Source organism: Sphingobium sp. SJ10-10, assembly GCF_036038995.2.
Classification (GTDB): Bacteria; Pseudomonadota; Alphaproteobacteria; order Sphingomonadales; family Sphingomonadaceae; genus Sphingobium.
This window is the reverse complement of the sequence record NZ_CP158132.1, coordinates 1973198-2029059: the sequence shown is the minus strand read 5'-3', so window position 1 is coordinate 2029059 and position 55862 is coordinate 1973198. Positions and strand designations below refer to the sequence as shown.

The 55862-nt window shown below is 64.5% G+C and carries 53 protein-coding genes and 1 riboswitch (2 of these 54 running past the window's edge); of the genes, 34 read left to right on the top strand and 19 right to left on the bottom strand.

Annotated features, from left to right (window positions below):
- Nucleotides 1-725 carry the 5' portion of a diaminopimelate epimerase gene (dapF, locus tag VVT58_RS09835; protein ID WP_327752601.1) on the bottom strand. Its footprint begins 76 nt before the window's first position, so the window shows 725 of its 801 coding nt (coding positions 1-725); its start codon is at nt 723-725; the stop codon falls past the left edge of the window.
- Nucleotides 726-778: 53 nt separating this feature from the next.
- Nucleotides 779-2179, bottom strand: a complete 1401-nt coding sequence (locus VVT58_RS09830) for an amino acid permease (protein ID WP_327752602.1) — start codon at nt 2177-2179, stop codon at nt 779-781.
- A gap of 171 nt (nt 2180-2350) precedes the next feature.
- Between VVT58_RS09830 and VVT58_RS09825 the strand changes: the two genes are divergently transcribed.
- The 9 genes from VVT58_RS09825 (at nt 2351) to VVT58_RS09785 (ending at nt 10807) form a co-directional block, all read left to right on the top strand.
- A complete protein-coding gene (locus VVT58_RS09825; protein ID WP_327752603.1) occupies nt 2351-3070 on the top strand; it encodes a hypothetical protein in 720 nt (239 codons plus the stop codon).
- Between the two features lie 203 nt (nt 3071-3273).
- A complete protein-coding gene (gene ffh / locus VVT58_RS09820; RefSeq protein ID WP_327752604.1) occupies nt 3274-4725 on the top strand; it encodes a signal recognition particle protein in 1452 nt (483 codons plus the stop codon).
- Nucleotides 4726-4772: 47 nt separating this feature from the next.
- The gene (gene rpsP, locus VVT58_RS09815; protein ID WP_087575052.1) at nt 4773-5231 is read left to right on the top strand and encodes a 30S ribosomal protein S16; all 459 of its coding nucleotides are present in this window, start codon (nt 4773-4775) and stop codon (nt 5229-5231) included.
- Between the two features lie 5 nt (nt 5232-5236).
- The gene (rimM, locus tag VVT58_RS09810; RefSeq protein WP_327752605.1) at nt 5237-5731 is read left to right on the top strand and encodes a ribosome maturation factor RimM; all 495 of its coding nucleotides are present in this window, start codon (nt 5237-5239) and stop codon (nt 5729-5731) included.
- An 87-nt stretch (nt 5732-5818) separates the two neighbouring features.
- On the top strand, nt 5819-6091 hold the full coding sequence (locus VVT58_RS09805; protein WP_327752606.1) for a hypothetical protein: 273 nt from the start codon (nt 5819-5821) through the stop codon (nt 6089-6091).
- Nucleotides 6088-6819 (top strand): tRNA (guanosine(37)-N1)-methyltransferase TrmD, encoded by a 732-nt coding sequence (gene trmD / locus VVT58_RS09800; RefSeq protein WP_327752607.1) that lies wholly within the window; start codon nt 6088-6090, stop codon nt 6817-6819. Before VVT58_RS09805 ends, trmD begins: the two co-directional genes overlap by 4 nt.
- Before the next feature lie 10 nt (nt 6820-6829).
- Nucleotides 6830-7198 (top strand): 50S ribosomal protein L19, encoded by a 369-nt coding sequence (gene rplS, locus VVT58_RS09795; RefSeq protein WP_066554995.1) that lies wholly within the window; start codon nt 6830-6832, stop codon nt 7196-7198.
- Nucleotides 7199-7541: 343 nt separating this feature from the next.
- Nucleotides 7542-10169, top strand: coding sequence for a TonB-dependent receptor domain-containing protein (locus VVT58_RS09790; RefSeq protein WP_327752608.1), 2628 nt, complete (start codon nt 7542-7544; stop codon nt 10167-10169).
- A gap of 101 nt (nt 10170-10270) precedes the next feature.
- A complete protein-coding gene (locus tag VVT58_RS09785) occupies nt 10271-10807 on the top strand; it encodes a GNAT family N-acetyltransferase (protein WP_327752609.1) in 537 nt (178 codons plus the stop codon).
- Here VVT58_RS09785 and VVT58_RS09780 read toward each other — a convergent pair.
- From VVT58_RS09780 to VVT58_RS09740, 9 genes are all read right to left on the bottom strand, one after another.
- Nucleotides 10779-12098: an MFS transporter gene (locus tag VVT58_RS09780; protein WP_327752610.1), complete on the bottom strand. Its 1320-nt coding sequence runs from the start codon at nt 12096-12098 to the stop codon at nt 10779-10781. The genes VVT58_RS09785 and VVT58_RS09780 overlap by 29 nt on opposite strands.
- Complete coding sequence (locus VVT58_RS09775) at nt 12098-12898, bottom strand: RNA methyltransferase (protein ID WP_327752611.1); 801 nt, start codon at nt 12896-12898, stop codon at nt 12098-12100. The genes VVT58_RS09780 and VVT58_RS09775 overlap by 1 nt, the downstream gene beginning before the upstream one ends.
- 263 nt (nt 12899-13161) lie before the next feature.
- Nucleotides 13162-14157: a sensor domain-containing diguanylate cyclase gene (locus tag VVT58_RS09770; RefSeq protein WP_327752612.1), complete on the bottom strand. Its 996-nt coding sequence runs from the start codon at nt 14155-14157 to the stop codon at nt 13162-13164.
- A 116-nt stretch (nt 14158-14273) separates the two neighbouring features.
- Nucleotides 14274-14546 (bottom strand): HPr family phosphocarrier protein, encoded by a 273-nt coding sequence (locus tag VVT58_RS09765; protein WP_066555006.1) that lies wholly within the window; start codon nt 14544-14546, stop codon nt 14274-14276.
- Nucleotides 14543-14947, bottom strand: coding sequence for a PTS sugar transporter subunit IIA (locus VVT58_RS09760; protein WP_007687176.1), 405 nt, complete (start codon nt 14945-14947; stop codon nt 14543-14545). Before VVT58_RS09760 ends, VVT58_RS09765 begins: the two co-directional genes overlap by 4 nt.
- A gap of 32 nt (nt 14948-14979) precedes the next feature.
- A complete protein-coding gene (gene rapZ, locus VVT58_RS09755; protein WP_327752613.1) occupies nt 14980-15912 on the bottom strand; it encodes an RNase adapter RapZ in 933 nt (310 codons plus the stop codon).
- Nucleotides 15909-16358, bottom strand: coding sequence for an HPr kinase/phosphorylase (locus VVT58_RS09750; RefSeq protein ID WP_066555010.1), 450 nt, complete (start codon nt 16356-16358; stop codon nt 15909-15911). The genes rapZ and VVT58_RS09750 overlap by 4 nt, the downstream gene beginning before the upstream one ends.
- A 109-nt stretch (nt 16359-16467) precedes the next feature.
- Nucleotides 16468-18063, bottom strand: coding sequence for a stimulus-sensing domain-containing protein (locus VVT58_RS09745; protein ID WP_327752614.1), 1596 nt, complete (start codon nt 18061-18063; stop codon nt 16468-16470).
- Nucleotides 18029-18736 carry a response regulator transcription factor gene (locus VVT58_RS09740; RefSeq protein WP_066555014.1) on the bottom strand — a complete coding sequence of 236 codons (708 nt, stop codon included), beginning with the start codon at nt 18734-18736 and terminating at the stop codon, nt 18029-18031. The genes VVT58_RS09745 and VVT58_RS09740 overlap by 35 nt, the downstream gene beginning before the upstream one ends.
- A gap of 293 nt (nt 18737-19029) precedes the next feature.
- On the opposite strand from VVT58_RS09740, the gene VVT58_RS09735 reads away from it, so the two are divergent.
- The 8 genes from VVT58_RS09735 to VVT58_RS09700 all read left to right on the top strand — a co-directional run bounded on the left by VVT58_RS09735 (nt 19030) and on the right by VVT58_RS09700 (nt 26311).
- Nucleotides 19030-20625 carry a phosphoenolpyruvate carboxykinase gene (locus VVT58_RS09735; RefSeq protein ID WP_327752615.1) on the top strand — a complete coding sequence of 532 codons (1596 nt, stop codon included), beginning with the start codon at nt 19030-19032 and terminating at the stop codon, nt 20623-20625.
- Between the two features lie 114 nt (nt 20626-20739).
- The gene (locus VVT58_RS09730; protein ID WP_066555016.1) at nt 20740-21057 is read left to right on the top strand and encodes a hypothetical protein; all 318 of its coding nucleotides are present in this window, start codon (nt 20740-20742) and stop codon (nt 21055-21057) included.
- A 572-nt stretch (nt 21058-21629) separates the two neighbouring features.
- Nucleotides 21630-22445, top strand: a complete 816-nt coding sequence (locus tag VVT58_RS09725; protein ID WP_327752617.1) for a ferredoxin--NADP reductase — start codon at nt 21630-21632, stop codon at nt 22443-22445.
- A gap of 198 nt (nt 22446-22643) precedes the next feature.
- Nucleotides 22644-23993 (top strand): S41 family peptidase, encoded by a 1350-nt coding sequence (locus tag VVT58_RS09720; RefSeq protein WP_327752618.1) that lies wholly within the window; start codon nt 22644-22646, stop codon nt 23991-23993.
- A gap of 194 nt (nt 23994-24187) precedes the next feature.
- Entirely contained in the window at nt 24188-24673 is a 486-nt protein-coding gene (locus tag VVT58_RS09715) for a disulfide bond formation protein B (protein ID WP_327752619.1), read from the top strand.
- Nucleotides 24670-25221: a demethoxyubiquinone hydroxylase family protein gene (locus tag VVT58_RS09710; protein WP_327752620.1), complete on the top strand. Its 552-nt coding sequence runs from the start codon at nt 24670-24672 to the stop codon at nt 25219-25221. Before VVT58_RS09715 ends, VVT58_RS09710 begins: the two co-directional genes overlap by 4 nt.
- An 8-nt stretch (nt 25222-25229) precedes the next feature.
- Nucleotides 25230-25820 carry a hypothetical protein gene (locus VVT58_RS09705; protein WP_327752621.1) on the top strand — a complete coding sequence of 197 codons (591 nt, stop codon included), beginning with the start codon at nt 25230-25232 and terminating at the stop codon, nt 25818-25820.
- 95 nt (nt 25821-25915) lie between these two features.
- On the top strand, nt 25916-26311 hold the full coding sequence (locus tag VVT58_RS09700; protein WP_327752622.1) for a hypothetical protein: 396 nt from the start codon (nt 25916-25918) through the stop codon (nt 26309-26311).
- Nucleotides 26312-26317: 6 nt separating this feature from the next.
- On the opposite strand, the gene VVT58_RS09695 is transcribed toward VVT58_RS09700, so the two are convergent.
- From VVT58_RS09695 to VVT58_RS09685, 3 genes are all read right to left on the bottom strand, one after another.
- Nucleotides 26318-26722, bottom strand: coding sequence for a RidA family protein (locus VVT58_RS09695; protein WP_327752623.1), 405 nt, complete (start codon nt 26720-26722; stop codon nt 26318-26320).
- A gap of 65 nt (nt 26723-26787) precedes the next feature.
- Nucleotides 26788-29448, bottom strand: coding sequence for a TonB-dependent receptor domain-containing protein (locus VVT58_RS09690; protein ID WP_327752624.1), 2661 nt, complete (start codon nt 29446-29448; stop codon nt 26788-26790).
- 281 nt (nt 29449-29729) lie between these two features.
- A complete protein-coding gene (locus tag VVT58_RS09685; RefSeq protein WP_327752625.1) occupies nt 29730-30314 on the bottom strand; it encodes a TlpA disulfide reductase family protein in 585 nt (194 codons plus the stop codon).
- Nucleotides 30315-30369: 55 nt separating this feature from the next.
- Here VVT58_RS09685 and argH point away from each other — a divergent pair, with 55 nt between their 5' ends.
- The 5 genes from argH to VVT58_RS09660 all read left to right on the top strand — a co-directional run bounded on the left by argH (nt 30370) and on the right by VVT58_RS09660 (nt 35049).
- The gene (argH, locus tag VVT58_RS09680; RefSeq protein WP_327752626.1) at nt 30370-31749 is read left to right on the top strand and encodes an argininosuccinate lyase; all 1380 of its coding nucleotides are present in this window, start codon (nt 30370-30372) and stop codon (nt 31747-31749) included.
- Nucleotides 31749-32012, top strand: coding sequence for a hypothetical protein (locus VVT58_RS09675; RefSeq protein ID WP_327752627.1), 264 nt, complete (start codon nt 31749-31751; stop codon nt 32010-32012). Before argH ends, VVT58_RS09675 begins: the two co-directional genes overlap by 1 nt.
- Nucleotides 32013-32075: 63 nt before the next feature.
- Nucleotides 32076-33341 carry a diaminopimelate decarboxylase gene (gene lysA / locus VVT58_RS09670; RefSeq protein ID WP_327752628.1) on the top strand — a complete coding sequence of 422 codons (1266 nt, stop codon included), beginning with the start codon at nt 32076-32078 and terminating at the stop codon, nt 33339-33341.
- The gene (locus tag VVT58_RS09665; protein WP_327752629.1) at nt 33341-34099 is read left to right on the top strand and encodes a siroheme synthase; all 759 of its coding nucleotides are present in this window, start codon (nt 33341-33343) and stop codon (nt 34097-34099) included. Before lysA ends, VVT58_RS09665 begins: the two co-directional genes overlap by 1 nt.
- Nucleotides 34096-35049, top strand: a complete 954-nt coding sequence (locus VVT58_RS09660) for a zinc transporter ZntB (RefSeq protein ID WP_405053738.1) — start codon at nt 34096-34098, stop codon at nt 35047-35049. Before VVT58_RS09665 ends, VVT58_RS09660 begins: the two co-directional genes overlap by 4 nt.
- A gap of 6 nt (nt 35050-35055) precedes the next feature.
- Here the strand turns inward: VVT58_RS09660 and VVT58_RS09655 are convergent, their stop codons facing one another.
- Both VVT58_RS09655 and VVT58_RS09650 read right to left on the bottom strand, forming a co-directional pair.
- Nucleotides 35056-35679 (bottom strand): response regulator, encoded by a 624-nt coding sequence (locus VVT58_RS09655; protein WP_327752630.1) that lies wholly within the window; start codon nt 35677-35679, stop codon nt 35056-35058.
- 53 nt (nt 35680-35732) lie between these two features.
- A complete protein-coding gene (locus VVT58_RS09650) occupies nt 35733-36374 on the bottom strand; it encodes a TetR/AcrR family transcriptional regulator (RefSeq protein WP_327752631.1) in 642 nt (213 codons plus the stop codon).
- An 89-nt stretch (nt 36375-36463) separates the two neighbouring features.
- Between VVT58_RS09650 and VVT58_RS09645 the strand changes: the two genes are divergently transcribed.
- The 10 genes from VVT58_RS09645 to cobA all read left to right on the top strand — a co-directional run bounded on the left by VVT58_RS09645 (nt 36464) and on the right by cobA (nt 50751).
- Nucleotides 36464-38008 carry an efflux transporter outer membrane subunit gene (locus VVT58_RS09645; RefSeq protein ID WP_327752632.1) on the top strand — a complete coding sequence of 515 codons (1545 nt, stop codon included), beginning with the start codon at nt 36464-36466 and terminating at the stop codon, nt 38006-38008.
- Nucleotides 38001-39152, top strand: a complete 1152-nt coding sequence (locus tag VVT58_RS09640) for an EmrA/EmrK family multidrug efflux transporter periplasmic adaptor subunit (RefSeq protein ID WP_327752633.1) — start codon at nt 38001-38003, stop codon at nt 39150-39152. The genes VVT58_RS09645 and VVT58_RS09640 overlap by 8 nt, the downstream gene beginning before the upstream one ends.
- An 11-nt stretch (nt 39153-39163) precedes the next feature.
- Nucleotides 39164-40693: a DHA2 family efflux MFS transporter permease subunit gene (locus tag VVT58_RS09635; RefSeq protein ID WP_327752634.1), complete on the top strand. Its 1530-nt coding sequence runs from the start codon at nt 39164-39166 to the stop codon at nt 40691-40693.
- A gap of 126 nt (nt 40694-40819) precedes the next feature.
- Complete coding sequence (locus VVT58_RS09630) at nt 40820-41398, top strand: ANTAR domain-containing response regulator (RefSeq protein ID WP_066555072.1); 579 nt, start codon at nt 40820-40822, stop codon at nt 41396-41398.
- The gene (locus VVT58_RS09625) at nt 41398-42600 is read left to right on the top strand and encodes a CmpA/NrtA family ABC transporter substrate-binding protein (RefSeq protein WP_327752635.1); all 1203 of its coding nucleotides are present in this window, start codon (nt 41398-41400) and stop codon (nt 42598-42600) included. The genes VVT58_RS09630 and VVT58_RS09625 overlap by 1 nt, the downstream gene beginning before the upstream one ends.
- A 254-nt stretch (nt 42601-42854) precedes the next feature.
- Nucleotides 42855-44114 (top strand): nitrate/nitrite transporter, encoded by a 1260-nt coding sequence (locus VVT58_RS09620; RefSeq protein ID WP_327752636.1) that lies wholly within the window; start codon nt 42855-42857, stop codon nt 44112-44114.
- A gap of 300 nt (nt 44115-44414) precedes the next feature.
- The gene (gene nirB, locus VVT58_RS09615; RefSeq protein ID WP_327752637.1) at nt 44415-46919 is read left to right on the top strand and encodes a nitrite reductase large subunit NirB; all 2505 of its coding nucleotides are present in this window, start codon (nt 44415-44417) and stop codon (nt 46917-46919) included.
- A 5-nt stretch (nt 46920-46924) separates the two neighbouring features.
- Entirely contained in the window at nt 46925-47260 is a 336-nt protein-coding gene (nirD, locus tag VVT58_RS09610) for a nitrite reductase small subunit NirD (protein WP_327752638.1), read from the top strand.
- 112 nt (nt 47261-47372) lie between these two features.
- Nucleotides 47373-49982 carry a molybdopterin-dependent oxidoreductase gene (locus VVT58_RS09605; protein WP_327752639.1) on the top strand — a complete coding sequence of 870 codons (2610 nt, stop codon included), beginning with the start codon at nt 47373-47375 and terminating at the stop codon, nt 49980-49982.
- Nucleotides 49969-50751, top strand: coding sequence for a uroporphyrinogen-III C-methyltransferase (gene cobA, locus VVT58_RS09600; protein WP_327752640.1), 783 nt, complete (start codon nt 49969-49971; stop codon nt 50749-50751). Before VVT58_RS09605 ends, cobA begins: the two co-directional genes overlap by 14 nt.
- Before the next feature lie 92 nt (nt 50752-50843).
- Here the strand turns inward: cobA and VVT58_RS09595 are convergent, their stop codons facing one another.
- Both VVT58_RS09595 and VVT58_RS09590 read right to left on the bottom strand, forming a co-directional pair.
- A complete protein-coding gene (locus VVT58_RS09595) occupies nt 50844-51380 on the bottom strand; it encodes a molybdenum cofactor guanylyltransferase (RefSeq protein ID WP_327752781.1) in 537 nt (178 codons plus the stop codon).
- Complete coding sequence (locus VVT58_RS09590; RefSeq protein WP_327752641.1) at nt 51380-52363, bottom strand: threonine/serine dehydratase; 984 nt, start codon at nt 52361-52363, stop codon at nt 51380-51382. The genes VVT58_RS09595 and VVT58_RS09590 overlap by 1 nt, the downstream gene beginning before the upstream one ends.
- An 81-nt stretch (nt 52364-52444) precedes the next feature.
- Nucleotides 52445-52659, top strand: a riboswitch (cobalamin riboswitch).
- Between the two features lie 171 nt (nt 52660-52830).
- Here VVT58_RS09590 and VVT58_RS09585 point away from each other — a divergent pair.
- Entirely contained in the window at nt 52831-54675 is a 1845-nt protein-coding gene (locus tag VVT58_RS09585) for a TonB-dependent receptor domain-containing protein (protein ID WP_327752642.1), read from the top strand.
- Between the two features lie 42 nt (nt 54676-54717).
- Here the strand turns inward: VVT58_RS09585 and VVT58_RS09580 are convergent, their stop codons facing one another.
- Complete coding sequence (locus VVT58_RS09580) at nt 54718-55521, bottom strand: ABC transporter substrate-binding protein (protein WP_327752643.1); 804 nt, start codon at nt 55519-55521, stop codon at nt 54718-54720.
- 95 nt (nt 55522-55616) lie between these two features.
- Here VVT58_RS09580 and VVT58_RS09575 point away from each other — a divergent pair, with 95 nt between their 5' ends.
- Nucleotides 55617-55862, top strand: the 5' end (the start) of a protein-coding gene (locus tag VVT58_RS09575; RefSeq protein WP_327752644.1) for an iron ABC transporter permease. Its footprint extends 750 nt past the window's final position; 246 of the gene's 996 nt are visible here — the first part of the coding sequence; the start codon lies at nt 55617-55619; its stop codon lies beyond the right edge, outside the window.

Genomic DNA, 55862 nt, shown 5'->3' with positions numbered 1-55862 from the left:
GCCCAGTCGATCACCAGATCGCCGCCGGGCAGCGTGACTCGGGTGGGGCCGCTCACCAGCTTGCGCCGGACCGCCGCCACCGCCGTCGCGCAGGCGCCGGTGCCGCAGGCGCGGGTGAGGCCTGCGCCGCGCTCCCAGACGATCAGGCGGATATGATTCTCGCCCACGATCTGCGCGAAATTCACGTTCACCCGAGCCGGGAACAGCGGGTCCGTCTCGATCAGCGGTCCCAGCCGCTCGATGTCCACCGCGTCCAGATCGTCGCAGAAGAAGATGACATGCGGATTGCCGACATTGACCGCTACGGGCGCGGGCAGCTCTTCCCAGCTCACCGGCATGGCCAGCGTGTCCATGGCGTAGGCGAGGGGGATCGCATCCCACTCCAGCCGGGGTTCGCCCATGTCGACGCTGGCGCCGCCGTCCAAGCCCTTCGCGTCCAGCAATCCAGCCTTGGTTTCGATCAGCACGTCCCGCCCGACGAACAGCGGCACGCAGCGGGTCGCGTTGCCGCAAGCCTCCACTTCGCTGCCGTCGCTATTGAAGATGCGCATCGACACGTCGGCGCGCTCGCTATTGCCTATCAGGATGAGCTGGTCGCAGCCGATCCCGGCATGGCGGTCGGCAATGGCCTGCGCGCGCGCAGGCGTCATGTCGAGCGCCGCGTCCCGCGCGTCGATCACGACGAAGTCGTTGCCTAAACCATGCATCTTCGAAAAACGGCCCATAGCGCGGCGCATGTAAGGCCAATGCGGGGAAAAGACCAGCCTATCCGGCGTGCCTATCCCGCATTCAGGGCCGCGCGCCTGCGTCCATAAAGGAAATAGACGCATAGGCCGATCGCGTTCCAGATGAAGCAGGCGAGGATGGTCTTCACCGGCAGGCTGATGAACAGATAGGCGCAGCCGCCAATCGCGCCAAGGCCGACCAGCCATCCCGCAGGGGCGCGGAAGGGACGCTTCAGGTCAGGCATCCGCCGCCGCAGGATCAAGAGGCAAGCGCCCACGGCGGTAAAGGCGATCAGCGTCCCCGCATTGGCGAGCGCGGCGATCTCATCGATGGGTAGCACGCCCGCTATGATCGCGACCAGCACGGCGGTCATGCCGGTGATCCGGGCGGGCGTGCCGCGCTTGGAGATCAGCGCCAGCCTCTGCGGCAGGAAGCCGTCCCGCGCCATGACGAGGAAGATGCGGCTCTGCCCATAGAGAAAGCCGAGGAGCACCGTCGGCAGCGCAATCACCGCCGCTATGGCGACGATCCTGGCCACCTGTCCCTGCCCCATCTCCCGCAGGATCAGCGCCAGCGGCTCCGGGCTGTCGGCAAAGCGGGTGAAGGGCATCGCCCCGATCGCCGCCGCCGCTACAGCCACATAGATCAAAGTGCAGACGATCAGCGACCCGACGATGCCGATGGCAAGGTCACGGTCTGGGTTCTTGGTTTCCTCCGCAGCGGTCGAGATGGCGTCGAAGCCGTAAAAGGCGAAGAAGATGATGGCCGCCGCCGCCATGACGCCACGTTCGACGCCGTCCGGCGCCACCGACTTGGCGAAGCCGAAGGGCATGAAGGGCGACAGATTCTGCGCGTCGAAAGCGGGGAGCGCAATGGCGACGAACAGGCTGAGCGTGGCGATCTTGACGATCACCAGCAGCGCGTTCAGCCGCGCGCTTTCGTGCGTGCCCAGCATCAACAGGCCGGCAACGACCGCGATGATGAACACCGCAGGCACATTGACGAGCCCGCCCAGTTCCGGCCCCTTGGTCAGTAGCTCGGGAAAGCCGACGGAGGTCAGCAAAGGCGCGGCATAGCCCGACCAGCCCACCGCCACTGTCGACACCACCAGCGAATATTCGAGGATCAGGCTCCATCCGACGACCCAGGCGATGCCTTCGCCCAGGACCACATAGCTATAGCTATAGGCGCTCCCGGCGGCGGGCATCATGGTGGACAGTTCGGCATAGGCCAGCGCCGCGCAGGCGCAGATGGCGCCCGCGATGGCGAAGGACAGCAGCACCGCTGGCCCCGCCCGGTCCGCGCCGACGCCGATCAGCGTCAATATGCCGGTGCCGACGATCGCTCCCACGCCCAGCGCCAGCAGATGCGGCCAGGACAAGGTGCGCGCCAGCCTGTGCCCTTCCTGCGCGGGCATCATCGCCTCCATCGGCTTGCGGCGCGTCCAGCTCATGTTCTTTTTCTCCCCTTTTGCGGGCACCTTGCCGTTGCAGGAGCGGCTGGCAAGAAAAATTTATACAAATGTAAATCAACTGATCACCGCCTCTCGCGACTCCGCTGATATTCTGTTACAGGGCCGCAAACAAAGGTCGCGACAGCTTTAATCTTCTAAGGGGGGCGTCCGATGGATGCTGCTGCGTCGACCGTTCCGGCATCGGTCCGGAACAATGGCTTTTATCTGGGAATGTCGGTCGCCATCGCGGCGACGGTGATTGGCGGTTTCGGTTCCTTCGCGCTGCGCGGGTTCGTGGATGTCGGACGCGTGCCCTATTGGGTGCATGTCCATGGCGCCGTGTTCGTGAGCTGGACGTTGCTGTTCGTGATGCAGAACGCCTTTGCCCATCGCGGGTCGATGGCCCTGCATCGGCGCATGGGATGGGTCGCTGTCGGGCTGGCCACGGCGATGGTGCCGCTGGGCGTCGTTACCGCGTGCATGGCGGTGGTCCTTAATCGCGTGCCGCCTTTCTTCACCCCCACGATCTTCCTGGCGTTGAGCGCGCTGGAGCTGATCGCCTTCATCACGTTGCTGACCGGCGCGATCCGGCTGCGGCGCTCCACCGAATGGCATCGGCGGCTGATGCTGTGCGCGATGGTGGCGATCATCGGACCGGCCTTCGGGCGCTTGCTGCCGATGCCGCTATTGGGGCCTTGGGGCGGGCTGGCGGTCATGAGCGGGCAGATGCTGTTCGTGGCGGCCGGCGTCGTCCATGATCTTGCCTCGCGTGGGCGGGTGCATCCGGCCTATGCGGTGGGCGCGGCGGTGATTTTGGTGGAAGGGCTGGCGGTGCCGATCCTCGCCGCTACGCCGCCCATCGTCTGGCTGGCCTCCGCTTTGGCGGGCTGAGCCGCTTTCGGTTGCGTCGGGGGCGTGCTTGCGCTAAGGGCGCCCCTGCAATCGGACGGCTTGCCGTTTGATACCCTGACAGATCCATGGCGCTTGAAATGGGGCACCGGATGGACGCTGGCCGGCGAGGATTCGCCCGCCGGCGATTTTGTCGTTTGGCGGGGTAAGCATGGTTTTCCGGGCTTTTCGGCCCAAATGAGGTGATGATGTTCGATTCGCTAAGCGATCGTCTCGGTGGGGTATTCGACAAGCTGCGTGGGCGCGGTGCGCTTACGGAGGACGATGTCCGCGCCGCGATGCGCGAGGTGCGAATCGCATTGCTCGAAGCCGATGTCGCCCTTTCCGTCGTCCGCGAGTTCGTCGAGGATGTGACCGAACAGGCGGTCGGCCAGAACGTCCTGCGTTCGGTGACGCCGGGCCAGCAGGTGGTGAAGATCGTCAGCGACGCGCTGACCGCCGTGCTGGGGTCGGAAACCTCCGACCTGCTGATCGACGTGACCCCGCCTGCCGTCATCATGATGGTCGGCTTGCAGGGGTCGGGCAAGACCACCTCCACCGCCAAGATCGCCAAGCGGCTCAAGGAAAAAGAGCGCAAGAAGGTGCTGATGGCGTCGCTCGACGTCCAGCGCCCTGCCGCGCAGGAGCAGTTGGCGGTGCTCGGCACCCAGACCGATGTCGCGACGCTGCCGATCGTGCCGGGCCAACAGCCGGTCGAGATCGCCAAGCGCGCCTTGCAGTCAGCGAAGCTCCAGGGCTTCGACGTGGTGATGCTCGACACCGCCGGGCGCCTGCATGTCGATCAGGCGCTGATGGACGAGATGAAGGCTGTCGCTGACGTCTCCAACCCGGCGGAAATCCTGCTGGTGGTCGACTCGCTGACCGGCCAGGACGCGGTGAATGTCGCGTCCAGCTTTACGAGCCAAGTGCCGCTGACCGGCGTGGTGCTGACCCGCATGGATGGCGACGCCCGTGGCGGTGCGGCGCTGTCGATGCGCGCCGTGACCGGCCGTCCGATCAAGTTTGCGGGCACCGGCGAAAAGCTGGATGCCATTGAGCAGTTCCATCCGCAGCGTGTCGCGCAGCGCATTCTGGGCATGGGCGACGTCGTGTCGCTGGTCGAGAAGGCGGCCGAGAGCATCGACGCCGAGGAAGCCGACAAGCTCGCCAAGAAAATGGCCAAGGGTCAGTTCGACATGAACGACCTGCGCGCCCAACTGGGCCAGATGCGCCGCATGGGCGGCCTTGGCGCGCTCGCGGGCATGCTGCCGGGCCTGAAAAAGGCGCAGGCGGCGATGGCCAATAGCGGCGCCAATGACAAGACGCTGATCCATCTCGACGCGATGATCGGATCGATGACGCCCAAGGAGCGGGAAAAGCCCGCCCTCATCAACGCCAAGCGCAAGATCCGCATCGCCAAGGGTTCCGGCACCACCGTGCAGGAAGTGAACCGTCTCCTGAAAATGCATCAGGAAATGGAAACGGCGATGAAGAAGATCCGCAAGATGGGCGGCCTGAAAGGGTTGGCCAAGATGTTCACCGGCGGTGGGCTGGACGGCATGCTGGGCGGAGGCGGCGCGCCGCCGCAGGGTTTGCCGGGGCTGGGGGGCAATATGCCCAACCTTCCGCCCGGTTTTCAGAATTTCCTCAAGAAATAAATATTTTCAAGCAATTAGATTAGTCAGAAAGGTAAGGTCAGTTATCCATGGCAACGTCCATTCGTCTTTCGCGCGGCGGTTCCAAGAAGCGTCCCTATTATCGCATCGTCGTGGCCGACAGCCGCGCCCCGCGTGACGGCAAGTTCATCGAGCGCATCGGCAGCTACAACCCCGTCCTGCCCAAGGGCGACGAAAAGCGCGTCGTGATCGACGTCGAGCGCGCCAAGCACTGGGTTGCCGCAGGCGCCCAGCCGACCGACCGCGTGGCCCGCTTCCTCGATGCTGCGGGCGTCAAGGAACGCGCCGTCCGCAACAACCCGAAGAAGGCCGAGCCGGGTCAGAAGGCCAAGGATCGCGCCGAAGACCGCGCCGCCAAGGCTGCGGAAGCCGCTGAAGCTGCCGAAGCCGCCAAGGCTGCCGCCGCTGAAGCCGCTGCCGCTCCGGCCGTGGAAGAAGCCCCGGCTGCTGAAGAAGCGGCTCCGGCTGAAGAACAGGCTGAAGGCTGAATCCTTTGACCGACACGCCCGTCACTCTTGCCGTCATCATCGGTGCGCATGGGGTGGCGGGCGAAGTCCGTCTGAAGCTCTTTGGGGAGGGGGCTGAGGCTCTCAAATCCTATAAGGGCTTCGATGCGGCGGGGCGCACGCTGACCTTGAAGTCGGTGCGCCCCGGCTCCAATGGCGCCGTCGCGCGCTTCGTTGAGATTGGCGACCGGAGCGCTGCCGAAGCCCTGCGCGGGACCGAACTCACCGTGCCCCGTTCCGCTCTGCCTCCGCTGGGGGAGGGCGAATATTATCATGCCGATCTCATTGGCTTGCCCTGCCTCTCCAGCGATGGCGAGGCGTTGGGCCATATCGTCGCGGTCGAAAATTTCGGCGCGGGCGATATCATCGAAGTCGAACGGACAGCTATTGATGGCAAGGGCGGCAAACGCTTCATGGCGCCGATGCACGCCGTGACCATCGCGGATGATCGGGCGGTGATCGAGGCGGCATTCGCCGTCTGATCGATCAAGTTTAGTCAAGCATGGAAGATCGTGCTCCTGCCTCCGCAGGAGCGCGCATAGTTGAAAACCACAGTAAGGCGCCGAGCCATGCCGAAAATCCTTGCTGCCCTCTATCTGCTGCTGATGGTCGCCGCTGGCTGGCGGCTGTTCACCATGTCTTGGTCACGCGGGCTGAAAATCGCTGCGGCGGTGGGGCTGATCATTCCCATTCCGATGCTGTTCCTGTTGCCGGCGCTGATGCAGCCGGATCGGCCCTTTGCCGATCTGCTGCGCGCTATCGGCATCGCATTGATGGGTGGTGGCGCGGTGTCGCTGCTGGGCGGCATGGCAGGGGCATGGCTCAAGGCGCGCAAGGCATGAGCTTTCATGCGCAGATACTGACGCTTTATCCAGAGATGTTTCCGGGGCCGCTTGGCCTATCGCTTGCGGGACGGGCGTTGGTTGAGGGAAAGTGGGCCTGCGACCCTATCCATATTCGCGACTTTGCCACTGACAAGCACCGCACGGTGGACGATACTCCGGCGGGCGGCGGTGCGGGCATGGTGCTGCGCGCCGATATTCTCGGCTTCGCCATCGATCACGCGCTGGAAAAGGCGCCCGATCTGCCCGTCATCGCCATGACGCCGCGCGGGGCGCCGATCACCCAGCGCCGTATCCGCCAGCTCGCCGCCGGTCCCGGAGCCACCATCCTCTGCGGCCGGTTCGAGGGCTTTGACGAGCGCATTTTCGAGGCGCGCCCGGTCGAGCAGATCAGCATGGGCGACATCATCCTCTCCGGCGGAGAGATGGGCGCGCTGATGCTGCTGGATGCTTGCATCCGCCTGCTTCCTGGGGTAATGGGCGCCGCTTCCAGTGGGGATGAAGAGAGCTTCGAAAGCGGCCTTCTCGAATATCCGCACTATACCCGACCTGCTGAGTGGGAAGGGCGCACGATCCCTGAAGTGTTGCGATCGGGGGATCATGCGAAGATCGCCGCCTGGCGGAAACAAAGGGCGGAGGATGACACACGGCTAAGGCGGCCGGACCTTTGGGAACGCCATATCGGCGTTCGGGACCAGTCGCCCTCTGGTGCGCAACGCGAAAAGTAGGACTAAGCTCATGAACTTGATCCAGCAGATCGAGGCCGAAAACATCGCGGCTCTCGCCAAGGATATTCCGGAATTCCGTCCGGGTGACACGCTGCGCGTCGGCGTGAAGGTCATCGAAGGTGAGCGCAGCCGCGTTCAGAATTATGAAGGCGTCTGCATCGCCCGCTCGAACAAGGGCATGGGCAGCAACTTCACCGTGCGCAAGATCAGCTTCGGTGAAGGCGTGGAGCGCGTCTTCCCGCTCTATTCACCGAACATCGATTCGATCACCGTCGTCCGCAAGGGCGTGGTGCGTCGCGCGAAGCTCTATTATCTGCGCGGCCGCACCGGCAAGCGCGCTCGCATTGCCGAGCGCCGCGACGTGCGCAGCGAGGATTGATCGCTTTTACGCTGTCTTGACAGTTGTAAAAAAGAGACAGGCGGTGCCCCATCGGGGTGCCGCCTTTTTCTTTATATCTCAATGATTTGACCGAAAATCGGTGCGCATCGGGTTCGTCGCGCAGCACCGTATTTTGCGCCGCAGCAGAAATTCGTTTTTCTCAGATGGCGGTTTTGTGTCAGCGTTCCGTTTCCAGAGATTGCTCAATATTTCGAAAGTTCAAGCCCGCGGGTTTGGGCGCAGGATCGTTACGTCTCAAAATAATTTGAAGAACGCGAACCAATAAGAACAAGAAAATAACCGTCGGGAGAGGCTCTCTTCATAACAAGCAAGGGGGCTGTTCATGAACTGCAAGAATTTCGTTTCTCGTGCCGCCATGATTATTGCGCTGTCGTCTCCAGCGGCCGTTCTGGCCCAGACCAGCGATCCACAGGCGGCCTCCGCGACCGATGGCGCGGCGATCATCGTCACAGGTACCCGCCTCACCGGGATGAGGGCGGTCGACAGCCCTGCGCCGATCCAGCTTTTGAGCGCGGACACATTGCAGCGAACCGGATCCCCGGACCTGATGCAGAGCCTGGCGCAGCAGCTTCCCTCGGTTCAGGCGCAATCCTTCGGTAGCGACCTTCAGGCGCATAACCTGCAGATGAAGTTGCGCGGGCTGAGCCCGAACCACACGCTGGTCCTGGTCAACGGCAAGCGCCGTCACGGCACCGCCAATGTTTCCGTCGCCGGCGGCCCCTATGGTGGCAGCGCCGCCCCGGACGTCAGCTTCATCCTTCCCGAATCGATCGAGCGCGTCGAAGTGCTGCAGGATGGCGCGGCCGCGCAATATGGCACCGATGCGATCGCGGGCGTCATCAACTTCCTCCAGAAGAAGGCTGACCATGGCGGGTCGATCAACCTGACCGGCGGCGAATATTACGACCAGGGCGGCAAGACATACGCCATTGGCGGCAATATCGGCTTGGCGCCCTTCGACGGGGCTTATCTGAACATCTCCGCGCAGAAGAAGCACAAGGGATTCAGCTTCCGTGGCGACATCAACCCGCAGGCGATCCGGCTGTCCACCGCTTATCCCGCAATCAAGAATCTGCCGGGCTATCCCTACACCAACCGGATCATCGGCGATCCGCACATCGACCAGACGGTCGTGAACTACAATGCCGGCTATGAATTCGGGGATTATGAGATCTACAGCTTCGGCAGCTACGGCCATAAGAAGGCAGCCGCCTATGAAAACACCCGTCCGCCGACGACCGTCGTCAGCGCCAGCGGCGTGCCCTATTATGCGGGTGGCTTCCAGCCGCAGGAGCGCATCGACGAAACCGACTATTCGGTGACCGGCGGCTTCCGCGGCACGGTGGGCGACACGACGTTCGACCTTGCCTCCACCTATGGCAAGGATCTGGTCAAGGTCTATGTCTACCACTCGGCCAATGCCCAGCTTTACGCCGACACAGGCTTTACGCCCCAAACCTTCCACAATGGCGATTTCTTCAATACCCAGTGGAGCAACACGCTCGACCTGACACATGCGTTCGACGTGGGGCTGTCGGAGCCGGTCAACATCGCGGCGGGCCTGGAATTCCGGCATGAAACCTATGGGATTCGGGCGGGCGATCCGGCCTCCTATTATGGCGGCGGCGCGCAGTCCTTCTTCGGCTACAGCCCCAATGACGCGGGCAAGTACAAGCGGGACAATTTCTCGCAATATCTGGACATCAGCCTCAAGCCGGTCGAAAGCTGGCTGGTCGACGGCGCGGTGCGTCACGAACATTATAGCGATTTCGGTGATACGACGGTCTTTAAGCTGACCACCCGCTATGACTTTTCCGACGCCTTCGCCCTGCGCGGCACGGTCAGCACCGGCTTCCGCGCGCCAACCCTGGCCGAAGGCGGTTATTCGGGCCTGAACGTCGGGCCGGGCTTTATCGGCGGCGTGCTTCCGCCCGCTTCGGCTGCGGCGGGATCGCTGGGCTTCGGCGGTCTCAAGCCTGAAAAGTCGACCAATTTCAGCCTGGGCACGGTCATCAACCCCGCGCGGAATTTCACCATCACGCTCGATGCCTACCAGATCACGATCCGCAACCGCATCATGACCTCGACGGCCTTTTCGGGCTTCACCGGCAATCGTTGCCCGGCGGGCTATGCCGGCAGCAACGCGGCGGCCTGTCTGCCCTTCAATGCCGATCAATATGCCATCTACAACCAGCTCGCGGTGCTGAGCGCGGTGAATGCGGCGCTGGGCGGCAGCAGCACGGTGACCGATTGGCGCACGGCGGATGCCATCCCGGCCTATGTGCTGTTCGCGGACAATGGCGTCGACCGCAATACCGAGGGCGGCGTGTCGGTGCAGAGCTTCGTCAACGGCGTGAAGATGCGGACCCGCGGCATCGATCTGGTGGCGAGCTACCTCGCTGATCTGGGCGAAATGGGCAAGCTCGACCTGACCTTGACCGCCAACTACAACCAGAACAAGGTTCTGGGCATCAATCCGCTTCCTGCCGCGCTCTATTCCAGCACGGTCAATCCGGAGTTGACGCGCCTGATCGACGCGTCGAGCGAGGTAGAGCTGGAACATAGCACGCCGCGCTTCCGGGGGACGTTCAACGCCTTCTGGACCTGGGGCAAGTTCACCGCCAACCTGCGCGAAAGCTATTATTCGCAGGTCTACACGCTGGAAAATGCGCGCAGCGGTCCGGATGCGGGCAATCTGATCAAGGTTCCGGTCAAGGAGGCGTTCCTCACCGATCTTGAACTCGGCTATCAGATCGCGAAGCCGATCAAGATCTCCATCGGTGCGAACAACCTGTTCAACAAATATCCGACCCAGCGGTCCAAGGAGTTCATCCGCAACACCGAATTGGCCAATATGGAACGCGGCTATTCGACGAGCAAATATCCGCTCATCTCGCCCTATGGTATCAATGGCGGCTATTATTATGCGCGTGTGAATGTGACCTTCTAAGCGCATGGGCGGCGGGCCACTCGGCTCGCCCGCTGTTCGATAAGAGGCGGCGACCGGCATGAACCGTCGCCGCCTTTTCCTTTTTCTTGGTGCATCAGCCTATGTCGCTCCTTCACCGTCTCGCCATTCCCGCCGATGAACCGGCATTGGCGCATGTCATGACGCTGGCCATCGACAGCTTGCAGTCTGACTTCCTGACTCCGGAACAGGTGAGGGCCAGCCATGCCTTCATGGGGCTGGACAGCCGGTTGATCAGCGACGGCACTTATTTCGTGATCGAGGATCGGGGGCAGATCGCCGGTTGCGGCGGCTGGAGCCGGCGCGCGACGGCTTATGGCGGCAATCATAGTGCGGGCCGTGACGACCGGCTGCTCGATCCGGGGACAGAGGCGGCCAAGGTGCGGGCGATGTACACGCATCCCGACCATGTGCGCAAAGGCGTTGGCAGGCTGATCCTGTCGCTCTGCGAACAGGCGGCGCGGATGGAGGGTTTCTCCGCGCTGGAACTGTCCGCCACCATGGCGGGCGTGCCGCTTTATCGCAGCTTCGGTTTCATCGATGTGCATGCGTTCGAGGATCGCGGCGTGCCGCTGATCCTGATGCGTAAGCCTATTGCCGGCCAGAGTCCCGACTTGTGAACCAGAGGCCGATCAGGCTGAGCGCCGCTGCCGCCGACATATAGAGGCCGACCAGCTCAACCCCCTGAACCTGGATCAGCCAGGTCGCGACGATCGGCGCCAGCGCGCCGCCGATGATCCCGCCCAGATTGAAGGCGAAGGACGCGCCGGTATAGCGGAGCTGCACCGGGAAGAGGTGCGGCAGATAGGCGCCGAGCGGGCCATAGACGAAGCCCATCAGGAACAAGGCGAGGCTGAGGATCAGGAAGATCGGCAGCAATTGCCCGGTGCCGATGGCGGGGCCGAAAATCACGCCCATCAGCACCGTGCCGATGCAGCCCGCCACCAGCACGCGGGTCGGGCTGCTCCTGTCCGCCCACCAGCCGGCGAGGATGATGCTGAGCGCCATGAACAGGATCGCGCCGAGCTGGATCGCCAGGAAGGTTTCCCGGTCGATCTTGAGCGTGGCGGTGCCGTAGCCAAGGGCAAAGGCGGTCGCGATATAATAGACCGCGAAGCAGGCGGCGCAGGCAAAGGTGCCCGCGACCGCGGCGCCCAAATGGTTTTTGAACAGCGTGGCCAGCGGCACGGCGGGCGGCGGGGCTTCGGCTCTGGCGGCGGCGAATTCCGGGGTCTCGGTGAGTTTCAGGCGAATCCACAGACCCAGGAACACCAGGACCGCGCTGCCCAGGAAAGGCAGGCGCCAGCCCCAGGCGAAGAAATCCTTGTCGCTGAGGAAGGTGCCAAGGATCAGGAACAGCCCATTGGCGGCGAGGAATCCGACCGGCGCGCCCAATTGCGGGAACATGCCGAAGCGCGCGCGCCAGCCAGGCGGGGCGTTCTCCACCGCCAGCAGAGCCGCGCCGCCCCATTCGCCGCCCAGCCCGAAGCCCTGACCGAAGCGCAGGATGCACAGGATCAGCGGCGCCCACCAGCCGATGCTCTGATAGGTCGGCAGGAACCCGATGGCGAGGGTCGATCCGCCCATCAGCATGAGCGACGTCACCAGCGTCGTCTTGCGCCCGATGCGATCGCCATAATGGCCGAACACCGCCGCGCCCAAGGGCCGGGCGAAAAAGGCGAGGGCAAGGCTGCCATAGGCCGCCAGCAATTGGGCGGAAGGGGAGGAAGAGGGAAAGAAAAGCGGGCCGAAGACCAGGCTGGCGGCGGTGGCGTAGATATAGAAGTCGTAAAATTCGACCGCCGTGCCGATCAGGCTGGCCGCCAGCACCCGCTTGTGGCGCAGCATCGCGCCGATGCCGTCCCTTTTCCCGGCCCCTGCCTCCACCGCTTGCACGCCCCCCGATGCCATTATTTCTTCGCCCGCTTCTGGTTCAGCAATTCATAGGCCATGACCGCGCAGGCGACCGCCGCGTTCAAACTGTCGGCCTTGCCCAGCATCGGCATCTTCACCAGCAGGTCGCATTCGGCCTCATAGCTTTCGGGCAAACCCTGCGCTTCATTGCCGACCAGCAGGAAGCTGGGGCTTTGATAGCGCGGCTCCTGATAGTCGTGCGTGGCCTTCAGGCTGGTGCCGATCAGTTCGCCCGGACCCTCGCGCAGCCAGTGCATGAACTCGCCCCAGCGCGCCTGGGTGATGCTTTGGGTGAAGAGGGCGCCCATGCTGGCGCGCACGGATTCGACGGAAAAAGGATCGACGCAATCGTCGATCAGGATGAGCCCGCCCGCACCCACGGCATCGCCGGTGCGCAATATGGTGCCCAGATTGCCGGGATCGCGCAAAGACTGGGCGACGATCCAGATATCGGCCTTGCCGCGGTCGAGCTTCGCCAGCGGAGTCAGCCGGTCGCGATAGACGCCGACCACGGCCTGCGCATTATCCTTGCCGGAGATTTTCGAGAGGATATCGGGCGTGGTTTCGATGACGTCGCCGCCCGCCGCCTCCATCGCCGCGATCAGATCGGCGGCCAGCGGGTGGGTCGATCCGGCATGGAACAGCATTTCCGGCAGCACGCCTTCCTCGCGCGCTTCGGTCAGGATGCGCAGCCCTTCGGCCAGGAACAGCCCCTCGGCCTTGCGGAATTTCTTCTCCCGCAGGGAGCGGACGCGCTTCACCAGCGGGTTGGAAAATCCGGTGATTTCTCGCGCCACGATCCTGTCTCTTGCCTTTTTTGGAGGTCCACGGAAGCGGCCTCTCTATAGGGGGAGCGCGGAAAAGGGTAGGGGGCTTGGATGTGAAGGGATTTGGGTTGGTGAGGGCCAATGGGGGGACGTTGATAATATCGTCATCCCAGCGAAAGCTGGGATCTCGTGAGGCTAGGTCATACGCTATCGCCCGAGATCCCAGCTTTCGCTGGGATGACGGAAATGAGGTCCGCTACCCACCCATCGCCCTCTAAACCAAATCCCGCACCCTAGGTCGCGTGGGATGCGTCATGCCGTGCGACGGCGATCCGATTGCGGCCGGAGCGCTTGGCTTCGTAGAGCGCCATGTCCGCCACCGCCATCCAGCTTTCGCCGGTCGGCCAGTCGCCGCGCAGTTCCGCCACGCCGAAGCTGACCGTGACGTGCAGCGGCGGCGTGCCGGGGATTTCGGTTACGGCAATCGCCTCGCAGAAGCGTTGCGCCGCTCTGGCGGCATCTTCCTCCCCGGTTTCGGGCAGCAATATGCCGAATTCCTCGCCGCCAAGCCGGCCAAGCGAATCGCTGGGCCGTTGCAGGCTGGTGCAGAGCCGGGCGATGCCGCGGATCACCTGGTCGCCGGTGGGGTGGCCGTGGGTATCGTTGATCCGCTTGAAATGATCGATGTCGAACAGCAGCAGGCTGGCGGGCCGCTCATGCCGTTCGAACAGCGCGATGGCGCGGCTCATTTCGTTGAGGAAGGCCCGGCGGCTGAGCGCGCCGGTCAGATGGTCGCGTTCAGCGATGCGGCGCAGTTCGAGCTGCTCGACCACCAGCGCCGCCAGATTCTGGAGGATGGCGATCTGGCCGGGGTCGAACTGGCGCGGCACGGTGTCGATCGCGCAAAGCGAGCCGATATTATAGCCGTCGGGCGTTTCCAGTGGGATGCCGGCATAGCTGCGGATATTGGGATCGCCCGTCACCAGCGGATTGTCGCGAAAGCGCGCATCTTCCCTCGCGTCGGTGACGACCATCGGCGCCCGCTCGCGGATGGTGTGGTCGCAAAAGGCGACGTCGCGTGCCGTTTCGCTGCCGTCGAGACCGGCCAGCGACTTGAACCATTGCCGATCGGCGTCGACCAGCGAGACGGCGGAAATCGGCACGCCCAAAATGCTGCGGACCAGATCGGTGATGCGATCGAAAGAGGGTTCCCGTGGCGTGTCCAGAACTTCGTAGCGATCAAGCGCGGCGAGACGCGCCGGTTCGTCCATCAGCTTTGGATCGAGCATGGCCAATTACCCTCAACTGGCGAGGTGGCCTCTCCCACGCCTCGCGATTCTCGTTCAGTCTTCTCGTGATAATCGCCTGGCGATATTTAACAAAGGCTTGGCGGGCGCGGCCTGCCTTATTCTTCCCCGAACTTGTCCTCGACCAGCGTCACCAGCTTGCCCAGCGAATCGGCCGCTTCCGGACCAGTAGCGCTGATGGTGATGCTGTCGCCCATCGCCGCGCCCAGCATCATCAGGCCCATGATGGACGTGCCGGTGACTTCGCTGCTGTCCTTGCGCACGGTGATCTGGGCGGGCAGGCCGCTGGCCAGCGTCACGAATTTCGCGCTGGCGCGGGCATGCAGGCCGCGCCGGTTGCTGATCCTGACTTCCTGGCTGATTTCGCTCATGTGGTGCTGCCCAACAGTTCCGATGCAACGCTGATATATTTCTGGCCCGCTTCCCGCGCGGCGGCGACGGCCTGACGCACGTCCATCACCTTGCGCGCGCTTTCCAGGCGGATCAGCATGGGCAGGTTGATGCCCGCGATCACCTCGATCTCGCCCGCCTTCAGCAGCGAAATGGCCAGATTCGAAGGGGTGCCGCCGAACAGGTCGGTCAGCAGGATGACGCCCGACCCGTCATTGACGCGGGCGACCGCATCCGCAATGTCGGCGCGGCGCATCTCCATATCGTCCTCAGGGCCGATGCAGATGGTCTCGATCTGCTGCTGCGGACCGACCACATGCTCCATCGCGACGACAAATTCCGTCGCCAGCGCCCCGTGGGTGACGAGTACCAGTCCAATCATCTTGCTTACGTGGCCCACCTGTTTTTCATGGATTACGCTTTCGGGCCTCCCGGTCCGCGCTTCTCCAGGGCGTCCTGGGGCGCTGATTCCATATTGCGGTGCGAGACCGTGGGCGAAAAGCCCGCATCTTGCAAGTATCTGGCGACACGCTCGGCCACATGGACGGAGCGATGACGGCCCCCCGTACATCCGAAAGCAACGGTAATGTAGCTTTTTCCGCCCCCCGCATAGCGCGGCAGCAGCAGGGTCAGCAATTGTTCGATGCGCCCGATCGCCTCCTCATAGGCCGGATCTTCCATGATATAGGCGGCGACATCGGGATCGAGGCCGGTTTTCGGCCGCAATGCGTCCTCCCAATGCGGATTGCGCAGGAAGCGCATGTCGAACATCAGGTCTGCGCTCAGCGGCACGCCGCGCGAATAGCCGAAGGACATGATCGTCAGAACCGGGTCCGACAGCCCCTCGCGGGAGAAGCGGTTGCGGATTTCCTGCTGCAATCCATTGCTGGACAGGCTGCTGGTGTCGATCACCTGATTGGCCCAGCGGCGCAGCGGCTCGGTCAGTTCGCGTTCGCGGGCGATGCCATGGGCGGCGGGGCGGTCGGCGGCCAGCGGGTGACGGCGGCGCGTCTCGGCAAAACGGCGCTCCAGCTCCGCGTCCGAACAATCCAGGAACAGCGTCTCCACATCATGGCCGTGGCGGGACCGCAGCGCCTTGATCCGCTGGACGATGGCGCCAGCGTCGAAGCCGCGGGTACGCGCATCGATGCCCAGCGCGAGCGGCCGGTCGATCCGCTCGTCATGCCCTTCGGGCAGGGGCGTGTCGAGCAGCCGGCCGAGCAGCACCAGCGGCAGATTGTCCACCACCTCCCAACCCATATCCTCCAGCGTCTTGAGCGCGGTGGTCTTGCCCGCGCCAGACAGGCCGGAAACGAGCAATATGGTCTTCGGCGTTTCGAAACTCACGATAGGCTCATGGTCTTCAGGCCCATGTTCCTGACGGCCAGTTCCACCTTGATCGCGGCGGAGGCTTCGAACGGGGCGAGCCGGACGACGGGGACGTCGATACCGGCGATCGGACGCATCGCGGGTTCCAGCGGCATGCGCTCCACCATGTCGCTAAGGTCGACGGCGAGGGCGACAGGGGCGTTGTCGGCATGGGGCATGTCGATGAGGCCAATCCCGCGCACTTCCATCATGCCGACGATCCGGTCGGGCGCGCGGGCGAACAGGCGGCCCTCGATTTCAAGCACGCGGGTATAGTCGTCGCTGACGAGCACGGCGCCGCGATCGATCAGGCGCAGCGCCAGATCGGATTTGCCCATGCCGCTGGGACCGCAGAGCAGGACGGCCTGGCCATTGATCGCCACGCTGGTCGCATGCAGGGTTTCGGAAGAAGGTGTCGACGCCATATCGCCTTATCGCTTTGACGTCATATTAGCTCTTGTTGGCGCTGGTGGGAATGGAATTAACCGGGGCGTTTCTCATTATGGTGCACGTTCAATGCACGAAGCGGCGCGCCTATTCCGAAATCATGCCGGGGTCGCGTTCCACCGCCATGGGCAGGCGCATGATGAAGCAGGCGCCGCTCTGCGCATCCTGGCGGTCGGCAATGCTGATCTTGCCCTGATGCCCCTCCACGATCGAGCGGGCGATGGCCAGGCCAAGGCCCGAATGCTTGCCGAACGCCTCATTTTCCGGACGGACGCTGTGGAAGCGGCGAAAGACATGTTCGCGCTCGGATTCCGGGACGCCCGGTCCCTGATCCTCGACGCTGACCAGCACTTCATTGTCGGCCACCGTGGCGACGATCTGGACCAGCCCGCCATCGGGGGAGAAGGACACCGCATTGTCGATGAGATTGTCGAGCACGCGGATGATGCGTTGTTCCTCGCCCAGCACCACCGCGACATTCTTGCGCGGGCGGGCGAAGGCCAGGCGGACGCCGCGGCCGATGCCGCGTGCCTCCCGCGCGACGACCATCTTCTCGATCAGCAGGCCAAGGTCGATCGGCTCGAACCGGGTGCGCGACAATTGGGCGTCGATGCGGGATGCTTCGGCAATGTCGGTGACCAGCCGGTCGAGCCGGCGCACATCGTCCTGCGCGATCGCCATGAGCTGGGCGCGCAGCTCCGGCTTGTCCACCCGGTCCAGCGCGTCCAGCGCGGAGCGGAGCGAGGCGATCGGGTTCTTGAGTTCATGGCTGACATCGGCGGCGAAGGCGTCGGTCGCGTCGATCCGCTGGCGCAGCGCATGGCTCATGTCCGACAGGGCGCGGGCGAGCATGCCGATTTCGTCGCGCCGGTCGGGCAGGCGTGGCACGGTGACTTCGCGCGCCCGGCCCAGCCGCACCCGCACCGCCGCGCGGGCGAGGCGCTGAAGGGGTTGCACGATGGTCCGCGCCAGGAAAAGCGATAGCAGCACCGAAGCCAGCACCGCTGCCGCCAGCACCATGCCCAGGCGGAACCGTTCGGCCCGGACGACGCGGGTGATGTCGCGGGCATTTTCGGTCCCGAGCAGGTTGGTGCCGTCCTTCACGATGACGGCGGCCGAAATCATGAAAGTGCGGTCTGGCGCATAGCGGTTCACCGCCTGGGTCCGGCCGCTTTTCCGCGCCAGCACCAGTTCGGGCCAGGCCTGCGCCCGGTCGACTGCCGGCTCCTCGAAATTGGGCGGCCGGTCGGCGGAGACGACGCGGTCGATCACCTTGTCCAGGAAGCGGGCGACATGGCGCTGCCATTCTTCCTCATCGGGCAGGCGCAGGCGATAGCGCGGCGCATTCATGGTGAAGCTGTCCGCGATCAGCTGCCCCGCGCCGTCATAGCGGCGGACGCGATCCCCCGTCTGTCGCGCATAAGTGGCGATGAGCGCGTTCTGCCGATCCGCCGGGGCGTTTTCCAGGCCGATCGCCAGCAGTTCCAGTTCCCGCGCCGATTGCTCCAGCCGGTCGTCGACGATGCGCGTGCGATAGCTGTCGAGATAGAAGAAGCCCCCCGCCAGCAGCGCCAGCGCGAACACATTGACCGCCAGGATGCGCGGGGTCAGGCTGATCCGGCCGGACCAGCTCCACCCGGCGCCCGCGTCATACTTCTTCGGAGAAGCGGTAGCCGGCGCCATAGAGGGTGTCGATTGCGTTGAATTCGGGGTCGGCTTCGCGGAACTTGCGGCGCAGGCGCTTGATGTGGCTGTCGATGGTGCGGTCGTCGACATAGACGTCATCCTGATAGGCGGCATCCATCAACTGGTTGCGGTTCTTGACCACGCCGGGGCGCTGGGCGAGCGTTTCCAGGATCAGGAATTCGGTGACGGTCAGCGTCACGTCCCGGCCCATCCATTTCACCCGGTGGCGGGCCGGGTCCATCTCCAGCCGTCCGCGCACGATCGGTTCCGCGACCGGCTCGTCGGGGGCGGCATCCGCCTTGCTGACCTCCGCCCGGCGCAGGATGGCACGGATGCGCGCGATCAGCAGCCGCTGGGAAAAGGGCTTGGAGATATAATCGTCCGCGCCCATGGCCAGACCCAGCGCCTCATCCAGCTCATCGGCCTTGGACGTGAGGAAGATGACCGGCATATGGCTTTTCTCGCGCAGCCGCCGCAGCAGTTCCAGGCCGTCCATGCGCGGCATCTTGATGTCGAACACGGCAAGGTCGGCCGGATTGTCGATCAACGCCTTCAGCGCGGACTCCGGGTCCGAATAGAGGCGCGTCATGAACCCCTCCGTCTGCAACGCGATCGAGACGGAGGTCAGGATATTCTTGTCATCATCCACCAGAGCGATGGTTGCGGTCATGCTGCGTCCCGAAAATCGTCGGCAATGGAAATGTGCCCCTGCGTTAGACGAAGGTGGCTCCCCCCGCAAGGAAGCTCGGGCAGGCGGGTTATGCGGCGTACCCGTGGGAATTCGGGATAAATGCAGCGGTTGCGGAGTTTTCCGGGGTTTGACGCACCATCTGCAAAAGCTTATGCCCGCTTCGTCTGCAGCAGATGGCGCCACGCGGCATAAAGATCGCGGCGCTGAGAGGCGGACCGGTCGTGAACATGATAAGATGGCGGCCGGACATAATGATATTCAGGAGCAAAGGCGTGCAGGCCAAATCCTCTTTCACCCTGGATCAGCAGGGCATTTCCACCAAGGCTGATCAATTTTGGAATCTGGGCACCGCGCCCCTCGTCGAAGCCGCGCTCGCCAATGGCGAAGGCATTTTGGCCAAGGACGGCCCGCTGGTCGTCAAGACCGGCAAGCATACCGGCCGCAGCGCCAGCGACAAGTTCATCGTGAAGGATGCGGAAACCGAAAGCACCGTCTGGTGGGGCAAGACCAATGTGCCGATGACGCCGGAGCATTTCGCCGCGCTCAAGGCCGATTTCTTCGCGGCGCTGGGGCAGAAGGACAAGCTCTACGTCGCTGATCTGTTCGGCGGATCGCAGCCCGAACATCGCGTCAATGTGCGCGTCATCAACGAATTGGCCTGGCATAATCTGTTCATCCGCACGCTGCTGGTCCGTCCGGGCGCGGATGAGCTGAGCGGCTTTGCGCCCGAATATACGATCATCGACCTGCCGACCTTCAAGGCCGATCCGGCCCGCCATGGCAGCCGCAGCGAGACCGTGATCGCGGTCAACTTCACCGAGAAGCTGATCCTGATCGGCGGCACGCGTTATGCGGGCGAGATGAAGAAGTCGGTCTTCGGGATCTTGAACTATCTGCTGCCGACCCACGGCGTGATGCCGATGCACTGTTCGGCCAATATCGGCCCCAATGGCGACACCGCTGTCTTCTTCGGCCTGTCGGGCACCGGCAAGACCACCCTGTCCGCCGATGCCAGCCGCACGCTGATCGGTGACGACGAGCATGGCTGGTCGGACACCGCCGTCTTCAATTTCGAGGGTGGCTGCTACGCCAAGATGATCAACCTGTCGGCCGAGGCCGAGCCGGAGATCTTCGCCACCACCAAGCGGTTCGGCACGGTGCTGGAAAATGTCGTGATCGATGAGGAAAGCCGCGAGATCGACCTGGACGACAACAGCCTGGCCGAGAATAGCCGCGGTTCCTATCCGATCGATTTCATCCCGAACGCGTCGGAAAAGAATCTGGGGCCGGTGCCGAAGAACATCATCTTCCTCACCGCTGACGCTTATGGCGTGCTGCCGCCGATCGCGCGGCTGACGCCGGATCAGGCCATGTATCACTTCCTCTCGGGCTATACCGCGCGCGTCGCGGGGACCGAGATCGGCGTGACGGAGCCGTCGGCCACTTTCTCGACCTGCTTCGGCGCGCCGTTCATGCCGCGTCACCCGTCCGTCTACGGCAATCTGCTCAAGGAACGGATCAACAAGGGCGGCGTCACCTGCTGGCTGGTCAACACCGGCTGGACCGGCGGCAAATATGGCGTCGGCAAGCGCATGCCGATCAAGGTCACGCGCGCTTTGCTCAACGCGGCGCTCGACGGCAGCCTGAATAATGCCGAATTCCGGACCGATCCGAATTTCGGCTTCCAGGTGCCGGTAGCGGTGCCGGGCGTAGATTCGACCATGCTCGATCCGCGGGCGACCTGGACCGACAAGGCGGCTTATGACGAAACCGCCGGCAAGCTGGTGAAGCAGTTCGTCGACAATTTCGCCCAGTTCGAGGACCATGTCGACGCATCGGTGCGCGAAGCGGCGCTGACGGCTGCCTGACGCCAGAGCGATCCGTAACGAAAGAGGCCGGGGGAGCAATCTCCCGGCCTCTTTCGCTTTCTGTCGGCGGCGCGGAATGCTATCATGCATCGAATTTTCAGCGGGATATTTCCTATGGCTATGTTTGATGATCTGATGGGCAATTTCGGTGGTCTGGAGGCGGTTGCCGCGAAGATCGGCCTTCAGCCTGAGCAGATGCAGGCGTTGATGAGCGAAATCGGCGGCAAGATCGCTTCGGGCGAAACGGATGTCGCTGCCCTGGCGACCACGGCTGCCGAACATGGCGTGTCGGCGGACAAGCTGCAGGAACTGTTCGCGCATTTCGGCGGACCCGAGGCCATATTGTCGAAAATCGGCGGCCTGTTCGACCGTGACGGCGACGGCAATCCGCTCAATGAACTGGGCGGGCTGGCCAAAGGCCTGTTCGGCTAATCTCCGTCATCCCAGCGCCGGCTGGGATCTCGTGAGGCCGCGTCGTGCCCTATCGCCTGAGATCCCAGCTTGTGCTGGGATGATGCGTTTGGCGGAAATAGCCGGACATACCCATGATGAGGTATGCTTTTCGATAGGGAAGCGGCTATGGCCTTGCTGCGGGGACGGGCGTGTCGGCGCTCGGCAAGCAGGGGAATTCGTCATGATGGGGGATATGCTGCGCGGCAGCGCCGCCATTGCAGCCATATTAAGCGGCAATGCACAGGCGCAGAGCCAATTTTTGTCTGGCGAATGGATGCAGGACGGCGCGTGCGCCCCCAGCTATCGCACGCTGCATGCTGCGGAGCCGCGCAATCTTCCCTGCTGCGTTCCGGCGCGCCGCGCGGTGCCGCCCCTTTGTCCGCGGTCCTGAATCGGGCGCGGATGATCGTCAGCTTTCGCACCGACAAGTTTTTTTCGCCTTGCCTTGAAACGTCCCAAGGGGCATTCGCGCTGCATAGCTTATTGCGAAGCCCACGCAACTGACGCTCTTACCGGCGACGGTCGCCCTGGATTTGGCAGGGGAAAAGGTTTTGAACGACGTGACGATCGAAAAGCCGGTGCTGGAACCGACCGGCGCGCTTTCAGTGGAAACCGTGCTGTCGGTGCGGCATTGGAACGAACATCTTTTCAGCTTCCGCATCACGCGGCCGGCAAGCTTCCGCTTCCGTTCGGGCGAGTTCGTGATGATCGGCTTGGCTGGCGACAATGGAAAGCCGCTGCTGCGCGCCTATTCGGTCGCCAGCCCCGCCTGGGACGAGGAACTGGAGTTCCTGTCGATCAAGGTGCAGGACGGCCCGCTGACCTCCAGGCTGCAATTGATCCAGCCGGGCGACCAGATTTATCTGGGCCGCAAGCCGACCGGCACGCTGGTGACGGACGCGCTGCTGCCGGGCAAGCGGCTGTTCATGCTGTCGACCGGCACCGGGCTTGCGCCGTTCCTCAGCCTGGCGCGCGATCCGGACGTCTATGAATTTTACGAGCAGGTCGTGGTGGTCCATTCCGTCCGCCGGGTGAGCGATCTGGCCTTCCATGACGAGCTGTCGGGCAAGCTGGCGGAGGATCCGCTGGTGGCCGAACAGGCGGCGAGCCAGTTCCATTATGTGCCGACCGTGACGCGCGAGCCGTTCCGGAACAATGTCCGCATCGACAAGCTGGTGGAGACGGGCGCGCTGTTCGAAGGCATAGCGGGCGAGGCGAAGTTCGATCCGGAAACCGACCGGATCATGATGTGCGGCAGCATGGAAATGATCAAGCAGTTCGGCGCCTGGTTCGAGGAACATGGCTTTGCCGAGGGCTCCAACGCGGCGCCGGGCGCTTATGTGATCGAGCGCGCTTTCGTCGGCTGATCGGTTGTTGCCATAACGGGAAAGAAGGGGCTGGCGCCGACGCCGGCCCTTTTGGCTTTTTGGGGAATTGTCTGAATTTGGCCGTCGCGGCCGTCGCTTGGCCGTGCCGTTCCGATAATTTCTCGACCCCACCAAGCTTTTTGCGTCTGCAAGGAAATGCCCTATACTGTTCGCTTGATGCCAGGACTCAGGACAAGCATGAAATCCAATTTCTTCCGGGGCGCGGTTGCCCTTGGCGCGCTCGCGCTTATTCCCGCCACCACCGCGGCGCTCGCTGACGGGGAAGCGAGCAGCTACAAGGCGCTCGACGAGTTTATGGACGTGTTCCAGAAAGTCCGCAGCGACTATGTCGAAAAGGTCGACGACGAAAAGCTGATCAAGGGCGCGATCGACGGCATGCTTGCCAGCCTCGATCCGCATTCCAGCTTCCTCGACGCGCGCGATTTCCAGAATCTGCGCACCCAGACCGAGGGCAGCTATGGCGGCCTCGGCCTCTCCGTCACGCAGGAGGATGGCGCGGTCAAGGTGATCGCGCCGACGCAGGATACTCCGGCCTGGCGCGCCGGGATCAAGGCGGGCGACTATATCACCCATCTCGACGGGCAGCTCATCTATGGCGGCACGCTGGATGAGGCGGTCGACAAGATGCGTGGCGCGCCGGGCACGCAGATCAAGCTCACCATCGTCCGCCCCGGTCGCGACAAGCCGATCGACCTCACGCTCACCCGCGAGATCATTCAGCTCAAGCCCGTGAAATGGGAAGTGAAGAACGGCATCGGCGTCATCAACATCGTCAGCTTCTCGGCCAATACCGGCGCCGACGTGCGTCAGGCGATCCGCAGCATCGACAAGAGCCTGGGCCGCAAGCCGACCGGCTATATTCTCGACCTGCGCTCCAACCCCGGCGGCCTGCTGGATGAAGCCGTGTCGGTCAGCGACACCTTCCTGGAACGTGGCGAGATCGTGTCGCAGCGCGGTCGTCAGAAGGGCGATGTCGAGCGCTATTATGCCAAGCCCGGCGATGACGCGAAGGGTCTGCCGATGATCGTGCTGGTCGACGCAGGGTCCGCTTCGGCGTCGGAAATCGTCGCGGGCGCCTTGCAGGACCAGCATCGGGCGCTGGTGATGGGCGAGCGCAGCTTCGGCAAGGGCAGCGTCCAGACCATGCTCCCCCTGAGCAACACCACGGCGCTCAAGCTGACCACGGCGCGCTATTACACGCCGTCGGGCCGTTCCGTGCAGGAAGGCGGGATCGAGCCGGATGTGCGGGTGCCGCAGCTTAGCGATCCCGATTACAAGAACCGTCCGAAATTCCGCGAGAGCGACCTGCGCCGGCATCTGATCAATGAGATCAAGACCGACAATGCCGCGCTGGAAGAGGACAGCAAGGACGATCCGCGCTTCGCCGCGACGGCGGAGGAATTGAAGAAGAAGGGGGTCGAGGACTTCCAGCTCGACTATGCGCTGAAGACCATTTCCCGCCTGGCGGCCAAGCCGGGGGCTACCGTCGCTCAGGTCGCGCCCGCCCGGAAGCCGGCAACGCGCTGATAGTGAGGAGACAGAGGTGCTCCTGCGAAGGCAGGAGCCCAGTCCCGCGCTTTGCAAAATCGGGCGACGTTTGAACTGGGTTCCTGCCTCCGCAGGAACATGTCGCATGAAGCCGATGCGTCGCTCCACTTCACAGACTCCCTCCCACACAAGTTCAGCATGACGAAAGCCACGGGACGGTTTAAGCGAACGCTATGAAAAGCCTGCCCCTCGCCCGCGCCCTGGCGCTGATCGTGCCCTTGGCCATGCTGGCGGGCGCTTATGCCTTTCAGTTTATCGGCGGCCTGCACCCTTGCGAAATGTGCTGGTGGCAGCGTTATGCCCATATGGCGGCGATTCCGCTGGCGCTGATCGCCTATGCGACGTGGGGCAAGAGGTGCGTCAGCGCCCTGTTCACGGGCCTTGCGGGCCTTGCCATCGGCATTGGCGGCGGCATCGGCCTGTTCCATGCCGGGGTCGAATATGGCTGGTGGCAGGGGCTGACCGCCTGCTCGACCAGTCCCGGCGGCGGCAGTTCGGCGGACATTCTCAACCAGATCATGGCGACGCCGATCACCCGCTGCGACGTCGCGCCGTGGAGCCTGTTCGGCATCTCCATGGCGGGCTATAACGGCCTCTTGTCGGGAGCGGCCGCGCTCCTCATCTTGGTGCTGCTGCTCGGAAAAAGGAGCAAGGCATGAGCGCAAAGGATTTCCCCCGCCCCGGCCGCCGCGTCACCGACAGGCAGCGCGCCTCCATGCTGCGCGTCGATCAGGCGGGCGAGTTCGGCGCGACCCGCATCTATGCGGGCCAGCTCGCCGTGATGGGGGACCGCCATCCTGATTCCCGCCTCATTGCCGGCATGGCTGTGCAGGAAGAACGGCACCGCAAGCATTTCGATGCGATGATCACGCGGCGGGGCGTGCGGCCGACGGCGTTGCAGCCTATCTGGAGCGTGGCGGGCTTTGCCTTGGGCGCGGTGACGGCGGCGATTGGGCCGCGCGCCGCCATGGCTTGCACCGCCGCGATCGAGACCGAAATCGACCGCCATTATGCCGAGCAGCTCGAGCAATTGGGGCAGGACGATCCGGAACTCTCCACCGCCATCGCGGATTTCCAGGCGGAGGAGGTGGAGCATCGCGACGCCGCCATCGCCCATGGCGCGGAGCAGGCTCCGGTCTATCCCTTATTGTCGGGCGTCATCAGATTGGGCTGTCGTGCCGCCATCGCCCTGTCGAAGCGCATTTGAGGAGAAGCATGATGAAGACCCGCCTGATTGCCGCCATGCTTTTGCTGGGCGCCGCCTTCCCCGCCATGGCGCAACAGGGGCCGAGCGTTCCCCAGGAGCAAGCCCCCGCCGCCCAATCGGGATCGGAACGCGTCAATCTGGTCATCGTCTACGGCGATGATCCCTGTCCGCAAAGCCAGGGCAGCGACATCGTCGTCTGCGCGCGCAAGGGCGAGGAGGAGCGCTATCGCATCCCCGAACCGCTGCGCGGCGATCCGAATCAGCCGAGCCACCAGGCCTGGGGCGAACGGGTGAAGTCGATGGAATATGTCGGCCGCAGCGGCACCGAAAGCTGCTCGCCGGTCGGCGGTGGCGGTGCGACCGGCTGCTTCGCGCAACTGGCGCGGTTGGCCAAGGCGGAGCGGCAGGCGGCGGACAATGCGAGTTGGAAGGATCTGGTCGCGGCGGAGCGTGCCCGGCGTCTTTCCACCATCGATGCGGAGAGCAAGGCGATCGAAGCGCAGGCCGTGGCCGAGGAGAAGGCGCAGGCTGCCCAGCAACAGCAGCAGCAAAGCCAGCCGCAGGGCGCGGAGCAAGGAACGGCGACGCCGCAGCCCTGACGGCATTTGCCGCTGGGCGGCGTCTCGCAAAAAGGCTGCCGGCAACCGGACAATCCGGACGGCGGAAACAGGGGACGAACAAGGAATATGAATCGATGCGTCTCCTCACCACCCTTTCCCTGGCAGCCGTCGCGCTTGCGCCCTTGACGATCGGCGGGGCGGCCCATGCCGAACCGCCGCAGAAAATCTTCAACCTGGTCGTCTATGGCGACGATCCCTGCCCGAAGGGGCAAGGCGACGAGATCATCGTCTGCGCGCGCAAGCCCGAATCCGAACGCTACCGCATCCCCAAGAAGCTGCGCGAAAAGCCCGAACCGGCGGGTGGTCCCGGCTGGGGCAGCCAGGTCGCGACCATGGAACAGGTGCAGCGGCAGACCTTGCCGGGCAGTTGCTCCGCCATCGGCAGCAACGGCTTCACCGGCTGCACCGCCAAGGCGCTGGAGCAATGGTTCGCGGAGCGGCGGATGCAGGAGTCCAAGGGAGAGCCTTGAGCCGTCCTATTTGAAGCTCGCGATGCACTCGATTTCCAGCGGCGCGCCCCTCGCCAGGCCGTCTGCGCCGAACGCGCTGCGGGCGGGCAGCCGTTTGCCCTGGAAGTAGCTGACATAAACGTCGTTGAAGCGCGGCCAGTCCGCCATATCGTCGAGCATCACCGTGCATTTGACGACATGACCGAAGTCGAGGCCATTATCCTTTAATATCTTGCCGATCGAATCCATCGAGTTGCGGACGGCAGCGTCGAAGCCTTCCTTATGCGGGTCCATGCCGGTGGGCACCTGCCCGATCTGGCCGGAAAGATAGAGGGTATCGCCTGCCCGCACCGCGGGGGAGAAGGGAAGGGGCTGCTGGGCCGCCAGCGGCGCGGCGCCAAGAGCCAGGAACAAGGCGAACCATTTCTTCATGTGCATGTTTCCCCGATGCAAAAAGGGCCGGTCCTTTTCCGGACCGGCCCTTCCTTCGTGACGCTTTAGAATTTGAAGTCGAGGCGGGCGTAATAATAGCCGCCCGAGGTGCTGTAGGGACCGTGGCCATAATAGCTGTTATATGCCCCGGCGCCGTTGATATAGGGTGAAACGCCCGCGCCCGGCGTGACGCCTTGCATCAGCGCGGGGATTTCAGGCCGCTTGTTGAACAGGTTGTTCGCGCCCACCGAGAAGGTGACGGAATCGGTGAAGTCGTAGCTCGCCTCCAGATCGGTGAGCGCGGTCGCCTTGACCACGCCGTTGAAATAGAGCTGGTTGGCGTTTACTGGCCCGTTCGCCGTATTCACCAGGGCGCCGTCCGCGATCAGGAAGCCGCCCTCCGGAATGAAGCCAGCGGACGGCGTGAAGGCCGGGCGGACAAGCACGCTGGTCTTGCCATAGAAGGTTTCGCGCAGGTTGAGCGAGAATTTGCCGCTCTTGAACAAAGCTCCGGCGACGATCTTATAATCCGGATTGGAACGTTCGATATTGCTTTCCGACGCCGCGTTGAAGATCGGATAGCCCACCTTGTTGTTGGTGATCTTCGTCTTGTTGTAGTTCGCCGTCAGCGACAGGTTCAGCGTGCCGAAGTCCAGCGCGACCGGATAGGCGGCCGAGAAATCGATGCCCCAGGTGCGGGTGTCGATGCCGTTGGTGAAGCTCGACACGCCGATCGTGCCGTTCGTGAACAGGGCGCTGTCGAGGACGATACCGGCGGCGTTCAGGGCGTTCAGGATTTGCGCTCCGCCCGGCTGCGGCACGCCGTTGAGGACGGCGTTGCGCGCCGCCGTGCCGGTGATGCGATCCTTGATCTTGATGATGTAGCCGTCGACCGTGATGGCCAGCTTGGGCACCGGACGCAGCACGACACCGGCCGAGAAGTTCTTCGACTTTTCGGGCTTCAGGCTGCCGAAGCCCAGCAACGCCGCCGCTGGGGTTCCGGCGGGAAGCTGTGCGATGGCGCTGGTCGGGCCGACATTGATCGTCGAATATTTCTGTTCCGCCAGCGTCGGGGCGCGGAAGCCGGTGCTGACGGTGCCGCGCAGCGCGAAGGCGGGGCTGAAGTCGTAGCGCGTGGTGATCTTGCCGATGGCCGTGTCACCGAAGTCGGTATAATCCTCGTAGCGGCCGGCAAGGTCGACGGACCAATGTTCGATGGGTTCTGCGATCAGGTTGACATAGCCCGCGCGCGAGCTGCGGCGGAACTTGCCTGCGTCGGTCGCCTTGTAGCCGGGGAAGGACTGAACGCCGGTCTTGTAGGTGGAATAATAATCGCCCGCGACGATTTCATAGGTGTCGCGGCGATATTCGCCGCCGAACGCGAAGGTCAGCGGCCCGGCCAGCCCGGCTTCGAATTCCTTGCGGATGTCGGCGGTCACGGTGGTCTGGCTCAGGCGGAAGCCTCCGTCATAGGCCTTGTCCACCGTATTCGGCGCGCCGATGCCTCGCAGCGATGCGGCATAGCTTTCCTGCCAGACTTCGCGATGGGCGGACGATTCCGTCCAGATGTCGTCCTTCTGATGGCCGTAGGTGGTGCTGAGGTCGTAATTCCAGCCCGAAACCTCTCCCTTGGCGCCAACGGTGAAGCTGTATTCGTCCTCGATCACATGTTGCAGCGGGACCATGCCATTGATGCCGGTGTCGCCATAGCAGACATTCGGATTATAGGGTGCAGTCGTGATGCTGCCGCCCGCGTTTGTCTGAGTGATGACACCCCCGACGTTCGTATATTCGTAGCAGATGCGCTTGGGATGGCGGTAGCCCTGCTTGGCATAGCCGATGCGGCGGGCATAGTCGCCAAAGCTGTAGAGTTCGATGCCGCCGAAATCATAGCCCATATTGTAGAAGGCTTCGGTCAGATAGGTTTTGGGCTGGCCGCCATTGATGCCCGACAGCGCGTCGCCGGCCAGGTTCGACCATTGGGCGGGGGTGTTGGACTGGAGCGTGCCGTCCGGCTTGGTGATCTGCACCTGCCCGGTGCCGACGGTGGTGTAATCCTGGCGGCGGTGGAAGAGGCTGAGGTTGAAGAAGCCGTCCTCGCCCAGCTTGAAGCCCATATTGCCGGAGACGGAGAACAGCTCGCCCTCGCTGTCATAATATTGGCCGCCCGTGACCTTGAAGCTGCCGCCTTCGTTGTTGTCCTTGAGGATGAAGTTGATGACGCCCGCGATCGCGTCCGTGCCGTACACGGCCGCCGCGCCTTCCTGAAACACTTCGACGCGGGCGATGGCGTCCGGCGGGATCAGGTCGATGCTGGGCGCCGCCGAACCCTGGAAGGCGCCGGAGATCACCTGGAGGATGCCGTTGCCGTGGCGGCGCTTGCCGTTGACCAGCACCAGCGTGTGGTTGGGGCTGAGGCCGCGCAGACGGGCGGAGAGGGAGAAGCTGGAAAGGTCGGTGCCCTGCGTTTGCGCGGTGAAGCTCGGGACGATCTGGGTCAGCACCTGGTTGAGGTTCGGCTGGCCGACGTGGCTGATCGCTTCCTGGCTCAATACCTGGATCGGCGCGGCGCTTTCAGCGGCCTGCATGCCGACTGCGCGGGTGCCGGTGACGATGATGGCGGCGCCTTCATCGGCCTGCGCGGTTTGCGCTTCTTGCGCCATCGCGCAGGCCGACCAGGACGAGGCCAGCGCAAGTGAAAGTCGAAGAGCGGATAATCTTGTCATCTATGCCCCCTGTTTTGCATTTATTCATGACAAGGGGATCAACGAACTTTTTGGATTAAACCTCTATTGCGCTGCACAAAAATGATAGAAAAATGACATGTTTCTTGTTTGTTTCCGTGATAAAATCACGCCAGATTGCTATGCTGCAGGGCAACTTGGCAATTGATTAGGACGCACGTGGCCATGCGCATTTTGCAAGCAATGCGCATAGCGGGTTTTTGACATAGGTTCGTTTCAGGCAATTCCACCTCCAATCCAGCATGACGGTGGGGTAATGGGCGTCAGCTCGCCATCGCCGCTTCTATCAGTGCACGGCCTGCCTTGCTGTTCCAGTCCATCGCGCCGACCACCCGCGCCATTTCCTTGCCCTGCGCGTCATAGATGACGGTCGTGGGCAGCATCCCGGTGTTGTAATGGAAACCGAACTGGTTTTCCGGGTCGATCCAACCCTTCAAATGCGGCAGCGGGTGCTTTTCGAAAAAGGGCTTGATCACCGTTTCGCCCTGGCTGTCCTGCGAGATGGTGAGGACGGCGAGGCCTTTCTTGCCATATTCCGCCGCGACCGCATCGAGGGTGGGCATTTCCGCCACGCAGGGCGCGCACCAGGTCGCCCACAGATTGACCAGCATCGGCTTGCCCGCGAAATCCTTGAGACTGGCGTCGCTGCCGTCCGGGTTCTGGAAGGTGAAGTCGGGCGCGGGTGTGCCGGCCTTGGACTTGTCCAGCGTGTAGCTGAACTCGCCTCCCTTGCCCGGAGCGCCGCTTTGCGCGGGTCCGGTCGCCTCCCCGCTGGCGTTCGGGCCTTGCCCGGCGGGCGGCGATTGCTTATCGCACGCGCCAAGGCCAGCCAGCAGGAGCAGTGTCATTACGCAGGGTAAAGATCGGAACGGGGAAGATCGCACGGGAAAAAGCTCCAACAGCATGTGGGGCGGACGCTTCGCGGCCGGTCCGGCTTCGGTCATGCGGGAGATAAATGCCTCCATCCCCTTCGACAAGCGTTTGTGGAAACAGGATATCGCCGGGTCGAAGGCGCATGTCGCGATGCTGGCCAAGCAGGGCATCGTCGACGGCGAGGACGCGCAGGCGATCACCGAGGGGCTGAACCGCATCGCCGCCGAATATGAAGCCGATGGCGTACCGGTCGATCTGGACCTGGAAGACATCCACATGGTCACGGAGTCGCGGCTGGCCGAACTCATCGGTCCGGCGGCCGGGCGGCTGCACACGGCGCGCTCGCGCAACGATCAGGTGGCGACCGACTTCCGCCTCTGGGTGCGCGACGCTATCGATGAGGTCGAGGCGGGGCTGGAAGGCTTGCAGGCGATGCTGCTCACCCGTGCCGAGGAACATGCCGATGCGGTGATGCCGGGCTTCACCCATCTCCAGTCCGCCCAGCCAGTGACCTTGGGTCATCATCTGATGGCCTATTATGAGATGGTTCGCCGCGACCGCAGCCGCTTTGCCGACGCCCGCGCTCGGCTCAACGAATGTCCGCTGGGCGCGGCTGCGCTGGCCGGAACCGGCTTCCCGATCGACCGGCATGCGACGGCGGCGGCGCTCGGTTTCGCCAAGCCGACCGACAACAGCCTCGACAGCGTATCGGACCGCGACTTCGCGCTCGATTACCTCATGGCGGCGACCCAGTGCAGCCTGCATCTGTCGCGCCTGGCCGAAGAGTTCATCATCTGGGGGAGCCAGCCCTTCGGCTTTGTGAAGCTGCCCGACGCCTATTCGACCGGCAGCTCGATCATGCCGCAGAAGCGCAACCCCGACGCCGCCGAGCTGGTGCGCGGCCATGCCGGGCGGATCATGGGCTGCATGAACGCGCTTTGCGTGACGATGAAGGGTTTGCCGCTCGCTTATTCGAAGGACATGCAGGATGACAAGCCGCCGGTGTTCGAGGCGCATGACCTGCTGGGCCTCTCCATCGCGGCGATGACGGGCATGATCGAGACCGTCGCCTTCCGCACCGACCGGATGCGTGGGCTGGCGGAAAGCGGCTTCGCCACCGCGACCGATCTGGCCGACTGGCTGGTGCGGGAGGGCGACATTCCCTTCCGCGAGGCGCATCATATCACGGGCCGCGCGGTGGCGGCGGCGGAAGCGGCGGGCGTACAGCTTGCCGATCTGCCCATCGAGACCCTCAAGGCCATTGATGCGCGGATCGATGAGCGTATCTATGCGGTGCTGACGGTCGATGCCTCGGTCGCCAGCCGCAAGAGCCATGGCGGCACGGCGCCCGACCAGGTGCGGGCGCGGATTGCGCAGGCCCGGAACGACGCGAAAGGGCAGAAGAAGTGATGACGGCACGGATCGCCAAGGGAGTAGCACTGGCCGCGCTGGCGCTGGTTTTGGCGTCCTGCGGCGGTCGCCAGCCGTTGAAGCCGGTACAGGGGCAAAACCTGCCCGCCGTGCCGGTGGGTGCGGCGACGGCGCCGACCGCCGCGCAACTCACCACGCCCTCTATCCAGGCGCGGCCGGAACGGAACGTCGAACTGCTGACCCAATCGAGGGTGCGCGGCGACGACCCGTTCGACCTGCCGCCCGAGAGCGATCCTCGTTAGTTTTTGGCGTTAGTTTTTTGGCGTTAGTTTTTTGGCGCTAAGATTTCTCTAGGATATACAGCCTTGGACCATTTCAACTATGTCGACGGCGCGATGCTTGTGGAGCAGGTGCCCATGGCGGAGATCGCCGCGCAAGTCGGCACTCCGGTCTATATCTATTCGACCGCGACGCTGACCCGCCATGTCGGCGTGTTCCGCGAAGGGCTGTCGCAGCTTGCCGACCCGCTGATCGCTTTTGCGGTGAAGGCCAATCCCAATGCCGCCGTGCTGGCGACTTTGGCGAAGCTGGGTCTGGGCGCGGACGTGGTGTCGGCGGGCGAGTTGCTGCGCGCCATCGCGGCGGGCATTCCTGCGAACCGCATCGTGTTCTCGGGCGTCGGCAAGACGGCCGAAGAAATGCGCATCGCGCTGGAGCAGGGCATCTACCAGTTCAATCTGGAGAGCGAACCCGAAGCCGAGATGCTGTCCGAAGTGGCGCTCTCCTTGGGGAAGAAGGCGCCGGTCGCCTATCGCATCAATCCCGATGTCGACGCGGGCACCCATGCCAAGATTTCCACCGGCAAGTCGGAGAATAAGTTCGGCATCCCCTATGACCGCGCACTGGCCAGCTATGCCGCCGCCCGCGCGCTCCCCGGCCTCGATGTGCAGGGCGTGGCGGTGCATATCGGCAGCCAGCTCACCGACCTCAACCCGCTGGAAGCCGCCTTCATCAAGGTCGGCGCGTTGATCGAGAAGCTGCGCGGCGAAGGCCATGACATTCGCACCGCCGATCTGGGTGGCGGGCTTGGCGTGCCCTATGATCCTTCGCAGCCGTTGCCGCCCAGCCCCGCCGCCTATGGTGCGATGGTGACGCAGGTGACGCAGGGCTGGAATGTCCGTCTGATGTTCGAGCCGGGCCGCCTGATCGTCGGCAATGCGGGCGTGCTGCTGTCGCAGGTGGTGCGGGTGAAGCAGGGCGCGCAGGCGCCTTTCGTGATCGTCGATGCGGCGATGAACGACCTGCTGCGCCCCAGCCTCTATGACGCCTGGCATGATATCCGCGCCGTGCATCCCAAGGGCGACCGCGCCGCCGCCAATGTCGTCGGCCCCGTCTGCGAGACAGGGGACACCTTCGCCATGCATCGTGACATGGATGTGGTCGGGGCGGGCGATCTGATCGCGTTCATGACCGCCGGAGCCTATGGCGCGACCATGGCGAGCACCTATAACAGCCGTGCGTTGACCCCGGAGGTGCTGGTTTCCGGCGACAAATGGGCCGTTGTCCGCGCCCGCCCGCCGATCGAGGCTCTCATCCAGGGTGACAACATCCCCGGCTGGGTGAATGATTGATGCATAGCCTGCCCGTCTTCCTGCGATTGCATGGGCGGGCCGTCATTCTGACGGGCGAAGGTGAGGCGGCGGACGCCAAGCGCCGCTTGCTGGAACGGGTAGGGGCACGGATCGTCGGAGAGGCGGACGAGGCGGCGCTCGCCATCGTGTCGGATGGCGACGAGGTGACGGTAGCCCGGCTCCAGGTACGCGGGATATTGGTGAATGCGACCGACAGGCCGGACCTGTGCGACTTCATCCTGCCCGCGATTGTCGATCGCGATCCGGTGTTGATCGCCATCGGCACGGGTGGCGCTTCGGCGGGGCTGGCCAAAGCGCTCAGGCAACGGATCGAGGCTTTGCTGCCTGCGCGGTTGGGCGCGCTGGCGACTGCGCTCCATAATGCGCGCACTGCGATTCGGGCGCGCTGGCCGGATGCGGCGGCGCGGCGGCGGGCGATCGATGCCGGGCTGGCGGCGGGTGGGCTGATCGATCCGCTGTCGGACAAGGCGGCCGACGCCGTGCCGGACTGGCTGGCGGGAACTCTCGATGTCCATGCCGACCGGCTGGAAACGATCCGGCTGCTCTCCGGCGATCCGGATGACCTCACCCTGCGCGCTGCGCGCCTACTGGGCGAGGCGGATCGCGTCTATCATGCGCCTGATGTGCCCGCCGCTATCCTCGACCGGGCGCGGGCCGATGCCGTGCGGATCGAGGCGATTACGCCGCCCGATCGACCGGGCGAAGGCTTGTCGCTCTGGCTGGAGAGGGTGCCATAAGCCGGGTCTTTCTCTTCGATGGCGGCAAGGCGCACGAAATCTCGCTGGAGGCTTTCTGCGCCAGGACCGAAGATGCGCCGTTTAGCTGGGTTCACGCCGATGGTTGGCGGGAGGATGCCCGCGCCGTCGCGGCCCGATGTGACCATATGCCCGAAGCCGCGCTCTCCGCGCTGCTTGCGCAGGAAACCCGGCCGCGCTGCACCTTGATGGCGCATGGCGCGCTGGTGAACTTGCGCGGGCTCGGCGCGGCGGATGACGATGTCGGCGATCCGCTGGTGTCGATCCGCCTGTGGGCCGAGCAGGCGCGGGTCATTTCCGTCAGCTATCGCCCGCTTGCCGCGATGGAGCTGGTGACGGCGCAGATGCTGGGCGGCCTGATCCGCGATCCGGGTGACCTGATCGCCGCCTTCGCGCAGCAGATCACTGAAGCGCTGGACCCCGAGGTTGCCGATTTGGGCGACGGCCTGGACGAGATCGAAAGCGCGCTCACGGCACATGGTCCGGCCGAAGCGCGGCGGCGCGTGTCGGAAATCCGCGCGACCGCGATCAGCTACCGCCGCTTTATCGCGCCTCAAAGGCAGGCGCTGGAAAGATTGTCCACCGCCGACGCGCCGTGGCTGGAACCTGACGACCGGCTGCATCTGCAGGAAGCCGCCGACCGCTGCGCTCGCATGGCCGAGGAACTGGAAGCGGTGCGCGAACGATCCGCGCTCGCCCATGAAGAGCTGACCGATCTGCGTGCCGAGCAGATGAACCGGCAGGCGCTGATCATTTCCGTCGTGGCTTTGGTTTTCCTGCCGCTGACCTTTCTGACCGGCCTGCTCGGCATGAATGTCGACGGCATTCCTTATGCCCATGAACCCTGGGCCTTTTGGGGCGTGGTTGGAGTCTGCGTTGCCATGGCGGGTGGGATCGCTGGCTGGTTCGCCGCAACCCAATGGCTAAGGTGAAGGACGTCAGTTCCGCGCCGCGTTGAGGCGGGCGATCTCGTCATGCAGCGCCTGGATCGAGGAGACCAGACGCGCCCGGTCCGCCTGCATTTCGGCCAGCGCGTCGCGTGTCTCGCCCAGTTCCAGCGCGCGGCGGGCGATCCGGGCGTCCAATTCCGCATTGTGCCGGGCCATCGTGCCGATCTGCTCGGCCCGCGCGCACAAATGGCGCAGCCGCGCATCCAGCAGGTCGAAGTCGAATGGCTTCACCACATGGTCGTCCGCGCCCGCGTCCAGCGCCTCGACGGCGGACACCTTGTCCTGTCGCCCGCCGATCATGACGAAGCAGGCATTGTCGGCCAGGCCCGCCGCGCGAATCTTCCGCATCGTCACCAGTGCCGGCAGCAGCGTCAGCCCCATGTCGATCAGGATGATGTCCACCGGCCGCGCCACCAGCATGTTGAGCGCGGTAAAGCCGTTTTCCGCCAGCGCCACATCATAGCCCAGATGCGACAGCCGCCGGGCCACGACCGCTCGCGACGTGGCGTCTTCATCGACCAGCAGAAGCCGCAATCGCCGGGCCGCGCGCGCCGTTTCCGGAGCCTGTGCCGGTTGCAGCCTGCTGATGCTGTCGCGTTTCCAAAATTGCATGACGTCCCACCTCTTGCCACCGCGCAGCATAGGATTGGCGCGCAAAGAAATGGTTAACGGGCGTCCGGCGCATAGGCGCGCATGAAGCAGTCGAGTCCATGGTCGACATCGGCCGCGATCTGGTCCGGCGTCGCCTGTGGGATCTGTCCCCAGATCACCAGTTGATGGCAGCCAGAAAGCATCATCATCGTGAAGGTGCGCGCCGCCAGTTCGGGATCGGCCCGGCGCAGCAGGCCGCGATCCATGGCCCGTTCCAGAAATTCAGCGACCAGCCGCCGCGTATGGCCGGGGACATGTTCGTAGAAGATGGCGCCCATTTCGGGAAAGCGTCCCGATTCGGATACTACCAGCCGGTACAGGGCAACGCTGTCGGACGAGGTGATCTTCGTGAGCAGGTTCAGTCCCAGCCTGCGCAACGTTTCCACCAGGTCGCCGCCAGGATCGAGGATTTCGGCCAGGCGGGCGAGATAGGCGGTGGTCGCGTCATCCAGAAAGGCGGCGAACAAGGCTTCCTTGGACGGGAAATAGCTCCATAATGTGCCCTTCGACCCGCCCAGCGTCGCGGCGATCCCCGACATCGTCGTCGCGGCATAGCCATTTTCCAGGAATGACCGCGATGCCACCGCCAATATGGCTTTGCGCCGATCGCGGCGACGCGCTTCTCGTCGGCTGAGCGGAGTGAGGGGATGTGTCATGAAATCGTACCATATAGTACGCTATTTCTGTTGACAAGGATTCGCAACCAGCGCAAAGGCCAATTTCATACTATTTGGTACGGTTTTTTATGTCCGTGAGTCGCCCACCGAGTCTTTCCGCTCTTTCCGGTCGCGCCGGGCTTCTCGCTGGGAGCTTGGCGCTGCTCTCTGCCTGCGCGGCGGTGCCGGATCTGGGACCCCAGCCGGCGGTGCGCGCGCCTGGCAGCATCGCGGCGGAGCGCAGCCTTCAGGCCGACAATGCCACGCAATGGCCGTCCGAAGGCTGGTGGACGGCTTATGGCGATCCGCAATTGGATGCGTTGATCGAGGAGGGGCTGAAGGGATCGCCGGACGTGAGCGCCGCCGCCGCCCGCTTCGCCCAGGCCAACGCGGCCGCGCAGCAGGCGGGGGCGCCGCTGTTGCCGTCGGTCGATCTCGACGCCAATAGTGGCGTGACCAAATCCAGCTACAATATGGGCATGCCAAAGGAATTCGTGCCCAAGGGCTGGCTCGGTACGGGCCGGGTTGGCCTGAATTTCGGCTTCGACCTCGATCTTTGGGGCAAGAATCGCGCGGCGCTGGCGGCGGCGACGTCCGAAGCGCGCGCGGCGGAGATCGACGCGCGGCAGGCGCGGCTGGCGCTGGCGACCGGCGTGGCCGATGCCTATGCCGATCTCGCCAGGCTCCATGATGAGCGCGACATTCAGGCGCGGGCGCTGGAAATCCGCACCGCCAGCCAGAAGCTGGTGGCGGATCGCCGCGCCAACGGGTTGGAAACGCGTGGCAGCGAGCGGCAGGCCGATGCCACCGTCTCCTCCGCCAAGGCGCAGCTTGCCGCCGCCGATCAGGCGATCGCGGTGCGCCGGCATCAGATCGCGGCGCTGATCGGCGCGGGGCCGGATCGGGGCATTGCCATCGCCCGGCCGCAACTCCGCAAGCCCGGTCCGCTGGGCCTGCCCGCCGATGTGACGACCAATCTGGTCGCCCGCCGTCCGGACATTGCGGCCGCGCTCGCCCGGACCGAGGCGGCGGCCAAGCGGATCAAGGTGGCGCGGGCCGATTTCTTCCCCGCCATCCGCTTGAGCGCGCTGATCGGCGTGCAGTCGCTGGGTTATCAGACCGTGCTCCAGAACGGCGCTTTTTCCGGCGGGGCCAGTTCCTTTGCGGACACGCTGTTCAAGAAGGACTCGCTGTTCGGCAATGCCGGGCCTGCGATCAGCCTGCCGATCTTCCATGGGGGCGCGCTGAGCGGCCAATATCGCGGCGTGCGCGCCGCCTATGACGAGGCGGTGGCCAGCTATGACAAGACCGTGCTCGGCGCCTATCAGCAGGTGGCCGACGCGGTGACCGGGCGGCGGACGCTGGACCAGCGGCTGGTTGACGCCCGCGCCGCGCTGACCGCATCGGAAGAAGCCTATGGCATCGCCCGCCAGCGTTATGAAGGCGGCCTCAACACCTATCTTGACGTGCTGAACGTGGAGGACCAGCTTCTGGCCGCCCGTCAGACCGTCGCGGAGCTGGAGGCCAGCGCCTTCACGTCCGACATCGCCCTCATTCGCGCGCTGGGCGGCGGCTTTGCCGCCAGCGACGCCCAAATATCGCACCAGTTGCCCAAGGATATCCCCAATGGCTGATGCCAGGCCCGAATTCACGTCCGAAGCGAGCAAGGCCGATGCCGCCGCGCAGCGTCAGGACACCCGCAGGAAATGGCTGGTGCGGCTGGCGCTGGTCGTGCTGGTCTTCGGCGCGGCCTATGCGATCTGGTATCTGCTGATCGGGCGCAACCATGTCGGCACCGACAATGCCTATGTGAATGCGGAGGTGGCGCAGGTGACGCCGCTGATTTCCGCCCAGGCGGTCGAGGTGCTGGTGACGGACACCCAGGCCGTGAAGCGCGGCGACATATTGGTGAAGCTGGACCCCACCAACGCTCGCATCGCCATGGCGCAGGCGGAGGCCGATCTGGCCGAAGCCCGGCGCAAATTCCGCCAGACCGTCGCGACAAGCGGCGCGCTGGCCGCGCAGGTCGAGGCGCGTGGCGCCGACATCAACCAGGCGCGTGCCCAGCTCGCGACGGCGCAGGCCGATTTCGACAAGGCGCGCATCGACCTTCGGCGGCGCGAGGCGCTGGCGCCCAATGGCGCTGTCTCGGGCGAGGAACTGACCAGCGCGCGCAAGGGCTATGCCGCGGCGCAGGCGGCGCTCGACCTGGCGAGGGCCGGCGTGGCGACGGCGGAGGCGACGCGTGGTGCGGCCAGCGGTCAGCTTGCCGCCAATGACGCGCTGGTGCGCGGGTCGACCATCGACACCGATCCCGCCGTGCTGGCGGCCAAGGCGAAGCTGGACAATGCCCGGCTCGATCTTGGCCGCTCCATCATCCGCGCCCCGATCGACGGCGTGGTGACGCGGCGGCAGGTACAGGTCGGGCAGCGTGTCGCGCAGGGCACGTCGATCATGAGCATCGTGCCGCTCGCCCATGTCTACGTCGACGCCAATTTCAAGGAGCGCCAGCTTGGCCGGGTGAAGCCGGGCATGCCCGCCACCGTCACGTCCGACCTTTATGGCGGCGGCGTCGTCTATCATGGCAAGGTGGTCGGTTTTTCGGGCGGAACGGGGGCTTCCATGGCGTTGATCCCGGCGCAGAACGCAACCGGCAACTGGATCAAGGTGGTGCAGCGCCTGCCCGTGCGCATCGCGCTCGATCCCAGGGAACTGGCTGAGCATCCGCTGCGCGTCGGCCTTTCCATGGAAGCCGAGATCGACCTCTCCGGCGAATAAGGAAGCCTTTGGTGAGCCGTCAGGCAGAGACATTCTCGCTCCTGTCGCCCCGTCACCGCCTGTTGGCGGGGCTGACGCTGGCGCTCAGCAATTTCATGGTCGTGCTCGACCTTACCATCGCCAATGTGTCGGTGCCGCATATCGCCGGCAATCTGGGCATTTCCGCCGATCAGGGCACCTGGATCATCACCAGCTATGCCGTGGCGGAGGCGATCTGCGTGCCGCTGACCGGCTGGCTGGCGCAGCGTTTCGGCGCGGTCAGGCTGTTCATCTTCGGCATGTTTGGTTTCGGCCTGTTCTCGCTGCTGTGCGGCCTGTCGATGAGTCTGACCATGATCGTGGTCTGCCGTATCGGCCAGGGTCTGTGCGGCGGTCCGCTGATGCCGATGTCGCAGACCTTGCTGATGCGCATCTTCCCGCCGGAGCGGCGCGGGCGCGTCATGGGGTTGTGGGCGATGACGACTCTGCTAGGCCCGGGGCTCGGCCCGATCGTCGGCGGCTATATCAGCGACAATTGGAGCTGGCACTGGATCTTCTTCATCAACCTGCCGATCGCGGCATTGTGCGTCTTTTCCGCGCTGGTCCTGCTGCGCCCGGTGGAAACGGAGCGGGTGAAGCTGCCCATCGACTATATCGGCCTGGGACTGCTGATCTTCTGGATCGGTTGCCTGCAGATCATGCTGGATATCGGGCGCGACCATGATTGGTTCGGTGACCCGCTGATCGTCCTGCTGGCGGTTCTGGCGGCCATCGGCTTTTGCGTGTTCATCATATGGGAACTGACGGAGGAGCACCCGATCGTCGACCTGCGTGTGTTCCGCCATGTCGGCTTCACCTCGGGGGTGTTCACGCTGGCGTTGTGTTTCGGCGCCTATTTCGCAGGCATCGTCATCATCCCGCAATGGCTGCAGATATCGATGGGCTATCCCGCCGCATCGGCGGGCCTGGCGACCGCGTTCTCGGCGATGACGGCCATGCTCGTGGCGCCGATCGCCGGGCGGCTGGTTGACAAGGTCGACGTGCGCATCATGATTTCGGGCGCGGTCGCCTGGATCGGGTTGATGACGCTGTGGCGGGCGCATTGGACCACCGATGCGGATTTCTGGACGATCGCGATGCCGCAGGTGGTTCAAGGTTTCGGCATGCCCTTCTTCATGATCCCGCTGACGACGCTGACCCTGGGGTCGGTGCGGCCCGAGGAAACCGCCTCGGCCGCGGGCATGCAGAATTTCCTCCGCACGCTGGCCATCGCCATTTCAACCTCCATCGTGCTGACCGGCTGGGGCAATGGACAACGCATATCGCGCACTGAGATGGTCAGCACGCTCCATACCGATACGACCATGGCCGACCTGACGAGCAGGGGCTTCACCCAGGACCAGGCGCGGCAGATGGTAACCAATCTGGTCGATGCGCAATCGCAGGTGCTGGCGATGAACCATGTCTTCTACATCGCCGCCCTGGTGCTGTTCCTGGCCGCGGCCGTGGTGTGGCTTGCCCCGCGCCCGACCGGAACCGTGGATCGCTCGGCAGTGCACTGAGCCCGGCCGGGGCGACGGAATCGGGGGGCGAAACGACCGATGCGCCGTCATGGGCGAGCGTCGCGCATCGCGCCCGATTGACGCGGCGCGGCATCGCCGTCACTGAGTGGCAAAAAGGTGGGGTCCATGCGAATCGTCATCATCGACGACAGCGGCTTGCGCGCGACGGTCCTGGAAGAAGGACTGCGCGAGGCGGGCTATGACGATATTCACATCGTCCCTCCGCGCGGCGGCTTCGTCGCGCGGCTGGAACGCATGGCGCCCGACGTCGTGCTGATGGACCTGGGAAGCCCCAGCCGCGACACGCTGGAGGAAATGCTGACCGTCAGCCGCGCGTTGGCCCGGCCCATCGCCATGTTCGTCGACCAGTCGGACGAATCCATGATCGGCGCGGCCATCGACGCAGGCGTGTCCGCCTATGTCGTGGATGGGCTGCGCAAGGAGCGGGTGAAGCCGGTGCTGGAACTGGCGGTGCGGCGCTTCAACGCCTTCGCCCGGCTGCAGACCGAACTGGACGAGGCGCGCACGGCGCTCTCGGACCGCAAGATCATCGACCGCGCCAAATCCATCCTGATGAGCCAGCGCGGCCTTTCGGAGCCGGATGCCTATGCGTTGCTGCGGTCGAGCGCGATGAATCAGGGGAAGAAGATCGTGGATGTCGCCCAAGCCCTCATCACGGCCAGCGACCTGTTGGGAGGGATGTGATGACGACCGACCTGCGCATCGCTTTCCTGCCGTTGACCGACGCCGCCGTGCTGGCGGTGGCGCGGGAAAAGGGTTTCGCGGAAGAGGAAGGGTTGCATCTCGACCTCGTCCGCACGACGAGCTGGGCGACGTTGCGCGACCGGCTGGTGTTCGGGCAGGTGCAGGCGGCGCACATGCTGGCGCCGCTGGCCGTCGCCGTGACGCTGGGATTGAGCCAGCAGGCAGCGCCGCTTTCCGCGCCCTACAAGCTCAACGTCAACGGCAATATGCTGGTGATGGCGAACGAGTTCGCGCAGGCGCTGGATCCCGACATATCGGCGCGGCTGGACGATCCGCTGGGCACCGCGCATGATTTCGCGGCGGCCATCGGTTTGTGGAAGCGCAAGCCGGTGATCGGCGTCGTCCATCGTTATTCCAGCCATTCGATGATGTTGCGCTACTGGCTGGCGAGCGCGGGCGTCGATCCGGATCGCGACGTGGTGCTGCGCGTCCTGCCGCCGTCGCTTACCGTGGAGGCGATGCGCGCCGGGGAGGTCGATGGGTTCATCGCAGGCGAGCCCTGGGGCAGCGCGGCGGTCGACGCGGGCCTGGCCGAAGCGGTGGCGATCGGGGAACGCATCTGGCGGCGCGGCGTCGAGAAGGTTCTGGCCTTCCGCACGCCCTGGCTGGATGAAAATCCCGACAGCGTCGACCGGCTGCTCCGGGCGCTGGTGCGGGCCGCGGCCTGGTGCGACGAGCCGGACCATCATGAGGCGCTCGCCCACCTCTTGTCGCAACCTCATTATGTCGACCAGCCCGCCGAGGTTATCCTGCGCGCTCTGTCGGGCGGGATCGTGGCGCGGGTGGACATGGCGCCGCTGTCCATGCCCGATTTCATGCTCTTCTCGCGCGAGGCCACGCCCTTTCCGTGGCGCAGCCAGGCGCTGTGGATCTATTCGCAGCTCGTCCGCTGGAAGATGGTGGAACATAGCCAGGAAAATGCCGCCAAGGCCGCGTCGGTCTTCCGCCCGGACATCTTCCGCCGCGCACTGGCCGACAGCGATGTGGCGATGCCGGGGGCCAGCATGAAGGTGGAGGGAGCGGTCGCCTCTCCGCTGGCGGTGGGATCGAAACGGGGTGAATTGACGCTGGGACCTGACAGCTTTTTCGATGGGCGGGTGTTCGATCCCGAGCGGATCGAGGATTTTCTGGCAAGTTTCTAAAATCCGCCCCAAGCCTTCGGGGCAGGGAGGATCGGGTTGGCTCCCACAAATTTGTGCCTTGCAACATGAGGCGAATCACGAGATAAGATAAGAGTCGCGCGACGAAGCGCGTTTTTCGGGATGAGCCCTTCCCAAGGCTGGGATCGCGTTCTCCCTACGATTTTACAGCAAAGCCGCTGGCCGGATTTCGCAAAGAGCGAGGTCCGGAAGCGGCTTTTTTCGTGCCCATTTTACAAGATTCGAGGGACATCATCATGGCAACTGCTCATTGGGAGAGCCCGAAAGGGGGCGAAGGGCCAGAAGGTCAGAAACAAACCGGCCAGACCGGTTTCTGGAAGGCCGGGCATACGCCGACCCTGATCGCCGCTTTCCTCTATTTCGACCTCGCCTTCATGGTGTGGGTGCTGTTGGGGCCGCTGGCGCCCTCCATCTCCAAGACGCTGGGCCTGACACCGGCTGAAAAGGGGTTGATGGTCGCCGTGCCGACGTTGGCAGGGGCCGTGCTGCGCGTCGTCAACGGCCTGCTGGTCGACCGGATCGGCTGCAAGCAGGCGGGCGCAATCAGCCAGGTGATCGTCATCCTCGGTCTTGCGACGGCGTGGTTCATGGGCGTCAACAGCTTCGGCGGCACGCTGGCGCTGGGCGTGATCCTGGGCTTTGCTGGCGCGAGCTTCGCCATCGCGCTGCCGCTCGCCAGCCGCTGGTATCCGGCCGAGCATCAGGGCAAGGCCATGGGCCTGGCCGGCATGGGCAATTCCGGCACGGTGCTGGCCTCGCTGTTCGCGCCGATGCTGGCCAAGCTGTTCGGCTGGAACGCGGTGCTGGGTCTGGCCTGCATTCCCCTGACCATCGTCTTCGTCATCTATATGATCATGGCCAAGAACGCGCCCAATGCGCCCGCGCCCAAGAAGCTGGTCGACTATTTCCACCCGCTGAAAAGCGCCGACGCCTGGTGGCTGATGGGCTTTTACTCGGTGACTTTCGGCGGTTTCGTAGGGCTGGCCGCCTCGCTGCCGATCTACTTCACCGACCAGTTCGGCCTGACCCCGGTGGTTGCCGGTTATTGCACGGCTGGCTGCGTGTTCGCAGGATCGCTGGTGCGTCCGATGGGCGGCGCGCTGGCTGACAGGATCGGCGGCGTCAAGGCGCTGATGATGGTCTATATCGCCGCCGCGCTGGCGCTGTCGGGTGTTGCTTATGCGCCGACGCTGGTCGCCGCCCTTGGCTTCTTCGTCGCCGCGATGCTGGCGCTGGGCGTGGGCAATGGCTCGGTGTTCCAGCTCGTGCCGCAGCGCTTCAAGGAAGAGATCGGCGTCATGACCGGGCTGGTCGGCATGGCGGGCGGCATCGGCGGCTTCTACCTGGCATCCTCGCTGGGTATCGCCAAGCAGCTCACCGGCAGCTTCGCGCCCGGCTTCCTGATCTTCGCGGGTCTGGCCCTGGTCGCGTTCCTTGGCATTTCCCTGGTTCGCGCCCGCTGGCGCACGACCTGGACCAGCGCTGCCCGCATCTGATTGCTTCACGCTCTGACAGGAGGGGAGGCGGCGGCCCGCGACAGGCCGCCGCCCTTTTCGCGTTTGCGATAAAATGCGGTGGCGTGGAAGCAAAATACATCGTGCTGCGAGGAATCGCTTGACCTCGTCGCGATTCGGAATATGCTGCAATGCAAGGGACAGGGTTGTCCTTCTTCCATAGCTGCGGTGGTCCAGGGACGGACGATCAAGGCGCTTATGATGGCAAGGCCGCCATCCAGACCTTCGGTTTCAAAGCCGAGGGTCCGGATGGCGGCCTTTTTCTTTTTCTGGAGTCAAGGGATGGATTTTCAGAACAACGGACCGGAAGCGGCGAACGAAGAGGACATCTTCGTGCCGTCCGAGGATGTTCAGGAACATCTGGTTGTCGTGGGCAACGGCATGGCCGGTTGCCGCGCGGTCGAGGAACTGCTGGCGCGCGACAAGGATCGCTATCGCGTCACCATCTTCGGCGCAGAGCCTTATGTGAACTATAACCGCATCATGCTCTCGCCGGTTCTGGCCGGGGAAAAGAGCTTCGATGACATCATCATCAACAGCCGCGAATGGTATTCGGAAAATAATATCGAGCTGATCGCGGGTGATCCGGTGACGGCCATAGACCGCACCGCAAAGACCGTCACGAGCCAATCGGGTCGCACCGTCGGCTATGACAAGCTGCTGATCGCCACCGGGTCGGACCCCTTCATCATCCCGGTTCCGGGGAAGGATCTGCCCGGTGTCATCAGCTTCCGTGACATGAAGGATGTCGACACCATGCTGGAGGCCGCCGATAAGGGCGGTGACGCGGTGGTGATCGGCGGCGGCCTGCTCGGCCTGGAAGCCGCGCACGGCCTCACCCTGCGCGGCATGAAGGTGACGGTCATCCACCTCATGGACACGCTGATGGAGCGGCAGCTCGACGAAGCGGCGGGCTGGCTGCTCAAGAGCGCGCTGGAAGGGCGCGGCCAGACCATCCTGACCGGAGCCAATACCGAAGCCATCTATGGCGACGGCAAGGTCGAGGGCGTGCGCCTCAAGGACGGCACCGAAATCCCCGCCAGCCTGGTGGTGATGGCGGTGGGCATCCGCCCCTCGATTGCTCTCGCCCGTGAAGCCGGGCTTGAGGTCAATCGCGGCATCAAGGTCGACGATCACATGGTGACGAGCGACCCCGATGTCCTCGCGGTCGGTGAATGCGTCGAGCATGACGGCAATGTTTACGGCCTCGTCGCGCCGCTTTGGGAAATGTGCCGCAGCCTCGCGGACGGCCTGACGGATCAGCATACCGGCTACAAAGGCTCGGTCACTTCGACCAAGCTGAAGGTCGCGGGTCTGGACGTTTTCTCCGCCGGTGACTTCTCGGGCGGTGAGGGCTGCGAGGATATCGTCCTGCGCGACGCTTCGCGCGGCGTGTACAAGCGCGTCGTCGTCAGGGACGATAAGGTCATAGGCGCCGTGCTCTATGGCGACACGGCGGACGGCGGCTGGTATTTCGACCTGCTCAAGAAACAGGAAGACGTCGCGGACATCCGCGACCTGCTGATCTTCGGTCAGGCTTTCGCCTCGGGAGGGGGCGCGCTGGACCCTAAGGCGGCCGTTGCGGCGCTCTCGGACGATGCCGAGATCTGCGGCTGCAACGGCGTCAGCAAGGGCCAGGTCGTCGCCTGCATTGCAGCGGGCAATTGCAGCCTCGACGCGGTGCGCGGCACCTGCAAGGCGTCGGCGAGCTGCGGAAGCTGCACGGGGCTGGTCGAAAATCTGCTGGCGGTGGTGTTGGGCGATGACGTTCAGTCCGGGCCGAAGACGATGTGCAAATGCACCAGTTTCACCCATGACGACGTCCGCCGCGAGATCGTGGCGCAGAATATGCGCTCGATCCCCGAGGTGATGCAGCTTCTGCACTGGTCGACCCCGGATGGCTGCTCCTCCTGCCGCCCCGCGCTGAACTATTATCTGCTCTGCGCGCTTCCCGGTGAATATCAGGACGACCAGCAGAGCCGCTTCGTTAATGAGCGCATGCACGCCAATATCCAGAAGGACGGCACCTATTCGGTCGTTCCGCGCATGTGGGGTGGTCTTACCAACCCGCGTGAATTGCGCGCCATTGCCGATGTGGTCGAGAAATATGATGCGCCGATGGTGAAGGTCACCGGCGGCCAGCGTCTCGATATCTTCGGCATCAAGAAGGAAGATCTGCCCGCCGTCTGGGCCGACCTCAATGCCGCGGGCATGGTATCGGGTCACGCCTATGGCAAGTCGCTGCGCACGGTGAAGACCTGCGTCGGGTCGGAATGGTGCCGCTTCGGCACGCAGGACTCCACCGGCCTTGGCGTCAAGATCGAGCGGATGACCTGGGGGTCGTGGATGCCGCACAAGTTCAAGATCGCGGTGTCGGGCTGCCCCCGCAATTGCGCCGAGGCGACGATCAAGGACTTCGGCGTGGTCTGCGTGGACTCCGGCTACGAACTGCATGTCGGCGGCAATGGCGGCATCCATGTCCGTGCCACCGATCTGCTCTGCAAGGTCGCGACCGAGCAGGAGGCGATGGACTATTGCGCCGCCTTCACCCAGATCTATCGCGAGGAAGCGCGCTATCTGGAGCGCACCGCGCCGTGGATCGAGCGTGTCGGCGTCGACTATATCAAGCAGCGGATCGTGGAAGACGAAGCGGGCCGCGAGGCGCTCCGCAGCCGCTTCCTCTATTCGCAGAGCTTCAGCCAGGATGATCCCTGGGCGCAGCGCGCTGCCGGTGCGGACAGCGAACTGCACCAGCCTCTCGAACCCATCGCCATCGCTGCGGAGTGAACGACATGACCGATTGGATCGACATCGGAACGCTGGCCGACATTCCCCAGCGCGGCGCCCGCACGGTGCAGATTGCCGGAGAGAAGGAAATCGCCGTCTTCCGCACCGGCGACGACCAAGTCTTCGCGCTGGTCAACGAATGCCCGCACAAGCAAGGCCCGCTGAGCCAGGGCATCGTGCACGGCCACAGCGTCGCCTGCCCGCTCCATAATTGGAACATCGCCTTGAAGACGGGCGAGGCGCAGGGCAATGACGAGGGCTGCACGCCGACCATCGAGGTCAAACAGGAAGGCGGTCGCATCCTGATCGCCCGCCCGGCCAAGCTCAAGGCGGCGGCATGAGCTTCCGGTCCCTGCTCTTGCCGGCAGGGGCCAGGGTGGAGGGGACGTGCTGTCCATCCCTTGCGGCACGCACCTCCACCCAATTCTCTCTCAAGGAAGATGAGGTAAGGGCATGACTCAGGCCATCCGCACCACCTGCGCCTATTGCGGCGTCGGCTGCGGCATCTCGGCCACGCCGACCGGCCCGCGGTCGGTCACGATTCTGGGCGATGAGGCGCACCCGGCCAATGGCGGGCGCCTCTGCTCCAAGGGCACGCATCTGGGCGAGACGGTGGGCCTGACCGGCCGCCTGCTCCACCCGATGATCGGCAACAAGCGGGCGAGCTGGGACAAGGCATTGGACCTTGTCGCCAAGCGTTTTCGCGAAACCGTCGAGCGCTACGGTCCCGACAGCGTGGCTTTCTACGTCTCCGGCCAGTTGATGACCGAAGACTATTATGTCGCCAACAAGCTGATGAAGGGCTTTATCGGCTCGTCCAATATCGACACCAATAGCCGCCTCTGCATGTCCAGCGCGGTCGCCGGTCACAACCGCGCCTTTGGCGAGGATGTGGTGCCCGCCAGCTATGACGATCTGGAGGAAGCGGACCTGATCGTGCTGGTCGGCTCCAACACCGCCTGGTGCCACCCCATCGTCTATCAGCGCATCCAGGCCGCCCGCGCCGCGCGTGGCACCAAGCTGGTCGTCATCGACCCGCGCCGTACCGAAACCTGCGAAGGCGCCGACCTGCATCTGCCGGTGAAGCCGGGCACCGACGTCGCGTTGATGAATGGCCTGCTGGCATGGTGCGACGCCGAGGGGATCACCGATCCCGGCTATGTGGCCGATCATGTCAACGCCCCCGAAGGCTTCTGGGAGCATATCCGCACCGGCCATGACCTCTGGAGTACGGCCAAGACCTGCGACATCGCACCCGCGCTGCTGGAGCAGTTCTACAAGCTGTTTGCCGCGACCCCGCGCACGGTCACGATGTTCAGCCAGGGCATCAACCAGTCGATCCGCGGCACCGACCAGGTCAACGCGATCATCAATGTCCACCTCGCCACCGGCCGCATCGGCAAGCCTGGCGCGGCGCCTTTCTCGATCACCGGCCAGCCCAATGCCATGGGCGGGCGCGAGGTGGGCGGCTTGGCCTCGACGCTGGCCTCGCACATGGACTTCGCGCCGGAAAATGTGGAGCGGGTGGGCCGCTTCTGGGCCGCGCCTGCCATGGCGACCAAGCCGGGCCTCAAAGCCGTCGATCTGTTCCGCGCCATCAACGAAGGCCGGGTCAAGGCGCTGTGGGTGATGGCCACCAACCCCGCCGTGTCGCTGCCCGATGCTGGCCGCGTGCGCGAGGCGCTGGAGGCCTGCCCCTTCGTCGTGGTGTCGGACATCATGGCCGACACCGATACCGGCGTTCATGCCGATGTTCGCTTGCCCGCCGCCGGCTGGGGCGAGAAGGACGGCACCGTCACCAATTCGGACCGCACCATCAGCCGCCAGCGGCCCTTCCTCGCGCTGCCTGGCGAAGCCAAGCCCGACTGGTGGATCGTCAAGGAAGTCGGCCGCCGCATGGGCTGGCGCAATGCCTTCGCCTATGACCGGCCTGCCGATATCTGGCGCGAACATGCCCGCCTGACCGCCTATCAGAATGACGGCCAGCGGGTGTTGAACCTGCGGGCGCAGGCCACTATCGGCAATGATGCCTATGACGCCATGGAGCCGTTCCGCTGGGGCGATACGCCCTTCACCGATGGCCGCTTTCCTACGCCCGACGGCAAGGCGCGGCTGGTGTTGACGAAGCAGATGGAGATTCAGGAGCCGCTCAAGCAGTGGCCGATGACGCTCAACACCGGGCGTTATCGCGACCAGTGGCACACGATGAGCCGCACTGGCCTGTCGCCCAAGCTCGCCCGCCATCGCGAGGAGCCGCTGGTGGAAATCCACCCGCAGGATGCCGAAGCGCTGGGCATCGTCGACCGCGACCTCGCCCGCGTCCAGACCGCGCAGGGCAACAGTCTTTTCCGCGTGAGCCTGAGCGAAGGCCAGCGTCCGGGCGAGATCTTCACGCCCATCCACTGGACCGATCAAATGTCGAGCGGCGGCCGCACGGGCCTGCTGCCCCGTCCGCTGGTCGATCCGCATTCGGGCCAGCCCGGCTTCAAATCCACCCCGGCCAGCGTCGAGAAGGTCGCGACCGAGTGGAAGGGCTTCCTGATCCTGCATGGCGATCAACCCGTCAAATTGCCTTGTCTCTGGTCCACCCGCATCACCGTGCCGGGCGGCGCGCTGTACGAGATCGCTGGCAATGGCGACCCTGTGCGGCTTGAGGCCTGTCTGCCCAAGGGCGACCGCGTCGAAGCCATCGACCAGACGCGTGGCACTCGCCGCATCGCCATCATCAGCGAAGGCCGCCTTGCGGGCGTGCTGTTCGTCACCCGCACCGGCCTGCTGCCCTCGCGCGACTGGCTCATCAGCCAGCTTGAAGTCGAGGGGGTGGGAGCCTCCGTCCTTGCCGCGCGCGGGCCGGGCAACCAGCCCGACAAGGGGCCGACCGTCTGCGTCTGTTTCGACATCGGCCTTTACCAGATCATGGCGGCGATCCGTGAACAGCAACTGGTCGATGTGCCCGCCATCGGCAAGGCGATCGGCGCCGGGACCAATTGCGGGTCTTGCCGTCCCGCGCTCGCCAATATCCTTGCTCAAACCACGCAGGAGACGCTCCATGCAGCCGAATGAACTGATCGCCCCCGGTGAGGTCTGGCTGGTCGGCGCAGGTCCCGGCGACCCGGACTTGCTGACCCGCAAGGCCGAAAAGCTGATCGCGGCGGCGGAGATCGTCTTTTACGATGCGCTGGTGGGGCCGGGCGTGCTGGACCTGATCCCCGAGGGCGTGGAGCGGGTGAGTGTCGGCAAGCGCTCCGGCCGCCATTCGAAAGCGCAGGAGAGCATCAACGACCTGCTGCTGGCGGCGGCGAAGGCGGGCAAGCGCGTCGTGCGCCTCAAGGGCGGCGACCCCTCGGTCTTCGGCCGCTCGGCGGAGGAGATGGAGCATCTGGCGGCGGATGGCATTTCCTTCCGCATCTGCCCCGGCATCACCACGGCCAGCGCGGCGGCGGCGAGCGGCCATACCTCTCTCACCCTGCGGGGCGTGGCGCGGGGGTTGACGCTGGTGACGGCGCATCTCAAGGCGGGCGAGCCGCTGAAGCTGGACTGGGAAATGCTGGCGCGTCCGGGCGGCACGCTCGGCATCTATATGGGGCGCGCCGCTGCGGGCGAGATCAGCCGCTCGCTGATTGCCGCCGGGCGTGATCCCGAAACGCCGGTGATGGTGGCGGTCAACGTCTCGCTGCCCAATGAACGGCTGATCCGGGGGAAGCTGTCGGCGCTGGCCTTCCTGGTGGCGACGATCAGCGATGAAGATCCGACCTTGCTGATGATCGGTGAGGCGGTGGCGGGCACTTACGCTTCGGCGGACATGTCGGTGAGTGCTACGCTGACGGTTTGAACTGAAGCGATGTGCTCCTGCGGAGGCAGGAGCCCAGTTCGAACACCTGATCTGGGTTCCTGCCCTCGCAGGAACACGCTGCTTTGTCGATTCTATTGATTACTCTTTTCCAACTTCTCCAAATCCTCGGGCCGATTGATATTGGGCAATATAAACTCCGGCCGCTCGACGATCCGGGCGCCGATCCGTTCCAGCCAGCCATAGATTGATCGGTTGTTGTCCTCGGCCAGATGCGTGTCCAGTTCGGCCGCTAATGAAACAGGCCAGAACCCCGCCAATTGCTGGCCTTTGAGGATCGCCGCACCTTCACCGATCAACGCTTCCGCCAGCCCGTCCGGATAGGCGGGAACATCGCACCCCGTCGTCAGCACCGCGTCATAGCCTTCCGCCAGCGCATGATGCAGCGCTGCGTTCAGTCCGCCCAAAGGCCCCATATCCGCCGCCGGTCGATCCGGCAGCCCGATCATTCCGTCCACTTGTCGTCCGCAAATCACGACCGCCTCGACATGGCGCCCTAGCGCCGCCGCCGCATGGTCCAGCAGGGTTCGCCCATCCAGCATCGCCAGCGCCTTGTCGCTCCCGAACCGGCTGGATCGCCCTCCGGCCAGAACCGCTCCCAGCAACCGCATCATGCCCCTCCCGAGATGATCCGGGCATAGGCGTCCGGGTCGACATTGCTCCCCGAAATCACCACCACGCTCGCGCCCTTCGCGGCCGGAGCCAGCCCCGCCAGCATCGCCGCCAGGGCGACCGCGCCGCCCGGTTCGACCACCAGCTTCAACGCTGAAAAGGCGAAGCGCATCGCTTCCCGCACCTGATCGTCGTTCACCACCAGGCCACCGGACAGCAACGCCCGATTTATCGGAAAGGTCAAAGCCCCCGGTGTGGGTGACAGCAAGGCATCGCAGATCGACCGTGCATCGGGCGAGACGCTTTCCCGGACTCCGCTGGCGAGCGACCGCGCCGTATCGTCGAACCCTTCCGGCTCGACCGCATAGATCGCCACGCCGGGCTGCCGCGCTTTCACCGCCGTCGCGATCCCCGACACCATGCCGCCCCCGCCGCAATTGACGAGGATCTGCCCGACCTCCGCGCCCAATTCGGCCGCCTGCTCCATTATCTCCAGCCCGATCGTCCCTTGCCCCGCCATGATGAAGGGGTCGTCGAAGGACGGCACCAACACTGCGCCGCGCTGGGCCACCAGCGCCGTCGCGATCTCCTCCCGGTTTTCGGTGAAACGGTCATAGGGGACGATTTCCCCGCCCAGCGCCCGCGTATTGGCCGTCTTGATGGCGGGCGCGTCGGCGGGCATCACGATCGTCGCCGCGATCCCCAGCAGCCGCGCGGCAAAGGCCACCCCCTGCGCATGATTGCCCGACGACCAGGCCACGACACCCGCCTTGCGCTCCGCCGCGTCCAATCGCGCCAGCCGGTTATAGGCGCCACGGAATTTGAACGAACCGCTGTGCTGCGTGCCCTCGAACTTCACCAGCACCCGCCGCCCGCAGCGCTCGTTCAGCACCGCATTCTCCAGCAGCGGCGTGCGGATCGCCGCCGGCGCGATGACCCCCGCGGCGTCCTCGACATCGGCGGCGCTAATGGCGAACGGCATGCAATCTCCTTCCGTGGCCGCCTCTTGGCATGGCCGATGCTTTCCCTTATGGCGCGGGGCGCGGGCGGGGCAAACCCCGTACGCAAAGAAGATCGCGCCGGTGCCCGAAAGGGCTGAAAACGGGAATGCGGTGCGGACGGGAAACCGTCTTATTCCGCGGCTGTCCCTGCAACTGTAAGCGGTGAGCGCGATGCATTTCGGTCGAACGACCGGCCACTGGACGACAAGTCCGGGAAGGCGTGCATCGCTGCATTGACCCGCGAGCCAGGAGACCTGCCGGCGCATGGTCGCTCTTGCCCTGGCCCAGGGGTTGGCCATGGCACGGTGTTTTCCGTCTGAGCGACGAAGCGGCGCAGGGCCGCATCGGTGCGGGGGGAGGGCATTGGCGTCGACTTCCCCCAGTTCCGACCGCGCGAGCGGATGCCCTGAGCCATGAAGTCGCAGCGGCGCTCAGGGAAACAGATATAATGTTGAAAGCCACCATCTCTCTTGCGGCTCTGCTCGCCGCCACGCCCGCGCTCGCGGAGGATGAGATCATCGTCACCGCGCTGGGCATCGAGCAGCCCCGCGACGAAGTCGGCCAGGCCGTCACCGTCATCGATGCCGACACCATCCGCACCCGCCAGAGCGTGAGCGTCACCGACCTGCTCGCCACCACGCCCGGCGTCCGCTTCAACCGGGCCGATGCGGTCGGCGGCGTCACCGGCATTTCGCTGCGCGGCGCGGAAACGACCCAGACGCTGGTGCTGATCGACGGGGTGAAGGTCAACGATCCCAGCAGCATTGGCGATGCCTATGATTTCGGCAATCTGCTGGTCGGCAACATCCGCCGGATCGAGGTGCTGCGCGGTTCCAACTCGGTGGTCTACGGCAGCCAGGCGATCGGCGGCGTCGTCAATATCATGACCGGCACGCCCGCCGAAGGATTCGCGGCCAACGCGTCGGTCGATTATGGCTATAGCGATACGCTGAATGCCAAGGCGGATGTTTCGGGCACCAGCGGCATCGCATCGGGCGGCCTTGGCGTCGCCTATTTCCGCACGGACGGCATCTCCGCCGAGGCTGGCGACGCGGAAAAGGACGGTTATGAAAATATCGCCGCCAACGCCAAGCTGAAGCTCGACTTCAGCGATGCCTTGAGCCTGGACCTGCGCGGCTATTACATCCATGCCGATCTCGACACGGACCTCTTTTCCTTCCCCCCGATAGACCGGACCGCCACCAGCACGCTTGATCAATATGTCGGCTATGCTGGCCTGAACCTCAGGCTGTTCGATGGCAAGCTGACCAATCGCGCGGCGGTGACATGGTCCCGCAACGATCGCGACTACACCTCCATTTTCGGCCCTTATGGCTATTCCGGCACGAATCTGCGTTTCGAATATGAAGGCGTTTATCAGCCGGTCGAACAGGTGAAGCTGGTGTTCGGCTATGAGCATGAGCGGCCGGATTATGATTTCGTCGGCTTCGGTTCGCATGACCGCGCGAAGATCGACATCGACAGCGTCTATGCCGTCGCCGTCGTGAAGCCGGTGGAGGGTCTGACGCTGACGGGTGGCGTGCGCCGCGACGATCATAGCCAGTTCGGCGGCGCGACGACCTTTGGCGCCAACGCGAACTACACGCCCAATGGCGGCCGCACCAACATCCGCGCAAGCTATGGCGAGGGTTTCAAGGCGCCCTCACTCTATCAGCTTTACGATCCCTTTGTCGGCAATAGCGGGCTGCGCCCGGAGCGGTCCAAGAGCTATGATATCGGCTTCGACCAGAAGCTGGCCGGGGATCGTGCTATCTTCTCCATCACGGCCTTCCGCCGCGACACGCGTGACCAGATCGACTTTGACGGCGCCTTTGGAGCATTTGGCGGCTATAACAATCTCGATCGCACCCGCGCCAAGGGGGTGGAAGCATCCTTCGCGCTGAAGCCGGTCGACGCGCTGACCGTTACGGCATCCTACAGCTATGTCGATGCGCGCAATCGCTCGCCGGGCAGCCCGGACGAAGGCCTGCGTCTGCTGCGCCGGGCGCCCAATGCGGCCAGTGTGTCGGCGGACTATGTCTGGCCTTTCGGCCTGTCGACCGGCGCAACGATCACGATGGTGGATGACAGCGTCGATATTGACTCGAGCACGCACCAGCGTGTCCAGCTCGACGGCTTTGCGCTGGTTGGCGTTCGCGCGTCCTTCCCGATCAATGAGCATCTGGAAGTCTATGGCCGCATCGACAATCTGTTCGATGAAGGATACGCCACGGCTTATGGCTATGGCACCTATGGCCGGTCGGCCTTTGGCGGCGTGCGTGTCCGCTTCTGATGGAACAGGCGAGGGGCGGGCGTGACGCTTGCCCCTTCAGTGTCAGGGCGCAGCGTTGACCTGCGTCACGATAGAGCGCGCGGCCTCGACATAAGCGGGGCCGCCGCACACCGTCCATGCCTGCGGCACGCGGATGCGCGGGATGGCGCGCAGGATCGGATGGTGCAGCATTTCCGTCCCCTGATCGACGATCGTCTCGCTGCCGCTTTCGACGATCAGCCAGTCCGGGCGGGCGGCGAGCATCTCTTCCAATGGAAGCTGCGACAAAGCGGGCTTCCCCAGCTTTCCCGCCAGATTGACGAGACCTACGCGCTTCATGAGGTCATCGACCAGCGTGCCCGTCCCGGTCATATAGCCGCGCCGCTGATAATAGGCGGCAACCCCGCCGCGCCTGGATCGAGGCAGGGCGATGAGGTCGCGGTTCATGCGCGCAATCAGCGCTTCGCCCCGTTCGGGATGGCCGACCGCCGCCGCCACCTGCCGGATTTGCGCCAGGATCATGGGATAGCTGTCCGCGCTCGCCAGTCCCAAGGTCCGCCATTGGCCGGGAGGCGCTCCGACGACGCCGTTTCCGGAAGGAAAGCCGACCAGCAGATCGGGCCGGAGCGCCATCACTTCCTCGGCGGGCCGCTTGAGCGTCTTGAAGCGGCGCGCCTTGCCGACCGCCGCCGACAGCTCCGGATCATGCCCATAGGGGCTGAGCGCCGCGATTTGCCCCGGATCGGCCAGCGCCAGCACATATTGGTCGGCGCAGGTGTTGAGCGACACGATCCGTTTCGGCGGAGCGGGCGCGGCGCCGGTCAGCATGAGCGCGCAGAGCGCCGTCGCGATTATTCTGCCGCGCATCCAATTGCCTCTAAGTCTTGCCTCGAAAAGCAGCCGTGCTCCTGCCTTCGCAGGAGTAGGGAGCGCTGTAGCAAGCAACGGGAGGCGCGCAAGCCATGAGCGTGCGCCGCCACCCCCTGCTGATCCCCGCGCTGATCGCGCTGGCTCTGCTTGCCGCCCTCGGCTCTGTCACGCTTGGCGCCGTGCCGCTCTCTCCGGCGCGCATCTTCGCGGTCCTGATGGGCGGCGGCGATGATGTCGCTCGTGCCATCCTCATCGACCTGCGCCTGCCGCGCATGCTGCTCGGCCTGATCGTTGGCGCCATGCTCGGCCTGTCGGGCGCGGCGCTTCAGGGTTATTTG

What these genes read in the sequence shown, in the direction of transcription:
- VVT58_RS09830 (WP_327752602.1), bottom strand. Translation starts at nt 2,179, where the DNA reads ATGAGCTGGACGCGCCGCAAGCCGATGGAGGCGATGATGCCCGCGCAG.
- VVT58_RS09620 (WP_327752636.1), top strand. Translation starts at nt 42,855, where the DNA reads ATGGCAACTGCTCATTGGGAGAGCCCGAAAGGGGGCGAAGGGCCAGAA.
- VVT58_RS09645 (WP_327752632.1), top strand. Translation starts at nt 36,464, where the DNA reads ATGTCCGTGAGTCGCCCACCGAGTCTTTCCGCTCTTTCCGGTCGCGCC.
- VVT58_RS09770 (WP_327752612.1), bottom strand. Translation starts at nt 14,157, where the DNA reads ATGCTCGATCCAAAGCTGATGGACGAACCGGCGCGTCTCGCCGCGCTT.
- VVT58_RS09685 (WP_327752625.1), bottom strand. Translation starts at nt 30,314, where the DNA reads ATGACACTGCTCCTGCTGGCTGGCCTTGGCGCGTGCGATAAGCAATCG.
- VVT58_RS09790 (WP_327752608.1), top strand. Translation starts at nt 7,542, where the DNA reads ATGAACTGCAAGAATTTCGTTTCTCGTGCCGCCATGATTATTGCGCTG.
- VVT58_RS09640 (WP_327752633.1), top strand. Translation starts at nt 38,001, where the DNA reads ATGGCTGATGCCAGGCCCGAATTCACGTCCGAAGCGAGCAAGGCCGAT.
- rplS (WP_066554995.1), top strand. Translation starts at nt 6,830, where the DNA reads ATGAACTTGATCCAGCAGATCGAGGCCGAAAACATCGCGGCTCTCGCC.
- VVT58_RS09655 (WP_327752630.1), bottom strand. Translation starts at nt 35,679, where the DNA reads ATGCAATTTTGGAAACGCGACAGCATCAGCAGGCTGCAACCGGCACAG.
- ffh (WP_327752604.1), top strand. Translation starts at nt 3,274, where the DNA reads ATGATGTTCGATTCGCTAAGCGATCGTCTCGGTGGGGTATTCGACAAG.
- nirD (WP_327752638.1), top strand. Translation starts at nt 46,925, where the DNA reads ATGACCGATTGGATCGACATCGGAACGCTGGCCGACATTCCCCAGCGC.
- VVT58_RS09780 (WP_327752610.1), bottom strand. Translation starts at nt 12,098, where the DNA reads ATGGCATCGGGGGGCGTGCAAGCGGTGGAGGCAGGGGCCGGGAAAAGG.
- VVT58_RS09705 (WP_327752621.1), top strand. Translation starts at nt 25,230, where the DNA reads ATGATGAAGACCCGCCTGATTGCCGCCATGCTTTTGCTGGGCGCCGCC.
- VVT58_RS09760 (WP_007687176.1), bottom strand. Translation starts at nt 14,947, where the DNA reads ATGATTGGACTGGTACTCGTCACCCACGGGGCGCTGGCGACGGAATTT.
- VVT58_RS09580 (WP_327752643.1), bottom strand. Translation starts at nt 55,521, where the DNA reads ATGCGCGGCAGAATAATCGCGACGGCGCTCTGCGCGCTCATGCTGACC.
- VVT58_RS09695 (WP_327752623.1), bottom strand. Translation starts at nt 26,722, where the DNA reads ATGAAGAAATGGTTCGCCTTGTTCCTGGCTCTTGGCGCCGCGCCGCTG.
- VVT58_RS09595 (WP_327752781.1), bottom strand. Translation starts at nt 51,380, where the DNA reads ATGCGGTTGCTGGGAGCGGTTCTGGCCGGAGGGCGATCCAGCCGGTTC.
- VVT58_RS09715 (WP_327752619.1), top strand. Translation starts at nt 24,188, where the DNA reads ATGAAAAGCCTGCCCCTCGCCCGCGCCCTGGCGCTGATCGTGCCCTTG.
- nirB (WP_327752637.1), top strand. Translation starts at nt 44,415, where the DNA reads ATGGATTTTCAGAACAACGGACCGGAAGCGGCGAACGAAGAGGACATC.
- VVT58_RS09665 (WP_327752629.1), top strand. Translation starts at nt 33,341, where the DNA reads ATGCATAGCCTGCCCGTCTTCCTGCGATTGCATGGGCGGGCCGTCATT.
- VVT58_RS09710 (WP_327752620.1), top strand. Translation starts at nt 24,670, where the DNA reads ATGAGCGCAAAGGATTTCCCCCGCCCCGGCCGCCGCGTCACCGACAGG.
- VVT58_RS09825 (WP_327752603.1), top strand. Translation starts at nt 2,351, where the DNA reads ATGGATGCTGCTGCGTCGACCGTTCCGGCATCGGTCCGGAACAATGGC.
- VVT58_RS09750 (WP_066555010.1), bottom strand. Translation starts at nt 16,358, where the DNA reads ATGGCGTCGACACCTTCTTCCGAAACCCTGCATGCGACCAGCGTGGCG.
- VVT58_RS09675 (WP_327752627.1), top strand. Translation starts at nt 31,749, where the DNA reads ATGACGGCACGGATCGCCAAGGGAGTAGCACTGGCCGCGCTGGCGCTG.
- VVT58_RS09625 (WP_327752635.1), top strand. Translation starts at nt 41,398, where the DNA reads ATGACGACCGACCTGCGCATCGCTTTCCTGCCGTTGACCGACGCCGCC.
- VVT58_RS09650 (WP_327752631.1), bottom strand. Translation starts at nt 36,374, where the DNA reads ATGACACATCCCCTCACTCCGCTCAGCCGACGAGAAGCGCGTCGCCGC.
- VVT58_RS09720 (WP_327752618.1), top strand. Translation starts at nt 22,644, where the DNA reads ATGAAATCCAATTTCTTCCGGGGCGCGGTTGCCCTTGGCGCGCTCGCG.
- cobA (WP_327752640.1), top strand. Translation starts at nt 49,969, where the DNA reads ATGCAGCCGAATGAACTGATCGCCCCCGGTGAGGTCTGGCTGGTCGGC.
- VVT58_RS09585 (WP_327752642.1), top strand. Translation starts at nt 52,831, where the DNA reads ATGTTGAAAGCCACCATCTCTCTTGCGGCTCTGCTCGCCGCCACGCCC.
- rpsP (WP_087575052.1), top strand. Translation starts at nt 4,773, where the DNA reads ATGGCAACGTCCATTCGTCTTTCGCGCGGCGGTTCCAAGAAGCGTCCC.
- VVT58_RS09740 (WP_066555014.1), bottom strand. Translation starts at nt 18,736, where the DNA reads ATGACCGCAACCATCGCTCTGGTGGATGATGACAAGAATATCCTGACC.
- VVT58_RS09605 (WP_327752639.1), top strand. Translation starts at nt 47,373, where the DNA reads ATGACTCAGGCCATCCGCACCACCTGCGCCTATTGCGGCGTCGGCTGC.
- VVT58_RS09630 (WP_066555072.1), top strand. Translation starts at nt 40,820, where the DNA reads ATGCGAATCGTCATCATCGACGACAGCGGCTTGCGCGCGACGGTCCTG.
- argH (WP_327752626.1), top strand. Translation starts at nt 30,370, where the DNA reads ATGTGGGGCGGACGCTTCGCGGCCGGTCCGGCTTCGGTCATGCGGGAG.
- VVT58_RS09700 (WP_327752622.1), top strand. Translation starts at nt 25,916, where the DNA reads ATGCGTCTCCTCACCACCCTTTCCCTGGCAGCCGTCGCGCTTGCGCCC.
- VVT58_RS09765 (WP_066555006.1), bottom strand. Translation starts at nt 14,546, where the DNA reads ATGAGCGAAATCAGCCAGGAAGTCAGGATCAGCAACCGGCGCGGCCTG.
- VVT58_RS09690 (WP_327752624.1), bottom strand. Translation starts at nt 29,448, where the DNA reads ATGACAAGATTATCCGCTCTTCGACTTTCACTTGCGCTGGCCTCGTCC.
- VVT58_RS09730 (WP_066555016.1), top strand. Translation starts at nt 20,740, where the DNA reads ATGGCTATGTTTGATGATCTGATGGGCAATTTCGGTGGTCTGGAGGCG.
- trmD (WP_327752607.1), top strand. Translation starts at nt 6,088, where the DNA reads ATGAGCTTTCATGCGCAGATACTGACGCTTTATCCAGAGATGTTTCCG.
- VVT58_RS09785 (WP_327752609.1), top strand. Translation starts at nt 10,271, where the DNA reads ATGTCGCTCCTTCACCGTCTCGCCATTCCCGCCGATGAACCGGCATTG.
- VVT58_RS09745 (WP_327752614.1), bottom strand. Translation starts at nt 18,063, where the DNA reads ATGGCGCCGGCTACCGCTTCTCCGAAGAAGTATGACGCGGGCGCCGGG.
- VVT58_RS09590 (WP_327752641.1), bottom strand. Translation starts at nt 52,363, where the DNA reads ATGCCGTTCGCCATTAGCGCCGCCGATGTCGAGGACGCCGCGGGGGTC.
- VVT58_RS09805 (WP_327752606.1), top strand. Translation starts at nt 5,819, where the DNA reads ATGCCGAAAATCCTTGCTGCCCTCTATCTGCTGCTGATGGTCGCCGCT.